The sequence below is a fragment of the Leisingera aquimarina DSM 24565 genome (genome assembly GCF_000473165.1).
In the GTDB taxonomy this organism is placed as follows: Bacteria; Pseudomonadota; Alphaproteobacteria; order Rhodobacterales; family Rhodobacteraceae; genus Leisingera; species Leisingera aquimarina.
This window is the reverse complement of record NZ_KI421504.1, coordinates 55,972-110,755: the sequence shown is the minus strand read 5'-3', so window position 1 is coordinate 110,755 and position 54,784 is coordinate 55,972. Positions and strand designations below refer to the sequence as shown.

60 protein-coding genes (2 of these 60 running past the window's edge) are annotated in these 54,784 nt (G+C 61.9%); 26 read left to right on the top strand and 34 right to left on the bottom strand.

Annotated features, from left to right (window positions below):
• Together AQUI_RS0104335 and AQUI_RS0104330 are read left to right on the top strand one after the other, a co-directional pair.
• Positions 1-513: the 3' portion of a cell division protein FtsX gene (locus tag AQUI_RS0104335; RefSeq protein WP_027256417.1), read on the top strand. The gene continues 387 nt to the left of window position 1, outside the view; the window shows 513 of its 900 coding nt (coding positions 388-900); the start codon falls outside the window, past its left edge; its stop codon occupies positions 511-513.
• A complete protein-coding gene (locus tag AQUI_RS0104330) occupies positions 510-1,259 on the top strand; it encodes a lysophospholipid acyltransferase family protein (protein ID WP_027256416.1) in 750 nt (249 codons plus the stop codon). The genes AQUI_RS0104335 and AQUI_RS0104330 overlap by 4 nt, the downstream gene beginning before the upstream one ends.
• A gap of 100 nt (positions 1,260-1,359) precedes the next feature.
• On the opposite strand, the gene AQUI_RS0104325 is transcribed toward AQUI_RS0104330, so the two are convergent.
• The 11 genes from AQUI_RS0104325 to mdh all read right to left on the bottom strand — a co-directional run bounded on the left by AQUI_RS0104325 (position 1,360) and on the right by mdh (position 14,832).
• Positions 1,360-1,668 (bottom strand): EthD family reductase, encoded by a 309-nt coding sequence (locus AQUI_RS0104325; protein ID WP_027256415.1) that lies wholly within the window; start codon positions 1,666-1,668, stop codon positions 1,360-1,362.
• 119 nt (positions 1,669-1,787) lie between these two features.
• Entirely contained in the window at positions 1,788-3,179 is a 1,392-nt protein-coding gene (gene lpdA, locus AQUI_RS0104320; protein WP_027256414.1) for a dihydrolipoyl dehydrogenase, read from the bottom strand.
• 68 nt (positions 3,180-3,247) lie between these two features.
• A complete protein-coding gene (locus AQUI_RS0104315; RefSeq protein ID WP_027256413.1) occupies positions 3,248-3,517 on the bottom strand; it encodes a hypothetical protein in 270 nt (89 codons plus the stop codon).
• A gap of 381 nt (positions 3,518-3,898) precedes the next feature.
• Positions 3,899-4,198 carry a hypothetical protein gene (locus AQUI_RS30600; protein ID WP_156916771.1) on the bottom strand — a complete coding sequence of 100 codons (300 nt, stop codon included), beginning with the start codon at positions 4,196-4,198 and terminating at the stop codon, positions 3,899-3,901.
• Positions 4,199-4,354: 156 nt separating this feature from the next.
• Entirely contained in the window at positions 4,355-5,875 is a 1,521-nt protein-coding gene (gene odhB, locus AQUI_RS0104305) for a 2-oxoglutarate dehydrogenase complex dihydrolipoyllysine-residue succinyltransferase (protein WP_027256411.1), read from the bottom strand.
• 12 nt (positions 5,876-5,887) lie between these two features.
• A complete protein-coding gene (locus AQUI_RS0104300; RefSeq protein WP_027256410.1) occupies positions 5,888-8,839 on the bottom strand; it encodes a 2-oxoglutarate dehydrogenase E1 component in 2,952 nt (983 codons plus the stop codon).
• Positions 8,836-9,624 (bottom strand): hypothetical protein, encoded by a 789-nt coding sequence (locus AQUI_RS0104295; protein WP_156916770.1) that lies wholly within the window; start codon positions 9,622-9,624, stop codon positions 8,836-8,838. The genes AQUI_RS0104300 and AQUI_RS0104295 overlap by 4 nt, the downstream gene beginning before the upstream one ends.
• Positions 9,625-9,754: 130 nt before the next feature.
• On the bottom strand, positions 9,755-10,639 hold the full coding sequence (gene sucD / locus AQUI_RS0104290) for a succinate--CoA ligase subunit alpha (protein WP_027256408.1): 885 nt from the start codon (positions 10,637-10,639) through the stop codon (positions 9,755-9,757).
• Positions 10,640-10,652: 13 nt separating this feature from the next.
• Entirely contained in the window at positions 10,653-11,480 is an 828-nt protein-coding gene (locus tag AQUI_RS0104285; protein WP_027256407.1) for a glycosyltransferase family 25 protein, read from the bottom strand.
• 893 nt (positions 11,481-12,373) lie between these two features.
• Positions 12,374-13,567: an ADP-forming succinate--CoA ligase subunit beta gene (gene sucC / locus AQUI_RS0104275; protein WP_027256405.1), complete on the bottom strand. Its 1,194-nt coding sequence runs from the start codon at positions 13,565-13,567 to the stop codon at positions 12,374-12,376.
• 302 nt (positions 13,568-13,869) lie between these two features.
• Entirely contained in the window at positions 13,870-14,832 is a 963-nt protein-coding gene (gene mdh / locus AQUI_RS0104270; protein ID WP_027256404.1) for a malate dehydrogenase, read from the bottom strand.
• 157 nt (positions 14,833-14,989) lie between these two features.
• Between mdh and AQUI_RS0104265 the strand changes: the two genes are divergently transcribed.
• Positions 14,990-15,745 carry a sulfite exporter TauE/SafE family protein gene (locus tag AQUI_RS0104265; RefSeq protein ID WP_027256403.1) on the top strand — a complete coding sequence of 252 codons (756 nt, stop codon included), beginning with the start codon at positions 14,990-14,992 and terminating at the stop codon, positions 15,743-15,745.
• Between the two features lie 81 nt (positions 15,746-15,826).
• On the opposite strand, the gene AQUI_RS0104260 is transcribed toward AQUI_RS0104265, so the two are convergent.
• Positions 15,827-16,141, bottom strand: a complete 315-nt coding sequence (locus AQUI_RS0104260) for a hypothetical protein (protein WP_027256402.1) — start codon at positions 16,139-16,141, stop codon at positions 15,827-15,829.
• Between the two features lie 350 nt (positions 16,142-16,491).
• Between AQUI_RS0104260 and AQUI_RS0104255 the strand changes: the two genes are divergently transcribed.
• The 15 genes from AQUI_RS0104255 (at position 16,492) to AQUI_RS0104185 (ending at position 27,739) form a co-directional block, all read left to right on the top strand.
• Positions 16,492-17,346, top strand: a complete 855-nt coding sequence (locus AQUI_RS0104255; protein WP_027256401.1) for an HpcH/HpaI aldolase/citrate lyase family protein — start codon at positions 16,492-16,494, stop codon at positions 17,344-17,346.
• 34 nt (positions 17,347-17,380) lie between these two features.
• Complete coding sequence (locus AQUI_RS0104250) at positions 17,381-17,929, top strand: NnrU family protein (RefSeq protein WP_027256400.1); 549 nt, start codon at positions 17,381-17,383, stop codon at positions 17,927-17,929.
• A gap of 22 nt (positions 17,930-17,951) precedes the next feature.
• Positions 17,952-18,155 carry a DUF1737 domain-containing protein gene (locus AQUI_RS0104245; protein WP_024088976.1) on the top strand — a complete coding sequence of 68 codons (204 nt, stop codon included), beginning with the start codon at positions 17,952-17,954 and terminating at the stop codon, positions 18,153-18,155.
• The gene (locus tag AQUI_RS0104240; RefSeq protein WP_027256399.1) at positions 18,155-19,201 is read left to right on the top strand and encodes a MaoC family dehydratase; all 1,047 of its coding nucleotides are present in this window, start codon (positions 18,155-18,157) and stop codon (positions 19,199-19,201) included. The genes AQUI_RS0104245 and AQUI_RS0104240 overlap by 1 nt, the downstream gene beginning before the upstream one ends.
• 126 nt (positions 19,202-19,327) lie before the next feature.
• Entirely contained in the window at positions 19,328-20,029 is a 702-nt protein-coding gene (locus AQUI_RS0104235) for a DUF1194 domain-containing protein (RefSeq protein WP_027256398.1), read from the top strand.
• Between the two features lie 194 nt (positions 20,030-20,223).
• Entirely contained in the window at positions 20,224-20,607 is a 384-nt protein-coding gene (gene sdhC / locus AQUI_RS0104230) for a succinate dehydrogenase, cytochrome b556 subunit (protein WP_027256397.1), read from the top strand.
• 17 nt (positions 20,608-20,624) lie between these two features.
• Entirely contained in the window at positions 20,625-20,996 is a 372-nt protein-coding gene (sdhD, locus tag AQUI_RS0104225) for a succinate dehydrogenase, hydrophobic membrane anchor protein (RefSeq protein WP_027256396.1), read from the top strand.
• 19 nt (positions 20,997-21,015) lie between these two features.
• Positions 21,016-22,821, top strand: a complete 1,806-nt coding sequence (gene sdhA, locus AQUI_RS0104220; protein ID WP_027256395.1) for a succinate dehydrogenase flavoprotein subunit — start codon at positions 21,016-21,018, stop codon at positions 22,819-22,821.
• 11 nt (positions 22,822-22,832) lie between these two features.
• Positions 22,833-23,612, top strand: a complete 780-nt coding sequence (locus AQUI_RS0104215; RefSeq protein WP_027256394.1) for a succinate dehydrogenase iron-sulfur subunit — start codon at positions 22,833-22,835, stop codon at positions 23,610-23,612.
• Between the two features lie 114 nt (positions 23,613-23,726).
• On the top strand, positions 23,727-23,996 hold the full coding sequence (locus tag AQUI_RS0104210) for a hypothetical protein (RefSeq protein ID WP_027256393.1): 270 nt from the start codon (positions 23,727-23,729) through the stop codon (positions 23,994-23,996).
• A gap of 45 nt (positions 23,997-24,041) precedes the next feature.
• Complete coding sequence (locus tag AQUI_RS0104205; RefSeq protein WP_027256392.1) at positions 24,042-24,752, top strand: ZIP family metal transporter; 711 nt, start codon at positions 24,042-24,044, stop codon at positions 24,750-24,752.
• Between the two features lie 129 nt (positions 24,753-24,881).
• The gene (locus AQUI_RS31130) at positions 24,882-25,034 is read left to right on the top strand and encodes a hypothetical protein (RefSeq protein WP_169730770.1); all 153 of its coding nucleotides are present in this window, start codon (positions 24,882-24,884) and stop codon (positions 25,032-25,034) included.
• A gap of 47 nt (positions 25,035-25,081) precedes the next feature.
• Complete coding sequence (locus AQUI_RS0104195; protein ID WP_027256391.1) at positions 25,082-25,279, top strand: hypothetical protein; 198 nt, start codon at positions 25,082-25,084, stop codon at positions 25,277-25,279.
• Between the two features lie 336 nt (positions 25,280-25,615).
• Positions 25,616-26,785, top strand: a complete 1,170-nt coding sequence (locus tag AQUI_RS0104190; protein WP_425411808.1) for a type III PLP-dependent enzyme — start codon at positions 25,616-25,618, stop codon at positions 26,783-26,785.
• A 99-nt stretch (positions 26,786-26,884) separates the two neighbouring features.
• Positions 26,885-27,739, top strand: a complete 855-nt coding sequence (locus AQUI_RS0104185) for an urea carboxylase-associated family protein (RefSeq protein WP_027256389.1) — start codon at positions 26,885-26,887, stop codon at positions 27,737-27,739.
• A gap of 240 nt (positions 27,740-27,979) precedes the next feature.
• Here the strand turns inward: AQUI_RS0104185 and deoD are convergent, their stop codons facing one another.
• From deoD to AQUI_RS0104170, 3 genes are all read right to left on the bottom strand, one after another.
• Positions 27,980-28,684 (bottom strand): purine-nucleoside phosphorylase, encoded by a 705-nt coding sequence (gene deoD, locus AQUI_RS0104180; protein ID WP_027256388.1) that lies wholly within the window; start codon positions 28,682-28,684, stop codon positions 27,980-27,982.
• A gap of 21 nt (positions 28,685-28,705) precedes the next feature.
• Positions 28,706-29,023 (bottom strand): H-NS histone family protein, encoded by a 318-nt coding sequence (locus tag AQUI_RS0104175; RefSeq protein WP_027256387.1) that lies wholly within the window; start codon positions 29,021-29,023, stop codon positions 28,706-28,708.
• 117 nt (positions 29,024-29,140) lie between these two features.
• Positions 29,141-31,108, bottom strand: a complete 1,968-nt coding sequence (locus AQUI_RS0104170; protein WP_027256386.1) for a protein meaA — start codon at positions 31,106-31,108, stop codon at positions 29,141-29,143.
• Between the two features lie 196 nt (positions 31,109-31,304).
• Here AQUI_RS0104170 and AQUI_RS29140 point away from each other — a divergent pair, with 196 nt between their 5' ends.
• The 8 genes from AQUI_RS29140 to AQUI_RS0104135 all read left to right on the top strand — a co-directional run bounded on the left by AQUI_RS29140 (position 31,305) and on the right by AQUI_RS0104135 (position 39,417).
• Complete coding sequence (locus tag AQUI_RS29140) at positions 31,305-31,640, top strand: acyltransferase family protein (protein WP_051371818.1); 336 nt, start codon at positions 31,305-31,307, stop codon at positions 31,638-31,640.
• A 259-nt stretch (positions 31,641-31,899) separates the two neighbouring features.
• Complete coding sequence (locus AQUI_RS30595; protein WP_156916769.1) at positions 31,900-32,385, top strand: acyltransferase family protein; 486 nt, start codon at positions 31,900-31,902, stop codon at positions 32,383-32,385.
• Positions 32,386-32,455: 70 nt separating this feature from the next.
• A complete protein-coding gene (locus AQUI_RS0104160) occupies positions 32,456-33,886 on the top strand; it encodes a 1-acyl-sn-glycerol-3-phosphate acyltransferase (RefSeq protein ID WP_027256385.1) in 1,431 nt (476 codons plus the stop codon).
• Between the two features lie 112 nt (positions 33,887-33,998).
• The gene (gene ccrA, locus AQUI_RS0104155) at positions 33,999-35,285 is read left to right on the top strand and encodes a crotonyl-CoA carboxylase/reductase (protein ID WP_027256384.1); all 1,287 of its coding nucleotides are present in this window, start codon (positions 33,999-34,001) and stop codon (positions 35,283-35,285) included.
• A 353-nt stretch (positions 35,286-35,638) separates the two neighbouring features.
• Positions 35,639-36,358 carry a helix-turn-helix transcriptional regulator gene (locus AQUI_RS0104150; protein WP_027256383.1) on the top strand — a complete coding sequence of 240 codons (720 nt, stop codon included), beginning with the start codon at positions 35,639-35,641 and terminating at the stop codon, positions 36,356-36,358.
• Positions 36,359-36,451: 93 nt separating this feature from the next.
• Positions 36,452-37,093, top strand: coding sequence for an acyl-homoserine-lactone synthase (locus AQUI_RS0104145; RefSeq protein WP_027256382.1), 642 nt, complete (start codon positions 36,452-36,454; stop codon positions 37,091-37,093).
• A gap of 63 nt (positions 37,094-37,156) precedes the next feature.
• Positions 37,157-38,695, top strand: a complete 1,539-nt coding sequence (locus AQUI_RS0104140) for an ATP-dependent DNA helicase (RefSeq protein WP_027256381.1) — start codon at positions 37,157-37,159, stop codon at positions 38,693-38,695.
• Positions 38,692-39,417 (top strand): SDR family oxidoreductase, encoded by a 726-nt coding sequence (locus AQUI_RS0104135; RefSeq protein WP_027256380.1) that lies wholly within the window; start codon positions 38,692-38,694, stop codon positions 39,415-39,417. The genes AQUI_RS0104140 and AQUI_RS0104135 overlap by 4 nt, the downstream gene beginning before the upstream one ends.
• A gap of 168 nt (positions 39,418-39,585) precedes the next feature.
• Here the strand turns inward: AQUI_RS0104135 and AQUI_RS0104130 are convergent, their stop codons facing one another.
• The 19 genes from AQUI_RS0104130 to paaB form a co-directional block, all read right to left on the bottom strand.
• A complete protein-coding gene (locus AQUI_RS0104130) occupies positions 39,586-40,371 on the bottom strand; it encodes a TIGR02186 family protein (RefSeq protein WP_027256379.1) in 786 nt (261 codons plus the stop codon).
• A 2-nt stretch (positions 40,372-40,373) separates the two neighbouring features.
• Positions 40,374-41,297 (bottom strand): sulfite exporter TauE/SafE family protein, encoded by a 924-nt coding sequence (locus AQUI_RS0104125; RefSeq protein ID WP_027256378.1) that lies wholly within the window; start codon positions 41,295-41,297, stop codon positions 40,374-40,376.
• A 286-nt stretch (positions 41,298-41,583) separates the two neighbouring features.
• A complete protein-coding gene (locus AQUI_RS0104120; RefSeq protein WP_027256377.1) occupies positions 41,584-42,549 on the bottom strand; it encodes an ABC transporter permease in 966 nt (321 codons plus the stop codon).
• A complete protein-coding gene (locus AQUI_RS0104115) occupies positions 42,549-43,643 on the bottom strand; it encodes an ABC transporter permease (RefSeq protein ID WP_027256376.1) in 1,095 nt (364 codons plus the stop codon). The genes AQUI_RS0104120 and AQUI_RS0104115 overlap by 1 nt, the downstream gene beginning before the upstream one ends.
• 138 nt (positions 43,644-43,781) lie before the next feature.
• Positions 43,782-45,311: an ABC transporter ATP-binding protein gene (locus AQUI_RS0104105; protein ID WP_027256375.1), complete on the bottom strand. Its 1,530-nt coding sequence runs from the start codon at positions 45,309-45,311 to the stop codon at positions 43,782-43,784.
• On the bottom strand, positions 45,308-45,661 hold the full coding sequence (locus tag AQUI_RS0104100; RefSeq protein ID WP_027256374.1) for a nuclear transport factor 2 family protein: 354 nt from the start codon (positions 45,659-45,661) through the stop codon (positions 45,308-45,310). Before AQUI_RS0104100 ends, AQUI_RS0104105 begins: the two co-directional genes overlap by 4 nt.
• Positions 45,662-45,679: 18 nt before the next feature.
• Positions 45,680-46,675, bottom strand: coding sequence for a BMP family lipoprotein (locus AQUI_RS0104095; protein WP_027256373.1), 996 nt, complete (start codon positions 46,673-46,675; stop codon positions 45,680-45,682).
• A gap of 154 nt (positions 46,676-46,829) precedes the next feature.
• Entirely contained in the window at positions 46,830-47,255 is a 426-nt protein-coding gene (locus AQUI_RS0104090; RefSeq protein ID WP_027256372.1) for a GNAT family N-acetyltransferase, read from the bottom strand.
• Positions 47,248-47,877 carry a tRNA (adenosine(37)-N6)-threonylcarbamoyltransferase complex dimerization subunit type 1 TsaB gene (gene tsaB / locus AQUI_RS0104085; RefSeq protein ID WP_342665575.1) on the bottom strand — a complete coding sequence of 210 codons (630 nt, stop codon included), beginning with the start codon at positions 47,875-47,877 and terminating at the stop codon, positions 47,248-47,250. The genes AQUI_RS0104090 and tsaB overlap by 8 nt, the downstream gene beginning before the upstream one ends.
• Positions 47,874-48,317 carry a GFA family protein gene (locus AQUI_RS0104080; protein WP_027256370.1) on the bottom strand — a complete coding sequence of 148 codons (444 nt, stop codon included), beginning with the start codon at positions 48,315-48,317 and terminating at the stop codon, positions 47,874-47,876. Before AQUI_RS0104080 ends, tsaB begins: the two co-directional genes overlap by 4 nt.
• Positions 48,307-48,873, bottom strand: coding sequence for a NifU family protein (locus AQUI_RS0104075; protein ID WP_027256369.1), 567 nt, complete (start codon positions 48,871-48,873; stop codon positions 48,307-48,309). Before AQUI_RS0104075 ends, AQUI_RS0104080 begins: the two co-directional genes overlap by 11 nt.
• A 69-nt stretch (positions 48,874-48,942) precedes the next feature.
• Positions 48,943-49,542: a 2-hydroxychromene-2-carboxylate isomerase gene (locus AQUI_RS0104070; protein WP_027256368.1), complete on the bottom strand. Its 600-nt coding sequence runs from the start codon at positions 49,540-49,542 to the stop codon at positions 48,943-48,945.
• A gap of 19 nt (positions 49,543-49,561) precedes the next feature.
• Positions 49,562-50,017, bottom strand: coding sequence for a universal stress protein (locus AQUI_RS0104065; RefSeq protein WP_027256367.1), 456 nt, complete (start codon positions 50,015-50,017; stop codon positions 49,562-49,564).
• Between the two features lie 313 nt (positions 50,018-50,330).
• The gene (locus AQUI_RS0104060; RefSeq protein ID WP_027256366.1) at positions 50,331-51,194 is read right to left on the bottom strand and encodes a branched-chain amino acid aminotransferase; all 864 of its coding nucleotides are present in this window, start codon (positions 51,192-51,194) and stop codon (positions 50,331-50,333) included.
• A 342-nt stretch (positions 51,195-51,536) separates the two neighbouring features.
• Positions 51,537-52,298 (bottom strand): Phenylacetic acid catabolic protein, encoded by a 762-nt coding sequence (locus AQUI_RS0104055; protein WP_027256365.1) that lies wholly within the window; start codon positions 52,296-52,298, stop codon positions 51,537-51,539.
• A 24-nt stretch (positions 52,299-52,322) separates the two neighbouring features.
• Entirely contained in the window at positions 52,323-53,396 is a 1,074-nt protein-coding gene (locus AQUI_RS0104050) for a 2Fe-2S iron-sulfur cluster-binding protein (RefSeq protein WP_027256364.1), read from the bottom strand.
• Between the two features lie 10 nt (positions 53,397-53,406).
• Positions 53,407-53,880, bottom strand: a complete 474-nt coding sequence (gene paaD, locus AQUI_RS0104045; RefSeq protein ID WP_027256363.1) for a 1,2-phenylacetyl-CoA epoxidase subunit PaaD — start codon at positions 53,878-53,880, stop codon at positions 53,407-53,409.
• Positions 53,881-54,002: 122 nt separating this feature from the next.
• Positions 54,003-54,776 (bottom strand): 1,2-phenylacetyl-CoA epoxidase subunit PaaC, encoded by a 774-nt coding sequence (paaC, locus tag AQUI_RS0104040; RefSeq protein WP_027256362.1) that lies wholly within the window; start codon positions 54,774-54,776, stop codon positions 54,003-54,005.
• Positions 54,776-54,784, bottom strand: partial view of a 1,2-phenylacetyl-CoA epoxidase subunit PaaB gene (paaB, locus tag AQUI_RS0104035; RefSeq protein WP_014879084.1) — the 3' end only. The gene runs 276 nt beyond the window's last position; the window shows 9 of its 285 coding nt (coding positions 277-285); its start codon lies off the right edge, out of view; it ends in the stop codon at positions 54,776-54,778. Before paaB ends, paaC begins: the two co-directional genes overlap by 1 nt.

Sequence of the window (54,784 nt, the reverse complement as noted above, 5' to 3'; positions counted from 1 at the left end):
GTTACAGGCGACGATCCCGGATATGACGCCGCGGGGCTGCGTCTGCGGCTGCAGGCCGAAGTGCCGGGTGCGGCTCTGGATGACCACACCCGCTGGCGCGCGCCGCTGGTCGACGCAGCCCGGTCGCTGCGCAAGCTGGCCTGGGTGTCGATCCTGCTGATCGGCGGCGCAACGGCTGCAATGATCACCCTTGCCGCCAATGCGGCCCTTGCTGCTAATGCGCAGGTGATCGAGGTTCTGCGGCTGGTCGGCGCGCTGGACAGCTACATCGCCCAGGCTTTTATACGCCGCTTTACACTGCGCGCCTTGAGCGGCGCTGCAGCGGGGGTAGCCCTTGGCATGATTGGTGTCTGGCTGATGCCGGAAGCCTCGGATGAGGGCGGCTTCCTGACCGGTCTCGGCTTTCAGGGCTGGGGCTGGCTGGTACCGCTGGTGATCCCGGTACTGGGCGCGCTGGTGGCCTTTGCCGCCACCACCCGTGCCGCCACCAAACGTTTGGGAGCTCTGTCGTGAAAAACCCGGTTCAATGGCTGCGTTCAGCTGTCTTCCTGCTGCAGATGTATCTGTCAATGCTGGTGCTTGGATTGCTGTTTGCCCCCTGGGCCGCGGTCTCTCCTAAAGGCGCGCGCACGGCCTGTAAGTCTTATGCGCGCTGGGTCCTGTGGACCGCGCGCTGGATGGTTGGCATTAAGACCGAAGTCCGTGGCCAGGTGCCCTCTGATGAGGTGATTGTCGCCGCCAAGCATCAAAGTTTCCTGGACATCCTGATCATTTTCAACGCGGTGCCCTCGGCCCGTTTCATCATGAAACGGGAACTGATGTGGACGCCGGTGATCGGGGTTTATGCAAAGCGTCTGGGCTGCGTGCCGGTCAACCGCGGCCGGCGCGGCGCGGCCATTGCCAAGATGGTCAAGGATGTCGCCGCGCAAAACCGCGAGCCGGGCCAGTTGATCATCTATTCCCAAGGCACCCGCGTGGCCCCCGGCGCCCGCAAGCCCTACAAGATCGGCACTGCGGTGCTGTATGAGGGGCTGAACCAGCCCTGTATTCCGGCGGCCACCAATGTCGGCGTGTTCTGGCCGCGCAGCGGCATTTACCGCAAGCCGGGCCTCGCGGTGGTGGAGTTCCTGGAACCGATGCAGCCGGGGATCAGCCGCGACGACTTTATGGCGCAGCTGGAGATGCGGGTAGAAAGCCGGTCGGATGATCTGATGCGGGAAGCCGGGTTTGACCCGGGCGAGGTTGAGCAACGGGCCTGATCCGCCGGAGCGGGGGTGCTCTCCGGCGCCAAGAAAATTCGAATTTTCTTGGCAAAGTTCTTTGAAGAATTTTTGCCCGGCGGGTGCCGGGCTGGCTGCTTCAACGGAGGACTTCGCCTATCAAGACCTGCGGCTGGACGTCCGTGAAATTCGGAATGTCGTCCAGAGCCGGCCCTGCTGCCTGCATCGCGGTGTCCATGGCCGTCTGATCGGCAAAGGTCATGGTGGCGATGGCAAAAAACGGCGCGGGGACATCCGGCCCGCCCTCCAGCCCCTTGGTCACCACAATGGACTGCAGATGCGGCCCGATGTGCTGGTCCACGATCTTCATGTGGGTGTCTGCGTAATAGGCATAGTCGAACTTTTTTCCGTCACTGACGGGGTAGATGACTTGCAATGAAACGGCCATGACTGTGTCTCCAGCGGGATGGAATCGAGGCTCAGTAAAGAGCGGATTGCCAGCCGTGCCAAACGTAAAAGGGCAGCTGCGGCGAGCTGCCCCTTGTTACGTTCGGTGAATTGCCAGGCTCAGCTGTGGATCGGCCCGTCGCCGCAGGCCAGTGCGGCCTCGCGCACCGCCTCGGAATAAGTCGGATGCGCATGACAGGTCAGCGCCACGTCTTCGGCGGAGGCGCCGAATTCCATTGCCACGCACAGCTCGTGGATCATGTCGCCCGCAGCCGGGCCGATGATGGCAGCACCCAGGATGCGGTCGGTTTCCTTATCGGCGATGATTTTGACAAAACCGCCCTCGGCCTGGCCGACGGCCTTGGCGCGGGCATTGCCCATGAACATGAACTTGCCCACCTTGACCTTGCGTCCCTCGGCCTTTAGCGCGTCCTCGGTGGCGCCGACGCTGGCAACCTCGGGTGTGGTGTAAACCACCCCGGGAATCACGCCGTAATTCACATGGCCATGCTTGCCTGCGATCACATCGGCCACCGCCATGCCCTCATCCTCGGCCTTATGCGCCAGCATCGGGCCTTCGATCACGTCGCCGATGGCATAGATGCCCGGGATATTGGTGCGCCAGTGGTTGTCAGCGGCGATCTGGCCGCGCTCGGTCATTTTGACGCCAAGCGCATCCAGGCCGAGGCCCTCGCTGTAGGGTTTACGCCCCGTCGCCACCAGAACCACATCGGCGTCCAGCGTGACCTCGTCGCCGCCCTTCTTGGGCTGGTATTTCACCTTTGCCTTGGTCTTGGTGGTCTCGACCCCCTGCACCGCGGCGCCCAGGATGATGTTGAGGCCCTGTTTCTCCAGGATCCGCTTGAAGGAGCGCTGCACGTCCTTGTCCATGCCGGGGCAGACCGCGTCCATGTATTCGACCACGGTCACCTCGGAGCCGAGACGGGCATAGACCGAGCCCAGTTCCAGCCCGATGACGCCGGCGCCAATGACGGTTAGTTTCTTGGGGATCTTCGGGAGTTCCAGCGCGCCGGTGGAGGAGACCACGATCTTCTCGTCGATCTCCACGCCCGGAATGGACGAGGGTACGGAGCCGGAGGCGATCACGATGTTCTTGGCCTCGTGCACTTCATCGCCCACCTGCACCTTGCCGGCCGCGGGGATCGAGGCCCAGCCCTTGATCCAGTCGATCTTGTTCTTCTTGAACAGGAACTTGATGCCGCCGGTGTTCTGGCCGATGACCTCGTCCTTGTAGGCTTTCATCCGGTCCCAATCGACCGAGGGGCTTTTGCCCTTGAGGCCCATATGGGCAAAGTTGTGCTCTGCCTCATGCAGCAGGTGCGTGGAATGCAGCAGCGCCTTGGAAGGGATACAGCCCACGTTCAGGCAAGTGCCGCCCAGGGTCTCGCGCCCCTCGACCACGGCGGTCTTCAGCCCCAGCTGGGCGCAGCGGATGGCGCAGACATAGCCGCCGGGACCGGCGCCGATTACGATGACGTCATATTGGGACATGGGCTGTTTCCTCTTTTGGCCCCGGTTCCGTTTTTCGGAGCTCGCGTTTGGGGATGGTTAATGTGTGATCAAACCGGGGTCAGCATTTTGATCGAGATATTGGTGACCCCGTCGCGTTCAAGGTGCATTGCCAATTCTTCGGAGCCGAAAAAGGCGCGGGCCTTCTCCAGATCGGTGATTGCGAAGAGGGCGACTGCGTGGTTCTTGCGGTCCGGATCGCTCCAGACATTCATGTCGGTGATGCCCGAGGCCTGGCGGTTGCGCTTGTCCTGCCGGAAGACGGTGAGCCAGGCGTCGAAGTCGGCCACGTCGGCCTGCCAGAGTACATGGGTTGTCATTGGTGTTACTCCTTTGTCCTTGGTGGCAGCAGGATGCCCTGATGCGGTTGGGGAGCGCTTTGATTCCACTCAATAAAGACTGCGTCAACGGCAAGGTTCTCGGAATGGGGGCTCTGCCCCCGGCCCTAGCGGGCCTCCCCCGGGATATTTTTGGCAAGAGGATAGGGCATGCGAGGAGAACCCCCGCAAGCATGGCGGCGAGGCCGCTGGCGGCGATCAGCCAGATAGCGGCGCCCGGCCGGCCAGCGCTGCGCGTAACGGAAGTGTCGCGCGGGCCGGCGGCCAAGGCGTTACCAACTGAGAGCTTTAAGAGGAAGCTGTCGAAGCTCACGTGGATCAGGACAAGGATCGAGAGGCAGACAAGGCCCCAGAGCGGGAGGGTCATTGGATGTGGCTATCTTCAAGTTTGACGCTCTTGACCACTTCCCGGCGGCCGCTGATGGCACCGATGACGCTGAAAATCGTTATCACCGTGAAAAGCCAAACGCCGAAATTTGGTCCGCCTTTTTTCGGGCCTTCAGTTGTCACCCCGCCCAACCAGTTAGAAACGAATAATGTGAGTACCATCACAGCAAGAAATGCGGGAGCGAGCAAAAGGAAGAAACGCCTGATGCGGAACTTGCCGGTCAGAAAGAGATGTGTGCCGCAGGTTCCGCAAAGGTGAAAGTCGGTCTTATTCAAACCTCTCCAGGGGTTGGTTCGCTCCATAGCCAGCGGTGATTGAAGGCGTCCGCAATCAGGGCACTTAATACCGCACCAGCGCGCCCCAAAACTGGGTCTTTCACCAATCTTGGGCGCGCTGATTTTGAACGGCTGGATAGGCTTTCCTCTCAAGGTTTACAGATCCATCAGCAAACGCCGCGGATCCTCTAGCGCTTCCTTGACGCGGACCAGGAAGGTCACGGCGCCTTTGCCGTCGACGATGCGGTGGTCATAGCTCAGCGCCAGATACATCATCGGGCGGATTTCCACCTGGCCGTTGATCGCCATCGGGCGGTCCTGGATCTTGTGCATGCCCAGGATGCCGGACTGCGGCGGGTTCAGGATCGGCGAGGACATCAGCGAGCCGTAGACGCCGCCGTTGGAGATGGTGAAGGTGCCGCCCTGCATTTCGGCCATCGACAGCTTGCCGTCGCGGGCGCGGGCGCCTTTTTCGGCAATCGCCTTTTCGATCGCAGCAAAGGACATCGCATCGGCGTCGCGGATCACCGGCACGACAAGGCCGGTCGGGGTGCCGGCGGCGACGCCCATATGGACAAAGTTCTTGTAGACGATGTCGGTGCCGTCGATCTCGGCGTTGACCTCCGGCACTTCCTTCAGAGCGTGGCAGCAGGCCTTGGTAAAGAAGGACATGAAGCCCAGTTTCACGCCGTGCTTCTTCAGGAACAGATCCTTGTACTCATTGCGCAGGGCCATCACCTCGGTCATGTCGACCTCGTTATAGGTGGTCAGCATGGCGGCGGTGTTCTGGCTGTCCTTCAGGCGTTTGGCGATGGTCTGGCGCAGGCGGGTCATCTTCACCCGTTCCTCGCGCGCGGCGTCGTCCGCAGTGACCGGGCCGCGCATCTGGGCCGGTGCCGGGGCTACCGGAGCGGCAGGCGGTGCGGCCTTGGCCGCAGCCACAGCTGCGGCAACGTCTTCCTTCATGATGCGTCCGTCACGGCCACTGCCGGTGACTTGCGATGCATTGAAGCCTGCCTCGGCCATTGCCTTTTCAGCGGAGGGGGCGTTTGCCACGTCCTTGGCTGTTGCTGCCGCGGGATTCTGTGCTGCGACGGGGGCGGCCGGCGCCGGAGCGGCACCTGCGGCACCTGCGGCAATCACACCCAGCTGCGAAGTGGCCTGAACGGTGGCGCCTTCGTCGGCCATGATTTCGCTCAGCACTCCGGCAGCAGGCGCGGGAACTTCGACCGAAACTTTGTCGGTTTCCAACTCGCACAGCATTTCATCCTGGGCGACGCTGTCTCCCACCTTCTTGAACCACGACGAAACAGTCGCCTCGGACACCGACTCGCCAAGGGACGGAACCATGACTGGCACCGGTGCGCTGTCGCCGCCGGAGGGTGCAGCGGCTGGAGCCGGTGCTGCCGGAGCAGCGGCAGGGGCCGCGGCAGTGCCGTTGGCTTCGGACAGCGTGGCCAGCAGCGCATCGACGCCGACAGTTTCGCCTTCCGCGGCGACGATCTCACCGAGGGTGCCTGCGGCCGGCGAGGGCACTTCGACTGTCACCTTGTCGGTTTCCAGCTCGCAGAGCATTTCATCGGCATTGACGGCGTCGCCGGGCTTCTTGAACCAGGTGGCCACGGTGGCCTCGGTCACGGATTCGCCCAGGGTGGGTACGCGGACTTCGGTTGTCATGTCTCTTTATCCTCAGATGCTCAGCGCTTCGTTCACGAGGGCTGCTTGTTGGGCTTTGTGCTGGCTGGCCAGGCCGGTTGCAGGAGAGGCCGAGGTGGCGCGGCCGGCATAGACGGGCCGGGTGTGCTTGGCCTTGATGCGGGTCAGCACCCATTCGATGTTGGGCTCGATAAAGGTCCAGGCGCCCTGGTTCTTGGGCTCTTCCTGGCACCAGACCATTTCCGCCTGCTTGAAGCGTTCCAGCTCCTTCACCATCGAGATCGCCGGGAACGGGTAGAACTGTTCGACCCGCATCAGGTAGATATCATCGATGCCGCGGGCGTCGCGTTCTTCCAAGAGGTCGTAATAGACCTTGCCCGAGCACATGACGACGCGCTTGATCTTGTCGTCCGGCACCAGCCGGGTGTCGGAGTTGCCGTGCTGGGCGTCGTCCCACAGCACCCGGTGGAAGCTGGAGCCGGTGGTGAACTCTTCCGCCTTGCTGACCGCCAGCTTGTGGCGCAGCAGCGACTTCGGGGTCATCATGATCAGCGGCTTGCGGAAGGTGCGGTGCAGCTGGCGGCGCAGAATGTGGAAGTAGTTCGCCGGCGTGGTGCAGTTGGCCACGATCCAGTTATCCTGGCCGCACATCTGCAGGAAGCGTTCCAGACGGGCGGAGGAGTGCTCAGGTCCCTGGCCCTCGAACCCGTGCGGCAGCAGGCACACAAGGCCGGACATCCGCAGCCATTTCGACTCGCCCGAGGAGATGAACTGGTCGAACATGATTTGGGCACCGTTGGCGAAATCGCCGAACTGGGCTTCCCACAGTGTCAGCGCGTTGGGTTCAGCCAGCGAGTAGCCGTACTCAAACCCCAGCACCGCATATTCCGACAGCGCCGAGTCGATCACGTCGTAATGCGACTGGCCCGCGCGGATGTTGTTGAGCGGATAGTAACGCTCCTCGGTCTCTTGATTGACGATGCCGGAATGGCGCTGCGAGAAGGTGCCGCGGGTGGCGTCCTGTCCGGCAAGGCGCACCGGATAGCCTTCCAGCAGCAGCGAGCCAAAGGCCATCGCCTCGCCCGTCGCCCAGTCAAAGCCCTGGCCGGTCTCAAACATCTTGCCTCGGGCATCCAGGAAGCGGCCCACGGTGCGGTGCATCGGAAAACCGTCGGGCACCCGGCTAAGCGAGGCGCCGATTTCAGCCAGGGTTTCCGGTGCGATCGCGGTGCGGCCGCGCTGGTAGTCGGCGTCTTTCTTATCCAGATGCGACCAGCGCCCGTCCAGCCAGTCGGCCTTGTTGGGCTTGTAATTCTTGCCCGTCTCAAACTCCTCGTTGAGATGCGCCTGGAAGGCGGCCTTCATGTCCTCGATCTCGCCCTCGGGGATCAGACCATCCTTGACCAGCCGGTCGGTATAAAGCGTCAGCGTCGTCTTGTGGCCCTTGATCTTCTTGTACATCAACGGGTTGGTGAACATCGGCTCGTCGCCTTCGTTGTGACCGAACCGGCGGTAGCAGAAAATGTCGAGCACCACGTCCTTGTGGAACTTCTGGCGGAACTCGGTGGCGACGCGGGCAGCATGTACCACGGCCTCGGGGTCGTCGCCATTGACGTGGAAGATCGGCGCCTCAACCACCAGCGCGTTGTCGGTGGGGTAGGGCGAGGAACGCGAGAAATGCGGTGCGGTGGTGAAGCCGATCTGGTTGTTCACCACGATATGCATGGTGCCGCCGGCCTTGTGGCCGCGCAGGCCCGACAGCGCAAAGCATTCCGCCACCACGCCCTGTCCGGCAAAAGCGGCGTCGCCGTGCAGCAGGATCGGCAGCACCTGGCTGCGGTCGGTATCGCCCAGCTGGTCCTGCTTGGCGCGGACCTTGCCCAGCACCACCGGGTTCACCGCCTCCAGGTGCGAGGGGTTGGCGGTCAGCGAAAGATGCACGTTGTTGCCGTCGAATGAACGGTCGGACGAGGCACCAAGGTGGTATTTCACGTCACCGGAGCCGTCCACATCCTCGGGCTTGAAGCTGCCGCCTTGGAATTCGTTGAAAATGGCGCGGTAGGGTTTCTGCATCACATTGGCCAGCACCGACAGACGGCCGCGGTGCGGCATGCCGATCACGATGTCGCGCACCCCTAACGCGCCGCCGCGCTTGATGATCTGCTCCATTGCCGGAATCAGGCTTTCACCGCCGTCCAGGCCGAACCGCTTGGTGCCGGTGTATTTGACGTGCAGGAATTTCTCGAACCCTTCCGCCTCGACCATCTTGTTGAGGATCGCCTTACGGCCTTCGCGGGTAAAGGTGATTTCCTTGTTGTACCCCTCAATCCGCTCCTTCAGCCAGGCGGATTCTTCGGGGTTGGAAATATGCATGTACTGCAGTGCAAAGGTGCCGCAGTAGGTGCGCTTCACGATGTCGACGATCTGGCGCATGGTGGCGACCTGCAGGCCCAGCACATTGTCGATAAAGATCGGACGGTCCAAGTCGCCATCGGTGAAGCCATAGGATTTCGGGTCCAGCTCCGGGTGGGCAGAGGCGGCACGCATGCCCAGCGGATCCAGGTCCGCTGCCAGATGGCCGCGGATCCGGTAGGCGCGGATCAGCATCAGCGCCCGGATCGAGTCCAGCACTGCCCGCTGCACCTGATCGTCGGTGACCTCGACGCCTTTGGCGGAGGCTTTGTCCCTGATCTTCTTGCCTGCGCCCTTGGTCTCGGCCGGGGCGGGCCATTCGCCGGTCAGCGCGCCGGTGAGGTCGTCATCCAGCGCCGGCGGCCAGTCGCTGCGCGCCCAGGAGGGGCCCTTGGCTTCGGCCTTCACGTCGAGTTCGGCGTCGCCCATCTGGCGGAAGAACTCAGCCCAGGCGGCGTCCACCGCGTTCGGGTCATTGGCGTATTGGGCATAAAGCTGCTCCAGATACTCCGCATTGTGCCCCTGCATGAAAGAGGAGGCGTGGAAGAGGTCGTTGGGCGATTGGTCGGTCATTGGTTTGCCTCATCGGCTGTGATTTCTGCGGGGGGAGCAATAGACAATGAAATTTCGATCATGGCGTGAGCGTCTAATGAAATGTTCAAGGAATTCTCAATCGCGGCTGCATCCGTGAGAAAGAACCTGCCTTTCGGTGACACCGCTGTCGGATCGTCACTCACGGGCGGAAGTTCGAACTTCCCGCTTGCAACGCGATCAAATTCGGTGGGCAAGCTATCTTTGAAGGCGGCCGCCAATGTACGGGCTGCTTTGCTGCCATCAAGTGAATACAGTGAGCAGGTTTGTTTCCAGCCGCTTCTGCCGTTTTCTGAGAACGAGATGAGCAGTCGTGCTGATGCAGATTCAGGGGTGTTTAGTGTAACCGAGACAGGTGAAATTGTCGGAAACCTCCGCGGCTCATCGGAGGCGGTGTCCCTATCAAGAACGACTTTAAACAGTTCAGCATCTGTGAGTGTGCCGAAGTCTTGAAGGCCAGCTTCGTTCGAGCGAAGGCGGGCCATCGCTTGGGCCATGTAAGGCAAGGTTCCTTTTTGCCAGCTGGAAATTGTCGCGTAGGCAGCTCTCCATTCCCGCAACTCAAATGCTTGTTCTTCAGAAGCAAGCGTCCAGCCACGCCTTTCAAAAGCAGATCGTGAACCCTTGGGGCCGGGGGACGGTTGTGAGCAGAACGCAACAACGGTTTCCACAGAAGGCAAGTCGAAGGCCGATACTGATGCCGTTCCGAAAAATGTAAGAGATACGCTTGCAGTGATTGCCGTGCGCAGAAGCTTAATCACCTTCATCTCTGGTACGCGCTTTGCCCGGCGCAGCGCGCCGGGCAGCGCCCATCCTGCCCCCCACGGGGCGGGCGCTTCGCACCCTCCCCGCCGGGACGGGCGCTGGACACTGCCGTGACGCACTGCGGGAGCCATCTTACTTGCCGATCGCTTTCAGCACCGCTTCGCCCAGGCCGGCCGGGCTTTCGGCGACCACGATGCCTGCGGCTTTCATCGCTTCGATCTTGTCCTCGGCGCCGCCTTTGCCGCCGGCGACAATCGCGCCCGCGTGGCCCATGCGGCGGCCCGGAGGGGCGGTGCGGCCTGCGATGAAGCCTGCAACCGGCTTCTTGCGGCCCTTCTTGGCTTCATCGGCCAGGAACTGGGCGGCTTCTTCTTCGGCGGAGCCGCCGATTTCGCCGATCATGATGATGCTTTCGGTCTCGTCATCCGCCAGGAACCATTCCAGCACGTCGATATGCTCGGTGCCTTTGATCGGGTCGCCGCCGATGCCCACGCAGGTCGACTGGCCGAGGCCCACGTCGGTGGTCTGTTTCACCGCCTCATAGGTCAGGGTGCCGGAGCGCGACACAACGCCAACCGAGCCGCGGCGGTGGATATGGCCGGGCATGATGCCGATCTTGCAGGCGTCGGGGGTGATCACGCCGGGGCAGTTGGGGCCGATCAGGCGCGACTTGGAGGTCTCCAGCGCCCGCTTCACCTTCATCATGTCGAGCACCGGGATGCCTTCGGTGATGCAGACGATCACTTCCATTTCGGCGTCGATCGCTTCGAGGATGGAATCGGCGGCAAAGGGCGGCGGCACGTAGATCACCGAGGCATTGGCTTCGGTCACATGCTTGGCTTCATGCACGGAGTTGAAGACCGGCAGGCCCAGATGCTCCATGCCGCCTTTGCCGGGGGTGACGCCGCCGACCATTTTGGTGCCATAGGCGATGGCCTGTTCAGAGTGAAAAGTGCCCTGCGAGCCGGTGAAGCCCTGACAGATAACTTTGGTGTTTTCGTCGATGAGGACTGCCATGTTGTCGGTTCCTTCAAGCGGTATGTGTGTGTTGGGTCTGCGAATTGGCCAGGGATCGGCCGTCGAAGCGGATTTTTTCGAGGGTGGCCCGCCCCAGGACCACACTGGGAAATACTCTGAAACCGCCGCGGAATTCATAGATCCCGCGCCGGAGTTTCTGGCGGATCAGCGGCCAGCCCTTGGGGCGGTGGCGCGCCGGGCCGATGGCGTGTTCGCCAGGGGCCTCATTGCCCTGTTCGGCCAATGCGGGCTGGACCTGATAGACCTTGACGGCACGCGCGGGCAGCGAGGCGTCAAAGTTGAACAGGAGGTTGTCCAGGGTGATTTCAAACGGACGGCTGTCCAAGAGGTGCTGTGCCGCCCGGCGGGAGATCACATAGGCTGCACCGCCCGCGTGGCGGGACAGCATCTGACGCACCTCGCGGCCCATATGGGTAAAGCCATCCTTGCCAAGAGCGACCTGCAGCTTTTTGGCCCGCCAGCGTTCGAATTTGACGATGCCGGCATCCTGCGGCCACCACGACAGGTCGTTCAGCCAGGCGCCGGTGTCGGGCGACAGAAACACGTCATCCTCCAGGATCAGCGCCACATCGGCATCTGAATCCAGAAGCGCCTGCCAGGCCCTAGCGTGGCTGAGGGTGCAGGCCATGTCCTTGGTCTGGAAATAACCCCAGTTACCTTCAGGTGCGCACTGGTTCAGCATTTCCTCGCGGCTGACCTGGGTACTGTCCACCGCATCGATGCGCACAGCAGACAGCCCGGCCTGATCCAGCTCCCGCTGCATCAGCTCGGCCCGGCCTGTGGCCTGCTGCAAGCCTATGAGGTAGACGGCGGCTTTCACGAGGCTTGGCTTTGCACAGTGGGGGAAACAGCCATTGGAACAGCTTGCTGCTCCCCAATGATCGTGTTGTTTCCGCCAGTTGGTCGTTGCATTTGAAAGGCTCCTAGAGTGACATGATCCGAGGGGTGCAAAATTACGCTACCTAGCCTCAGTGATGTTGATCGAGGTGGTCCAGGCGACTCTGGAGCCGGACAGAAACTGGGATACCTTGAATTGCCTGCTGCCGTTGCTCCACGTTCCACCGCCAATCTCGCGAAAACCTGCGTTTACAAGAGTGCTGCGCAAAGCGGCAGTCACGTTGCCAGGGCTTTCATTGCTTGTGATTTTGACGGAGCAATAGTTCTCGGACCGCCGCGGATTTGCTCGCAGTTCCAAGCCCGAGGACCGGTACGAGCCGTTTAGAGCCGCAACAGTGGAAATTGGGAATTTCCGATGAAAATTGCGGCGGGACTCTGAAGCGCGTTGCAGCTTGTATCCCTGCTGCGCCAGCTTATCAGCAGTTCCGAAAGCTCCGGAAACGGATTGCACACAGGTTTGCACCAGTAATGGCACTTCTCCTGCCGGGCTAACCGATGGGGAAGAAAACGCAACGGTTTGGCCCTGTGCTGCTGGTGCAGTTGCACTTGCCGAGGCAACTGAGTCACTCAGATCTGTTGGGCTTGCTGTGGAGTTCAACACCTTGTGGCCGCCACTGGCGTGGGAAGCGGGGACAAAGGTGTCAGTCGCGGGGTCGTACCTCCCTCCTGCATCCTGAACAGCGCTGGGCTGTTCATAACTGAAGCCGTCTGCTGATGACGGGGCTTGCTGAATGGTTCCAGCGGAGTAACCGCTGGAACAGGCCGCGCCCATTAAAGTAAGGTAAGCTGCTGGAAGGACGCTGAATCGCATGGTGATCAGCCCTTCACGGCCTTTACGATTTTCTCGGCGCCGTCTTTCAGGTTGTCGGCGGCGATCACGTCGAGGCCGGAGGTGTTGATGATCTCCTTGCCTTTCTCGACGTTGGTGCCCTCAAGGCGGACCACCAGCGGCACCTTCAGGCCGACTTCCTTGACCGCGGCAACCACGCCCTCGGCGATGACGTCGCAGCGCATGATGCCGCCGAAGATGTTGACCAGGATGCCTTTGACCTGCGGGTCCGAGGTGATGATCTTGAACGCCTCAGTGACCTTCTCCTTGGTTGCACCGCCGCCCACGTCGAGGAAGTTGGCAGGCTCGGCCCCGTACAGTTTGATGATGTCCATGGTGGCCATCGCCAGGCCGGCGCCGTTCACCATGCAGCCGATCTCGCCATCCAGCGCGATATAGTTCAGGTCGTATTTCGAGGCTTCCAGCTCTTTCGGGTCTTCCTCGGTGGTGTCGCGCAGCTCGGCCACGTCGGCGTGGCGGTAGACCGCGTTACCGTCAAAGCCGACCTTGGCGTCCAGCACCTTGAGCGCGCCGTCGTCGCCGACGATCAGCGGATTGATCTCCAGCATCTCCATGTCCTTGTCGACGAAGGCTTGGTAGAGCTGGCCCATCAGTTTGACGCATTGTTTGACCTGCGCGCCTTCCAGGCCGAGCGAGAAGGCGATGCGGCGGCCATGGTAGGCTTGGTAGCCGGTGGCCGGGTCGACGGAGAAGGACAGGATTTTTTCCGGGGTGGCAGCTGCCACTTCCTCGATGTCCATGCCGCCCTCGGTTGAGCAGACAAAGGAAATCCGCGAGGTCTGGCGGTCGACCAGCAGCGCCAGATACAGCTCGGTCTGAATGCCAGAGCCCGCTTCGATGTAGATGCGGTTCACCTGCTTGCCCGCCGGGCCGGTCTGATGGGTGACCAGTGTACGGCCCAGCATCTTCTTGGCTTCCTCGGCAGCTTCCTCCACCGATTTGGTCAGGCGCACGCCGCCTTTTTCGCCGGCATCGGCTTCCTTGAAGGAACCCTTGCCGCGGCCGCCTGCGTGGATCTGTGCCTTGACCACCCACAGCGGGCCGTCCAGTTCACCGGCGGCGGTTTTGGCGTCCTCGGCTTTCAGCACCACCTTGCCGTCGGACACCGGGGCACCGTAGCTGCGAAGGAGGGCCTTTGCCTGATATTCGTGGATGTTCATCTGAAACTGTCCCGTCTGGCTGCAATTGTCTGGCTTCAATAGGCCGTCTTAAAGCCAAGTGTTAAAGGCTTTTTTGACAGGGGACGGGGAAATGGTGAAGATTTTCGAGATTTGTGATCACGGTTTTTGAGGGTGTGATCACAAATTATGGGAAGCTTAACGGCAGTGATTCGAAGGTAGCAGTCACCCGTTGCTACCGCCGCTTCATAGTTCAAAAGCGTCAATCGCCGCACCGGGAACGCTGCGGCAAAAGAAAAGGGCCCGCCGAAGCGGACCCCCTGATTTGTGCAAGGCTTTTTGGCTCAGGCCAGCGAGCCGTCGATACCTTTGCAAGCCTCGACCAGGCCTTTCACGGCATTGACCGAGTTGTCGAACATGGTCTGTTCTTCCTCGTTCAACTGAATGTTCACAACTTTCTCGATGCCGCCGGCGCCGATGACGGTGGGGACACCAACATACATGCCCTTCACGCCGATCTCGCCGTCGCAATAGGCTGCACAGGGCAGCACGCGCTTCTGATCTTTCAGATAGGCTTCGGCCATTTCGATGGCGCTGGTTGCCGGCGCATAAAAGGCAGAGCCGGTTTTCAGCAGGCCGACGATTTCGGCGCCGCCGTCACGGGTGCGCTGCAGAATGGCGTCCAGGCGCTCCTGGGTGGTCCAGCCCATTTTGACCAGATCAGGCAGCGGAATGCCGGCCACGGTGGAGTAACGCACCGACGGCACCATGGTGTCGCCATGGCCGCCCAGCACGAATGCGGTGACGTCTTTCATGGAGACGTTGAATTCTTCGGCCAGGAAGTGGCGGAAGCGGGCCGAGTCCAGAACGCCGGCCATGCCGCAGACCTTGGCGTGGGGCAGGCCCGAGAATTCGCGCAAAGCCCAAACCATCGCGTCCAGCGGGTTGGTGATGCAGATCACAAATGCGTCCGGTGCGTGGTCGCGGATGCCTTCGCCAACGGACTTCATCACCTTCAGGTTGATGCCCAGCAGGTCGTCGCGGCTCATGCCCGGCTTGCGCGGCACGCCGGCGGTCACGATACAGACGTCGGCGCCTGCGATATCCTCGTAAGACTGGGTGCCCTTGAGGGAGGCGTCAAAGCCTTCGGAAGGACCGGATTGTGCGATGTCCAGCGCCTTGCCTTCGGGGGTGCCTTCGGCGATGTCAAAGAGCACGACGTCGCCGAGTTCCTTGAGGGCTGCGAGATGTGCGAGGGTGCCGCCGATCTGACCTGCGCCGATGAGGGCGATTTTGGGTCGTGCCATTGGGAATGTCTCCGGTCCGGTTGAAATTTCCTGATGCCTACGGCGTAACGGCCCGCCGTGCAAGGGTTCCGCGCTGCGGCAAAGGGTTCGGTATACTTGTGTATGCTGCGCTGGTATCGCTAAAGGGCGTGTAATTCAGGGCTTTCGAGGGCGGGCAATGATGGCATTTGACGCTATGTTTTTCGTTTTTGCCATCCCGGCAGTCGTTTTTGCGGGCGTGTCCAAGAGCGGTTTCGGGTCCGGCGCGGCCTTTGCTTCGGCGTCGATTCTGGCGCTGGTGATTGAGCCGGGCGCGGCCTTGGCGCTGATGCTGCCGCTGTTGATGCTGATCGATCTGGCCAATCTGAAACCCTATTGGGGCCGCTGGAATCTGCGCGCCTCGCTGTTGCTGATCGCGGGCGGGCTGCCGGGTGTCGGGCTGGGCGCCTGGCTGTACTCGGCGGTGAATGACGATGCGATGCGGGTTCTGATCGGTGCGGTCTCAATCGGGTTTGTGCTGTGGCAGCTGCGCGGGCGGCTTGGATTTGGCAGCCTGTCTGCCGCGCAGCTTTCTGACCGCACCGGACTGCTTGCCGGGGTGGCTGTCGGGTTCACCAGTTTTGTCAGCCATGCGGGCGGGCCGCCGGCCGCGGTTTATCTTCTCAGCCTGAAGTTGCGGAAAACCGAATATCAGGCCAGCACCGTGCTGATCTTCTGGGCGGTCAATATCGCCAAGGCGGTGCCCTATGCCTGGCTGGGGCTGTTCACTTGGGAGACGCTGCGGCTGGATCTGATGCTGGCACCCTTTGCGCTGCTTGGTGCCTGGCTGGGGGTGAAGCTGCATCACAGCATCCCGGAGCGCGGGTTCTTTGCGCTGACCTATGTGCTGCTGAGTGTGACCGGAGCCAAGCTGATCTGGGACGGGCTGACCTGAATACTGCTCATGAGGGCCAGCCCGCGCGGCGTCCCCGGCCGCTCAACCTGCTGCCTGGAAACCTGCCTCAATAACTGCTGCTCAGGCATCGCTGTCGGTGTTTGGCAGTGCTTCTGCGAGCACTTCATAAGACTGGCCTGACGCCACCAGGCAGGTCATGCCGTTGGGCGTGGTCACGGTGATGGTCCAACTGCCGGTGTTTTCGGAGGCAAAGGTTTCCATCACCATACCCTTCTGGCCCATGCCGATGCTTTGACGGCTTTCGCCGTATTTTTCTGCCAGCCGTTTGATCACTGTGTCGCGCGGTGCGCAGTTGCGGCTTTGCGCGGCGGCAGGCGCAGCAGCCAGGGTCAGCACGGTGAGGGCTGTCGGCAGTGCCCGGTATGTTATTTTCATCTCGTTTTACCCTTTCCGGAACGGCCGGACAGAGCCGGGTGCCTGACGGCAGCTCCCGGTATCCCTGTGCGGGCCGGTGTGTAACGCAATTCGAAATGCAGGCCCCATGCCTGCGGGCATCAGGTGCGGCCTGGGGCGGCGGCAGGGGTCCTGTGCCTTGGTGTCTATCAGTTTGGCAATCAGGTGCTGATAACTGGTTAACCCAGAGGGCGCTGAAAGTTCACTAACTTTGTCAATATCTTGCTGCGTTTGCGGGGAGGGTTACGCTGCGCTGCGGCGGAATTGTACTTGAAAGTATACAGTCGAATCTGTACCGCTTTACGCAACAAAATAACTTTTGGAGAGGCTCTATGGACCCGCGTGCGCGCCCTTACCGTTCGGTTTTGTATATTCCCGGCTCCAACGCACGCGCGCTGGAGAAGGCCAAAACCCTGCCGGTGGACGCGGTGATCTTTGATCTGGAAGACGCGGTGTCGGTGGACGAAAAACCCAATGCCCGCGCGACCTTGACCCAGGCGCTGGAGACGGGCGGCTATGGCGCCCGGATGAAGATCGTGCGGATCAACGGGCTGGATACGCCGTGGGGGCGTGAGGATGCGAAAGCGGCGGCAGAGATGGATTGCGACGCGATTCTGCTGCCCAAGGTGAATGCGCCGGCGGATTTGGACGCGCTTGCAGAGATCACCAAAGACATTCCGCTGTGGGCGATGATGGAAACCCCGCGTGGCATTCTGAATGCCGCCGCGATTGCCGCCCACCCTCAGCTGCAGGGCATGGTGATGGGCACCAATGACCTGGCCAAGGAACTGCAGACCCGCTATCGCCCGGACCGGATGCCGATGATGGCGGGGCTGGGCCTGTGCCTGCTGGCCGCCAAGGCCGAGGGGCTGGTGATCGTCGATGGTGTTTATAACGCTTTCAAGGATGTCGAGGGACTGTCGGCGGAATGTGCCCAAGGCCGGGACATGGGCTTTGACGGCAAGACTCTGATCCACCCGGCGCAGGTGGAGACGGCCAATGCCGCCTTTGCCCCGACGGAGCGCGAGGCTGAGACTGCCCGCCGCCAGATTGCCGCTTTTGATGAGGCGCAGGCCGCAGGCCAGGGTGTAGCCGTGGTCGACGGCAGGATAGTCGAGAACCTGCATGTGGTGACGGCGCGTGAAATCCTGGCAAAAGCGGATGCAATCGCCGCGCTTTCAGCCTAGCTGTTGACCCAGTCAGCAGCAGAGGGAGACTGATATGGCGCTATTGATCCTAGGCATCCTGTCGTGGTGGGGCGGCCACCTGTTCAAACGGCTGGCACCGGAGGCGCGCGCGTCCATGGGCAATGGCGGCCGCGGTATGGTGGCTTTGGTGCTGGTTGCCGGCGTGGTGCTGATGGTACTGGGCTACCGCAGCATGGAATTCATCCACGTCTGGGCGCCGCCGTCCTTTATGGTGCATATCAACAACCTGCTGGTGCTGATCGCCATCTGGATGATGAGCCCGGCGCCAAAGAAAGGCGCGCTGCTGAACGGCATGCGCCACCCGATGCTGGCGGGCTTTAAGCTCTGGGCCGCGGCGCATCTGCTGGTCAATGGCGACCTGGCGTCGATCATCCTGTTCGGCAGCCTGCTGGCCTGGGCCGTGGCTGAGGTCATCGTGATCAACCGGTCTGAGCCGGACTGGCAGCCGGGCCCCAAAGGCTCCATCGCCAAAGACGGGATGTTCTTTGCGGCCTCGATTGTTCTGATGGGGGTGATCGGCTACGTCCACGGGGTGGTCGGGCCTTCGCCCTTTCCTGGGTAGGCCCTCAGCAGGATAAGATACCATGAAACTCTACCGATTTTTGTCCGAGGACGACACCTCTGCCTTCTGCCACAAGGTGACCGATGCGCTGAACAAGGGCTGGGAGCTGCACGGCAGCCCGACCCAGACCTTCGATCCCGTGAAGGGGATCATGCGCTGCGGCCAGGCGGTAGTGAAGGAGGCGGACGGAACCTACACCCCTGAGACCAAACTGGGAGAACACTGATGGCCAAGATCAGTCCGGCCAAAACCAATCCGGGACGTTTTTTTGAAGACTATACCGTTGGTGAAGTAATCCGCCACGCGGTGCCGCGCACGGTGTCGGGCGGGGAACGGGCGCTGTATCATGCGCTCTACCCGGCGCGCCATGCGCTGTATTCTTCGGATGAATTTGCCCGGGCCTCTGGTCTGCCATCGGCGCCGCTGGATGATCTGGCGGCCTTCCATGTGGTGTTCGGCAAGACGGTGCCGGACATCTCCCTCAATGCGCTGGCGAACCTCGGCTATGCCGAGGGGCGCTGGCTGCTGCCGGTCTATCCCGGCGACACGCTGCGATCGGAATCCGAGGTGATCGGCCTCAAGCAGAACTCCAACGGCAAGTCCGGCGTGGTCTATGTGCGCACCCGCGGGTTGAACCAGCGCGACGACTGCGTGATGGAGTATGTGCGCTGGGTGATGGTGCGCAAAGGCGACCCGGATGCCCCGGCGCCGGAAACGGTTATTCCGGAATTGAACAAGGTGATTCCGGCAGACCAGCTGGTGATCCCGGCGGGGCTGGATTTCAGCACTTATGATTTCACCCTGGCCGGCGAGCCGCACCGCTGGGACGACTATGCGGTGGGCGAAACCATCGACCATGTGGATGGTGTCACCATCGAAGAAGCCGAGCACATGATGGCAACCCGGCTGTGGCAGAACACCGCCAAGGTGCATTTCGACAACACTGCGCGCCCGGATGGCACCAGGCTGATCTATGGCGGCCATGTGATCTCGATGGCGCGGACGCTGTCGTTCAATGGGCTTGCCAATGCGCAGATGATCGTCGGCCTGAATGGCGGTGCGCATGCCAATCCCTGCCTGTCGGGTCTGACTGTGCGGGCCTGGTCGGAGGTTCTGGATAAGGCGGAAACGTCTGCGCCAGGCGTCGGCGCCGTCCGGCTGCGGCTGGTGGCCACCAAGGGCGGCGCGCCGTTTGAGCTGAAGGGCGAAGACGGCAAATACCTGCCGGACGTGCTGCTGGATCTGGATTACTGGGCTTTGATGCCGAAGTGATCTGAGGGGGCTTTGCCCCCTCGCAGGCCTTGCCTGCTCACTCCCAGGATATTTTCAGCCAGATGAACAGGGGAAGCTGGCAGAATTGTGATGACCCTTAGCGCGATTGCTGCTTAAGCTGGCAGTATGCGGGTTTTGCAGCTTCTGGTTTTCTCGACGCTCTCCCTCTGGCCGCTCCGGGCAGCGGCCTGTGATCTGGCGCTGGTGCTGGCGGTGGATGTGTCCGGGTCAGTCGATGCCGAGGAATACCGCATTCAGATGGACGGGCTGGCGGCGGGGTTGCGCGACGGTGTCGTTTCTGAGGCGCTGGTCAAGGCGCGGGCGCAGGTGCTGCTGGTGCAATGGTCCGGCGAGTCACGGCAGGAGGTGACGCTGCCTTGGGTGCCTGTCCGCAGTTTTGCCGATGTCGAGGCATTGGCCCGGCGGATCGAACAGGCGCCGCGGCCCTGGCGCAATTATTCCACTGCGGTGGGAGAGGCGCTGTTCCTGGCGCTGGATCAATTCTCTGCAGTGCCGGATTGCAAGCGCAGGGTGATCGACATTTCCGGCGACGGATTTTCCAACGAAGGCGTTGAGCCGCGCGAGGCGCATGGGGCGCTGTCTGCCCTTGGGGTAACCGTGAACGCCATTGCCATTGAGCAGAGCGAACCGGATCTGACAGCCTATTTCTTTGAAAATGTGATCCGCGGCGAGGGCGCTTTTGTGGTCACCGCCGCCAGCTTTGACGACTACCCTGCGCGGATCCGCAAGAAGCTGGTTCGGGAGGTTGCAAGACAGACAGCTGCGTTGCCGCGCTGGGCAGACAAGACGGCGCAGGCTTTGCAGTGATTTGCAGATTGCCTTGTGATTCTGCAAAAATTTTCCAGTTTGTAAATTTGTGATCACTAATTATTTGCTGTGATCACAAGTCGTGGCCTTTTAGCGCCAACAGAGCAATTTCCCGTGTTTTTTAACACTTCCTTCGGGTGACACGCCGTAAAAATCGGCTAAAACGTCGTCAGCCAACCTGAAAAGGAGCCAACATGGCCGATGTCAATCGGGGCAACCGCCCGCTTTCGCCGCATTTGCAGGTCTACCGGCCGCAGCTGACCTCCCTGACGTCGATCCTGACACGGATCACCGGCAACGCGCTGATCGTCTCGGCGCTGCTGATCGCCTGGTGGTTCCTGGCCGCTGCAACCTCGCCCGAATACTTCGCCATTGCCAATGGCGTGCTGACCAGCTGGTTCGGCGATCTGGTGATGGTGCTGTCGGCGCTGGGCCTTTGGTATCACACGCTCGCAGGTATCCGGCATCTGATCTGGGACAACGGCTATATGCTGGATCTGGACCAGGCTGAGAAACTGGGCTGGTTTGTGATCACAGGATCAGTGATCCTGACCGTTCTGACTATCATTATCGTCTAAGCTAAAGGACACACGCGATGCGATTTCTGACTGACCGCAAGCGCGCCGTTGGCATGGGCGCTGCAAAATCCGGAACCGGCCATCATTGGGCGATGCAGGTGAGCTCTGTTGCGCTCTTGATCCTGGTGCCGCTGTTTGTCTTCACCTTCGGCTCCGCGCTGGGCGGATCTTATGAGGAGATCACCGCCTATTATTCGCGCCCGTTCCCGGCGCTGGTGGCGGCGCTGACCATATGGGTCGGCATGATGCATTTCAAATCCGGCGCCCAGATTATGATCGAGGACTATGTTCACGGCGTCAAAGGCCGCCTGACGATCATCCTGGTCAATTGCCTGTCTTATGCCGTCGCCACGACCAGTGCCTATGCGCTGATCCGCCTGGCCCTGTAACTCCCCGAGGTTTCCATCAATGGCTGCTTACGAATACGAAACACATGAATATGACGTGGTCGTGGTTGGCGCCGGCGGGGCTGGCCTCCGTGCGACGCTTGGCATGGCCGAGCAGGGGCTGCGCACTGCCTGTGTGACCAAGGTGTTCCCGACCCGCTCCCACACTGTGGCGGCGCAGGGCGGCATTGCCGCCAGCTTGGGCAACATGGGGCCCGACAGCTGGCAGTGGCATATGTATGACACCGTCAAAGGCTCCGACTGGCTGGGCGACACCGACGCGATGGAATACCTGGCACGTGAGGCGCCTAAGGCGGTTTACGAGCTGGAACACTATGGCGTGCCGTTCTCGCGCACTGAGGAAGGCAAGATCTACCAGCGCCCGTTCGGCGGCCACACCACCGAATTCGGCGAAGGCCCCGCGGTGCAGCGCACCTGTGCGGCGGCTGACCGGACCGGCCACGCGATCCTGCATACGCTTTATGGCCAGTCGCTGAAGAACAACGCGGAATTCTATATCGAGTATTTCGCCATCGACCTGATCATGTCCGAGGACGGGCAGTGCCAGGGCGTTGTGTGCTGGAAGCTGGATGACGGCACCATGCATGTCTTCAACGCCAAAATGGTGGTGCTGGCGACCGGCGGTTATGGCCGCGCCTATTTCTCAGCCACCTCGGCGCATACTTGCACCGGCGACGGCGGCGGCATGGTGGCCCGTGCAGGGCTGGCGCTGCAGGATATGGAATTTGTGCAATTCCACCCGACCGGCATCTACGGCTCCGGCTGCCTGATTACTGAGGGCGCACGGGGCGAGGGCGGCTACCTCACCAACTCCGAAGGCGAACGGTTCATGGAGCGTTACGCGCCCCAGTACAAGGACCTGGCACCGCGCGACTATGTTTCCCGGTCGATGACCATGGAAATCCGCGAAGGCCGCGGGGTTGGCGCCGAGGGTGATCATATCCATCTGAACCTCAGCCACCTGCCGGCCGAAGCGCTGGCGGAACGCCTGCCGGGCATTTCCGAGAGCGCCAAGATCTTTGCCGGTGTGGACGTCACCAAGGAACCGATCCCGGTTCTGCCCACTGTGCACTACAACATGGGCGGCATCCCGACCAACTATTGGGGCGAGGTGCTGAACCCATCCGCCGAAGATCCAACCGCCGTTGTGCCCGGCCTGATGGCGGTGGGCGAGGCAGGCTGCGCCTCGGTGCATGGAGCTAACCGGCTTGGTTCCAACTCGCTCATTGACCTGGTGGTCTTTGGCCGTGCCTCGGCCATCCGCGCGGGCAAGGTTGTGGATCCGGAGGCGGCGAACCCGGTACTGAACACGGCTTCCGTCGACAAGGCATTTGACCGCTTTGATACCCTGCGCAATGCCAAAGGCGGCACTCCGACCGCGGATCTGCGGCTGGAAATGCAGAAATGCATGCAGGCCGACGCCGCCGTGTTCCGCACAGCGGAGACCATGGCCGAAGGTGTCGAGAAGATGACTAAGATTGCCGCCAAGATGGACGATCTGCAGGTGACCGACCGGTCGCTGGTCTGGAACTCCGACCTGATGGAAACGCTGGAACTGACCAACCTGATGCCAAGCGCGCTGGCCACCATCGTTGGCGCCGAGGCCCGCAAGGAAAGCCGAGGCGCGCACGCGCATGAGGATTTCTCGACCCGGGATGATGAAAACTGGCGGGTCCACACTGTGTCGCGCGTGGAAGGCACCAAGGTGGAGCTCAGCTACCGCCCGGTGATCACCGATCCGCTCTCTACCGAAGCCGAAGGCGGCATCAGCCTCAAGAAAATCGCGCCCAAAGCGCGGACGTTCTAAGGAGACAGATCATGGTACAATTCAGCCTCCCGAAGAACTCTAAGATCACCACTGGCAAGACCTGGCCCAAGCCGGCAGGCGCCAGCAATGTGCGCAAGTTCAAGATCTATCGCTGGAACCCGGACGACGGGCAGAACCCGCGGGTGGACACCTATTTCTTGGACATGGATGCTTGCGGCCCAATGGTCCTGGACGCGCTGATCAAGATCAAGAACGAGATCGACCCGACCCTGACCTTCCGCCGCTCCTGCCGCGAGGGGATCTGCGGCTCCTGCGCGATGAACATCGACGGCATCAACACGCTGGCCTGTATCTATGGCATGGATGAGATCAAGGGGGATGTGGCAATCTACCCGCTGCCGCATATGCCGGTGGTCAAAGATCTGATCCCCGATCTGACGCATTTTTATGCCCAGCATGCCTCTATCATGCCGTGGCTGGAAACCAAAACCAACCGCCCGGCGAAAGAGTGGAAGCAGTCGATTGAGGACCGCAAGAAGCTGGATGGGCTTTATGAATGCGTGATGTGCGCTAGCTGCTCGACCTCTTGCCCGAGCTACTGGTGGAACGGCGACCGTTACCTTGGCCCGGCAGCCCTGCTGCACGCCTACCGCTGGATCATCGACAGCCGGGATGAGGCGACGCCCGAGCGTCTGGATCAGCTGGAAGATCCGTTCAAGCTCTACCGCTGCCACACCATCATGAACTGCGCCAAGACCTGCCCCAAGGGTCTGAACCCGGCCAAGGCGATTTCACACATCAAGCAGATGATGGTCGAGCGCAGCGTCTGATGCGCAAAGATGCTGATCCGCAAGGATCCGCCGCCTGAGGGCGTCATAAATTGCACCGCCCCCGGTTTCCTGCGAAACCGGGGGTATGGTTTTGGCAGGCATTGGATTTCAGGCATGAAACTTCTTGGATGTGCCGCAGGTGCGCTGACACTGCTGGCGGGTTGCATGACGGCAACGGATCAGGACCGTGTCGGCGCCGAACTGGCGGCAACCGACTCTAAGATACCGGGCTGTATCGAGGCGGCAGGCATCACTGGGCAGTACCGGGTGCGGACAGACTTCCTGGGTCATGGGGCTGGAGCCACCGTGTTGCGGAGTGTGCAGCCGGGACCGAACGTGACAGAGGCACAGGCTTCACAGGCGACCTCCTGCATCAACACCTGACGCAAACGGGTTGAGCTTCGGCAAAGCCGACCCTAGGCTGCCGGGATGCAACCGCATGTTTTTGCCATCCTTTTAGCCGGACTTGCCGGTCTTGCGATGCCGTTGGGCGGCTTCCTTGCCTGGTGTGAGCATATCCGCAACCCGTTGCTCCGGGATGAGGTGCTGCACACCATCGGGGCCTTTGGCGGCGGGGCGCTGGCCTCGGCGGTGGCGCTGGTGCTGGTGCCGGAAGCGGCCGAGGTGCTGCCGCCCGCCTGGGCGGTTGGCCTGTTTGCTGCAGGCGGGGCGGTGTTTTATGCGGTCGATACGCTGTTGCAGCGTCATGGCGGCAGCGGTGCATTGCTTCTGGCGATGCTGCTGGACTACCTGCCGGAGGCGATGGCGCTTGGCGCAATGCTGGTCGCCGATGCCGCCACCGCCAAACTTCTGGCGCTGATGATCTTCCTGCAGAACCTGCCAGAAGGCTTTGCCGCCTTCCGCGAGGTCTGGCGCGGCAGCAGTCCGGCCTGGCACGTGCTGTTGGCTTTTCTGGGTCTGGCCGCACTTGGGCCGGTCTGCGCGCTGGCTGGACTCTTTTGGCTGGCGGACGCCCGCACGGCACTGGGGGTGATCATGATCTTTGCTGCTGGCGGCATCCTCTACCTGCTGTTCCAGGATATTGCGCCCAAGGCCCATTCCAGTCGCAGCAACGTGCCGGCACTGGGTGCGGTTGCCGGTTTTGCGCTGGGGCTGGCCGGGGAGCTTCTGACCGGCTGATACTTGCTTGCCGGGTTTGCAATGCGGTGCTTGCATGGCGCCTTTGCACAATCATCTGCTGCAGCGGGTTTGGCCTGGGCCTATCCTCCTGCGCGAGGGAGGATATTGCCAGACTATGGAGGCAACCAGATGACCCCCGTGAAACCGCAAAAGAAGCGGGCTGCACAAGACGCGCTGGACGCGCTGGAGCAAGCTTTTGCCTATTACTCTCCGGACCCGCTGCCGGCGGTTGAGCAGCCCGGCCCCGGCGAATGGGTAATCGAATACTATCAGGCGGCTTGAGGCCCATAGCGGTTGAGCCTGCTGCCGCCGCCGCATAGACAAGGGCCATGCCCCTATTGCTGCTGCTTCTCCTCGCCGGTGTGTTCGGCTATTTCCTGTGGCGCCGCAGCGCCACCGGCCTGACCCGCGATTGCCGCTGGCGCCAGCAGCGCGCCAAAGGGCAATGGTTCTGCAGCTATTGCGGCGCGGTTGCGCCAGGCGGGGAAGTCCCGCGCTTCTGCCGCAATCCGCAGCGCAAACCCTAGGGGAACTCTCCCGCGCCCGCAGGCGCACCGGCTGCGCCGCAGTGCCTTCCGAGCGGCCTTGGGCCCGGCACCGCGCCAAGGCGCGGTGCCGGGCCCAACTGCGGCGGGGCTTTGCAAAGCCCCTGAAGCAGGCGGGAGCGCACCGGCCTGCCGGTATGCTGCAGGAACGGCAAAGAAAACACTTGAACGACTCAGGCACATGCCCGATATGGACGCCCAAGACGCCAACGCACGCGCCTCTGGCGAAAGGGGTTACGCCCCTACGGTTACGTAGCGACGGTAACGTCTCTGACAGAACTGAGCGGTCATATATGGCCGGGTCTTTTGGAGATGACCATGAACGCAAACGTAGCCGGGCTGACTGCCCGTAATTGCGAAACTGTATCCCGCACTTTGAGCTTCATCGCTTCAAGCCGGTTCGAGCGGCCGACACTGGTGGTGGACGCCGAAGCGGTTACTGCGAAGTACCAGGCACTGGCCCGCGGGCTGGGCCGCGCGCGCATTCATTATGCGGTCAAGGCCAATCCGGCAGCGGGCATACTTGAGCGGCTGGTGCAGGAAGGATCCAATTTCGACGCGGCCAGCCGGGCGGAGATCGAAATGTGCCTGGCGGCAGGCGCTGCGGCCAGCCGGATCAGTTTTGGCAATACCATCAAACGGCCTGCCGATATCGCCTTTGCCCACAGCATCGGCATCCCCCACTTCGCCGCCGATGCGCGTGAGGAGCTGGACAAGCTGGCCGCGCATGCGCCAGGAGCCAAGATCTGCCTGCGGCTGATCGTCGAGGCCAGCGAAGCCGATTGGCCGCTCAGCCGCAAATTCGGCTGCACGCCGGAAAAGGCGCTGAAGCTGATGGATTATGCTGCCGCCCGCGGTTTGCAGGTCGATGGCCTGTCGTTCCACGTCGGCTCGCAAACCCGCGAGCCGCAGATGTGGGAGGGCACCCTGGAGCAGGTGGCGCAGGTCTGGCGCCGGGCGCATGAGGCGGGTCATAAGCTGAACTTGCTGAACATAGGCGGCGGTTTTCCGGCCTCCTATGGCTCGGACATGATGCCAGCCGAAGATTACGCCCGCGCAGTGATGGCGCAGGTTGCAGCGCATTTTGGCGATGTGCCGGAGATCATGGCCGAACCGGGCCGCGGATTGGTGGCCGAGGCGGGCGCTATTGCCGCCGAGGTTCTGCTGGCCTCGCGCAAGCACGACGACGACCTGCACCGCTGGGTCTATCTCGACATCGGCATGTTCTCGGGTTTGGCAGAGACCATGGGTGAGGCGATCCGGTACCGGATCACCACGGACCGCGACCACGAGACCACCGGCCCCTGCATTCTGGCAGGCCCATCCTGCGACAGCGCGGATGTGCTTTATGAACGCAAGCCCTATCAGCTGCCGCTGGGGCTAAGGGGCGGCGACCGCGTGGTGATCCATTCCTGCGGCGCCTATACATCGACCTACGCGTCGGTCGGCTTCAATGGCTTCCCGCCTCTGGATGTTGTGGTGATCTGACGGTTGTGATCCGGCCGGGTGTTCCGGCCGTTGCTGCGGGGCTTGCAAGCCTGCAGCGATGCGGTCTTGATGGGGCAAACAGACAGGAAGGTTTGCCTCATGACCGACATACCCGCAGCCCCCGCCGATGCGGAGGCCCGCCGCGCCGTCCAGCCAGTGGTCTGCTATCCCAACGAGACCCTGCCTGCGCCCGATCTGGCGCTGTATCAGCAGGCCCGGCTGGGCGCAGTGAAAACCGGCGAGGTGCTGGCGCAGCCCCGCGAAGCCGCCTGTTTTGAGGTGCCGGCCGGGCATTTCTTCCGGATAAGCTCAGTGGAGGGGTCGCAGGTCGGCGACCTCAACCTGTGGAACAAGAACGATCTCAGCGAGCGGTTCTATTCCGGCAAGACCCGCGCCTTGCATGGCACCCATGTCACCACGGGCGAACGGATGTGGACCAGTTTCCCGCATCTGCGCCCCATGGCCACGATTACCTCGGATACCCTGGGCTGGTACGGGATCGACGATTTCGGCGGCTCGGTGCATGACGTGATCGGCACCCGCTGCGACCCCTACACCGGCAATCTGCTGGCAGGCAGCCAGTATCACCACTGCTGCCATTCGAATCTGACGCGCGCACTGGCGGAACACCTCGGCCTTTCCCTGGCGGAGGCGGAACCGCATGTGCATGACGTGCTCAACGTCTTCATGTGCACCGGCTTTACCCGTGATACCGGCCAGTATTTCATGAAGGCCAGCCCAGTGCGGCCCGGAGATTATTTGGAGTTCTTCGCCGAGATTGATCTTTTGGGGGCCCTTAGTGCCTGTCCCGGCGGCGATTGCTCGGCTGAGCATTCCAGCGATACCGCCGCCTGCCATCCGCTGCTGATCGAGATCTTTGCACCCGCCGAAGGCGCGCTGAAGGGCTGGCAAAGCCCGCCCCGCAATGGCTATGACCGCAGCCATGGCCAGTAGCGGTCAGAAACGGAAAGCATCAATTGCGCCGGAGGCGCCAATTTTGGCGCGACATCTGGAAAAGCAGGGATCCGCAGGAATACAGTGGCGTCAAACGAGCTCAGCCTTAAGGACGCCTTGAAGCCATGTGGGCAGAGAATGCATTCAAAGTGCCTCTTGGCCGTATTGAAAAAAATCCAGACTGATAAAAAAGGGCAGTGGAAAACCGCTGCCCTTACTTTTTAGAGAATTTACGCAACGTCAGGAAAATGCGGCTTCCAACGCAATTTCCACCATGTCGCCAAAGCTGCGCTCCCGCTGATCGGACGGCAAGGCTTCGCCGGTGCCCAGATGGTCAGATACTGTCAGCACTGCCAGGGCCCGGCAGCCATGCCGGGCTGCAAGCGTGTAAAGCTCTGCGGCTTCCATCTCCACGCCGAGAATGCCATGGCGCACCATCTGTTCGTTCAGATCGGGGCGCTCGTCATAGAACACGTCCGAAGAGTAGATGCCGCCGATATGTATGGCGGCATCGCGTTTCGCCGCGGCTTGCGCTGCCGCCTGCAGCAGGCCCCAATCGGCGCCGGGGGCAAAGTTAAGCTCCCGGAAAATGCCGCTGGAGGGGCTGTTCACAGTGCTGGCGGTCATCGCCAGGATCACGTCGCGGACCTTGACCCTGTCCTGCATGCCGCCGCAGGAGCCGATACGGATCAGCGTCTTGGCGCCAAAATCGCGGATCAGTTCATTGACGTAGATCGACAGCGAGGGCATCCCCATGCCGCTGCCTTGAATGGTCACCGGATGCCCATTCCAGCTGCCGGTGTACCCCAGCATCCCGCGCACTTCGTTAACCAGTTTGGCGTTTTTCAAAAATGTCTCTGCGGCCCACTTCGCCCGGTAGGGGTCGCCAGGCATCAAAACAGTTTCCGCAATGTCGCCTTTTGCGGCACCAATATGAATGGTCATGGTATTGCTCCGCCGTCAGGATCAGATTTCCAGGTCGGAAATATCCATACCTGCGGTCAAGGCAGCATGCACCCAATGCGGTTTGCGGCCGCGGCCGGTCCAGGTTTCGTCATGGTTGCTGGGGTTGCGGTATTTTGGGGCCGCTTTGTTTTTCTTTACGCCTTGGCGCGAAGCACTGGCGATTTCTTCCAGGGAGAAGCCGTATTTTGCAGCCGCTTCTTCAGCCGCTTTCAACGCTTCCTGGCGTTCGCGCAGTTCTGCTGCGCGCAGCGCTTCTTCCACATCGCTTTGCAGCTGAAGAAGTTCTTTTCTGGTCATTGCCGAAAGATCGAGGGTCATTCTGCACTCCACATTAAATGACATACCGGAAGCTCCGGTATGTCACTCTTTATGGCGCACATGCCAGACGCGTTTCAGCATCTTTTTGGTAATTCGCGGAAAATTGCCCAAGAAAGATCAATTCACTGCAATTTCCGGTGACTTTGCCAAGTTCACAATGTCGCTCATAATTGAATTGAGCTCAAAGTCTTTGGGAGTATAAACGCGCGCCACGCCCATGGACTTCAGCCGTTCCGCGTCGTCATCGGGGATGATCCCGCCGACAATCACCGGGATATGGCCAAGGCCGGCCTCTTGCATGCGGCCCATCATTTCCTCGACCAGCGGCAGGTGGCTGCCGGACAGGATCGACAGGCCGACCACATGGGCGTCGTCCTTTTGCGCGGCTTCCACCAGCTCTGCCGGGGTCATGCGGATGCCGTCATAGGTGATGTCCATGCCGCAATCGCGGGCGCGGAACGCGATCTGCTCGGCGCCGTTGGAGTGGCCGTCCAGCCCCGGCTTGCCGACCACGAATTTGATCCGGCGGCCCAGCACGTCGCTGACCGCATTCACCGCATCGCGCAGATCGTCCAACCCTTCGGTTTTGTTCGAGACCGAAGCCGACACGCCGGTCGGGCCGCGGTAGGTGCCGTGAACCTTGCGCATCTCCTCGGCCCATTCGCCGGTTGTGACGCCTGCCTTGGCAGCAGCAATGGAGGGTTTCATGATGTTGGTGCCGCTTTGTGCCGCAGCCCGCAGCGCCGCGAGGGCTGCCTGCACCGCGGCGTTGTCGCGTTCGCCGCGCCAGGCGTTCAGGCGGTTGATCTGCTCCTGCTCGACTGCCGGATCAACAACCATGATGCCGCCATCTTCGGTCTGCAGGGGCGACGGTTCACCTTCGGTCCATTTGTTGACGCCGACCACCACGGTCTCGTTCTTTTCAATCCGGTTCAGTCGCTCGGCGTTGGAATCGACCAGGCGCCCCTTCATGTATTCGATCGAGGCCACCGCTCCACCCATCGATTCCAGGTTGGCCAACTCGGCGCGCGCACCGTTCTTCAGCTCTTCAACCTTGGCATCCACCGCCGGATTGCCGTCGAACAGGTCGCCGTATTCCAAGAGATCGGTTTCATAGGCCAGGATCTGCTGCATCCGCATCGACCACTGCTGGTCCCAGGGGCGGGGCAGGCCAAGCGCCTCGTTCCAGGCGGGCAGCTGCACCGCGCGGGCGCGGGCTTTCTTCGACAGGGTCACCGCCAGCATTTCGATCAGGATACGATAGACGTTGTTTTCCGGCTGCTGCTCGGTCAAGCCCAGAGAATTCACCTGCACCCCATAGCGGAAGCGACGGAATTTGGGGTCACCCACGCCGTAGCGTTTCTCGCAGATCTCGTCCCACAGATCGACAAAGGCGCGCATCTTGCACATCTCAGTGACAAAGCGGATGCCCGCATTCACAAAGAAGGAAATCCGCCCGACCATCGCCGGGAAGTCCTCCGGCGCGATGCGCGGCTTCAGCTCATCCAGCACCGCCTGGGCGGTTGCCAGGGCAAAGGCCAGCTCCTGCTCCGGCGTCGCGCCAGCCTCCTGCAGGTGGTAGGAACACACGTTCATCGGGTTCCACTTGGGCACGTTGGTGTAGCAGTACTCGGCCACATCCGCGATCATCTTCAGGCTGGGCTTGGGCGGGCAGACATAGGTGCCGCGGCTCAGGTATTCCTTGATCAGGTCGTTTTGCACCGTGCCCTGCAGTTTCGAAACATCCGCGCCCTGTTCCTCGGCCACTGCAATGTAAAGCGACAGCAGCCAGGGCGCCGTCGCATTGATGGTCATCGACGTGTTCATCTGTTCCAGCGGGATCTCGTCGAACAAGGCCCGCATGTCGCCCAGATGGCCGACCGGCACACCGACCTTGCCCACTTCGCCGCGCGCCAGAACGTGGTCGCTGTCGTACCCGGTCTGCGTCGGCAGGTCGAAGGCCACCGACAGACCGGTCTGCCCCTTGGCCAGGTTGGCGCGGTACAGCGCGTTGGACGCCGATGCCGTGGAATGGCCGGCATAGGTGCGGATCAGCCAGGGGCGGTCTTTTTGCATCTGCGGCATGTTGGGCCTCGCGAGTTGGTGTGCTGGTAATTTTATTTCGTCACGCAGATGTAAACTGCAATTTTCAACCCATGTCAATTCGCTGCGTTGCGGCATAGGCTGCAGCAGCGTCAGTTTCTCCAAAAGGTAGATTGAGAGGGCGTCGCCTCCCGCATAGGGTCTGCGGTATTTTAGTATAATTTTCATTGAGGGTGTTATGGCAGAAACCCGCAGGATGACCGAACTTGACGGGCTGCGCGCCATTGCCGTGCTGTCTGTTGTTCTGTTCCACTACTTTCAGCGTTTTCCAGAGTTCTACCCCTACGGAGACAGCCTTCTGCCGCTGGCGGGTTACGGCAACCTTGGCGTTCACCTGTTCTTTGTCATTTCCGGATTTGTCATCACCGTCTCGCTCAGGTCCGGAAACGGATTGCGGGGGTTTCTGCTCAAGCGGCTGCTGAGGCTGTGGCCGCCCCTGGCGGTGTGCGCGGTCATCCACTTTCGCGGCCATGCATCTGATAGACAGCGCATACAGCGGGGCGGTGCGGACTGATTTCAGCGGCTTTGCAGCATCGCTAAGCTTTGTCCCCCCAGTCTTTTGGCGGTCTTATTTCGGCTTCGATGGGTATATCGACGGCGTGTATTGGACATTGACCTGTGAAGTGCTGTTTTACCTCTGGGCGGCGGTCTTCTTCGCAATCTTCGGACCCTGCCGATTTGCCGAACGTGCAGCCCTGGCACTTTTGGCCGGGCAATCTGTCTTGTTAGCGGCAGACTTTATTTTTCCGGACCTTGTACTTTTGCAATTGAACATGCTGCTGCTTGTGGGCTACGCGCATTTGTTTGCGGCTGGCGTCCTTTTTGCCCGGGTATACAGCCACGGCGCCTGCGCCCGTACGCTTGCGCTGCTGGGGGCAAGTTTTGCGATGGCGCTGGGCATGGCTCAGAATGCAGGAGAGGCCGCAATTCTGACGCTTATCTACCTGATAGTTGCCGCCTGCGCCTGGCGCCTGCCTGCGGCGCGCCTGCTGGGATGGCGGCCTTTGTCCTGGATCGGGCTGGTCAGCTATTCGGTTTATCTGCTGCACAATAATATCGGCATTACGCTGTTGTCCCTGTTGCCGCCGGGGCTGCCGGATGCCGCATATTATGCCGGCGCTGCCGGGGCACTGGGCGGGGTGCTGCTGCTGGCTTGGGGTATGTTCACCTGGGTCGAGACGCCTTCCCAGGCCTTTGCCAGGCGATTGACTGTGCGGCTCAGGCATCCGCGGGAGCCGGAAAAGTTGCGGCACGGGTAACTGGCGAAAAGCCCTGCGCGCGAATTTCAATTCCCTTGTAATGCCCTACAGCCTGCGCAACTGTCCTAGTATGACGCAAACCGTGGAAATTCCGCTGTGGTTATTCATGCTGATCGTGGGCTTTGCCGCGGTGACTTTTGCCTCGCATTTCCTGTTTCCCTCGGTGCGTTGGTTTTTCCGGCGGCGTCTGGAGCGCGCGGTGGCGCGGTTGAACCAGCGGCTGGAAAGGCCGATTGAACCGTTCAAGCTGGCCCGCCGCCACGACATGATCCAGCGGCTGATCCATGACCCGCAGGTGGCCCAGGCGGCGGCGGATCACGCGGCGGCGGCGGGTATTCCTGAAAACGTGGCCTACGAGCAGGTGCGCCGCTATGCCCGCGAGATCGTACCCGGATTTTCCGCCTTTGCCTATTTCGGCCTGGCGATCCGCGCGGCACGGCTGTTGTCCAATGCGGTCTACAGGGTGCGGCTGGGCCATCAGGACGAGGCGGCATTGCGCGCCATCGACCCCAATGCAACGGTGGTCTTTGTGATGAACCACCGCTCGAATATGGATTATGTTCTTGTAACCTATCTGGCGGCGGAGCGCACGGCGCTGTCTTATGCAGTTGGGGAATGGGCGCGGGTCTGGCCGCTGTCACGTCTGATCCGGGCGATGGGCGCTTACTTCATCCGCCGCCGTTCGCGCAATAATCTCTACCGCAAGGTGCTGGCCGCCTATGTGCGCCTGGCAACCCGCGGCGGATCCACCCAGGCGATGTTTCCCGAAGGAGGGCTCAGCCTGGACGGTGCCATTGCTGCGCCCAAGCTGGGCCTGCTGAAATACATCGTCGAAGGCTATGACCCCCAGGGGCGCGATGTGGTCTTTGTGCCGGTGGCGTTGAATTACGACCGGGTGCTGGAAGACAAAATCCTGACATCTGCTGCCAAGGATGGCGACCGCAGGTTCCGGGCCCGCATAGGCCTGGTGGCGTTGCGGCTGCTGCGGCTGTTGTGGCTGTGGATGACCCGGCGTTACCACCGTTCGGGTTATGCTGGGGTGAACTTTGGCCGCCCCCTCAGCCTGGCTGCGTTTGGTAGCGGGCGGGAAGGGGACATGACCAAGCTGCTGGGGCGGGAATTGATGGCACGGATCAGCGCCATTGTCCCGGTGTTGCCGGTGCCGCTGATTGCAGCCATCCTGCAGCAGCACGGCTCCCTCAGTCGCGCCGCCGTTGAGCATCGGCTGGCGGAACTGATTGCGGCAATGCCGCTGGCCCAGGTCCACATGCCCCGGGAAAACCTGGGATATGCGGTGGACGCAGGACTGAGGCAACTGGTGCGGCGCGGTCTTATCTGCGGGGGCAATGGTCAGTTCAAGCCGGTTGCAGAGCGCCGCGACCTGCTCGCCTTCTATGCCAATTCTATCCGCCATCTGATGCCCCAAGACGGTGCGCGGCCGGGTGGCGGGGATGATTTTTCTGCGCCTGCCAAAGGCAATGCTGCATCTGCAGGGTCATAAAGTTTCAATATTGATCCAAAAGAGGTTGCAATATTACCTTCTCAATCTTATTCCCTAGGTAATCGCTGCGATTCTGCATCGCGGCATAGACCGGAACACAAAGGAGGCCATCATGGCATTGGATACCCAGACTGACGTCATGTCGTACGAGGCGCCCGAGAAAGATCTCTATGAGATGGGCGAAATGCCCCCGATGGGCTATGTGCCCAAAAAGATGTACGCATGGGCGATCCGCAAAGAGCGCCACGGCGAGCCGAACACTGCGATGGAGCAGGAAGTGGTCGACGTTCCTGAACTGGACAGCAACGAAGTGCTGGTTCTGGTGATGGCGGCGGGCGTCAACTACAACGGCGTCTGGGCCTCCCTCGGCACACCGATTTCGCCCTTTGACGGCCACAAGGCACCGTATCACATTGCCGGTTCCGATGCTGCCGGCATCGTCTGGGCGGTGGGCTCCAAAGTCACCCGCTGGAAAGTCGGCGACGAGGTGGTGATCCACTGCAACCAGGACGATGGCGACGACGAGGAATGCAACGGCGGCGACCCGATGTTCTCGACCAGCCAGCGGATCTGGGGCTATGAAACCCCGGACGGCTCCTTTGCCCAGTTCACCAATGTGCAGGCGCAGCAGCTGATGCCGCGCCCCAAGCACCTGACCTGGGAAGAAAGCGCCTGCTACACGCTGACCCTGGCCACCGCCTACCGGATGCTGTTCGGCCATGAGCCGCATGACCTGAAGCCTGGCCAGAACGTGCTGGTTTGGGGCGCGTCTGGCGGCCTGGGGTCCTATGCAATCCAGCTGATCAACACGGCCGGCGCCAACGCCATCGGTGTGATCTCGGACGAAAGCAAGCGCGACTTTGTCATGGGGCTGGGCGCCAAGGGTGTTCTGAACCGCAAGGACTTCAACTGCTGGGGGCAAATGCCCACAGTGAACACCCCCGAATACGCTGCCTGGTTCAAGGAAGCGCGCAAATTCGGCAAAGCGATCTGGGACATCACCGGCAAAGGCGTAAACGTCGACATGGTGTTCGAGCACCCCGGCGAGAGCACATTCCCGGTTTCGACATTCGTCTGCAAAAAGGGCGGCATGGTCGTGATCTGCGCTGGCACCACCGGCTATAATCTGACCTTTGACGTGCGCTACATGTGGATGCATCAGAAACGTCTGCAGGGCTCGCATTTTGCCCATCTCAAGCAGGCTGCCTCTGCAAACAAACTGATGGTCGAGCGCCGCCTGGATCCCTGCATGTCCGAAGTCTTTACCTGGAACGATCTGCCGGAGGCGCATATGAAGATGCGGCGCAACGAGCATCTGCCCGGCAACATGTCGGTGCTGGTTCAGGCACCGAAGACCGGCCTGCGCACCCTTCAGGATGTGCTCGACGCAAAAGGCTGACTTGCCGGCGCGTCCAAGATGGATTGAAATTCACCCGCGAATCACACCTGTGCTTCGCGGGTTTTTTGTAATTTTATCTTTTTCAGGAAGTTAACCGCTGCGCCCTCACTATTTCCGGGGAGGCGGGGCTTGGAGGTCGCGCAATTAAGTTGCTAGTGTTGCGCTCCCGGCGCAATACCCGCGCAATCAGGTGCCTGGCTGCAGTAAACTGCCCAAACCCCTGAGGTTGTCATTGACCGCACAGAGTCCCGCACTGCAAAAGAACAAAAGTTGTTTGCAACGAAGCCTGAGACAGCCTTGTTGGTTGTGAATAGCCGGATCGGGCAGGCTCTGGACTAAACTGGTATACGGCGATGGCACATAAGGCAGAACTGGACCGCATTTTGGAGGCGCTTGACGCCACCAAAACCATTGATGGGCTGCAATCGATAGTTGACCAGGTGTGCGGTGTGTTCGGGGTCGATCATGCCATGTATCACTGGGTCGACAGCGCCGGCGACCACTACCATTTCGGCACTTATCCGCAGACCTGGGTCGAACGCTACCAGGAAATGGCCTATGTGCGGGTCGATCCGGTGGTGGCCGGCTGCTATCAGCGGTTCCACCCGGTTGACTGGAAACGGCTGGACTGGTCGCCGAAACCGGCCCGCGAATTTCTGAAAGACGCGTTGGAGCATGGGGTCGGCAACCAAGGCTATTCTATTCCGATCCGTGGGCCGAACGGGCAATTTGCGGTGTTTACCGTCAGCCACAATTGCGACGATGAGGCTTGGGAGAAACTCACCGAGCGCTGCAGCCGGGATATGATCCTGATGGCGCATTACTTTAATCGCAAAGCGCTTGAATTTGAGCCCAGCCGCAGTCCGGAGCAGGCTCAGCCGCTGTCGCCGCGTGAAGTGGACGCGCTGACATTGCTGGCAATCGGTTACAGTCGTGCACAGGTGGCAAAAACCCTGTCAATCTCGGAACACACGCTGCGTGTCTATATTGAAAGCGCCCGGTTCAAGCTTGGTGCGATCAATACGACGCATGCCATAGCCCGGGCCATGACACTCGGATTTATTGTAGTTTAACGGCAGAGTGTGAAGGCTTCGGTAAATACACTCTGAAATTGTAATTCGCAGGCGTAACCTGTCCCTACTGTTCTACCAGAAGGGGACTATTCAATGCTTCGTTATATCTACGGTCATGATCTTCACAACCACGCAGACCTTGCGCACTCGATGTTCCGCGACCGGGCGGATCAATTCCAGGCCCGGCTGGGCTGGGAGGTGCAAGTGGACCGCAATGGCGAGGAGCGCGACCAGTATGACCAGCTGGATCCGCTCTATGTGATCTGGGAAATGCCGGATGGCAGCCATGGCGGCTCGATGCGGTTTCTTCCGACCACTGGCCCGGTGATGGTCAATGACGTCTTTCTTGACCTGGCCGGCGGGGTGCCGATCTGCAGCCCGCTGATCTGGGAATGCACCCGCTTTTGCCTGTCACCCGACGCGGGCGCCAATGTGGCGGGCGCACTGACTCTGGGCGGGGTTGAGATCATGCGCAATTTTTCCGTGCAGCATTTCGCCGGGGTCTTTGACCGGCGCATGGTGCGGATCTACCGCAGCCTCGGCTTCAGCCCGGACATCATCGGGACCCAAGGCGAAGGCCGTGAACGAATCTGCCTCGGCCTGTGGGAATACACACCAGAGGTCTATCTGAACGTCGCCTCCCTGGCCGGAATTGCCCCCGAATTGTCGCAGCTCTGGTTCGATCGTTCCTTTGGCAGTGCCAGTGCGGCAGCGCCCATGGCTCTCACCGGCTGATTGAGGCGGAATCCGGGGCCGGATCCTCTGGCGGACCCGGTCCCGCGGCTGTAGGGTCGCGCAATGACAGCTCTGCCCGTACAGTTTTCCGACGACCAGGCCGCCGCTTTTGACAGCGTGACCGAGCTCCTGCGCAAGGCGGGGGTGGATCTTGATGACGGGCTGTTGCAGCCGCCCCGCGGCGACGCCGGGGTGATGGCGGTGATCGGCAAGGCCGGATCGGGCAAGACGCTGCTGCTGGCCGAGCTGTACAAGGCGCTGGAACAGGCGGGGGTCGAGGTTGTCTCGGGCGACTATGAAAGCCGCAAAAAGAGCGACGACCGCCGCACCCTGGCGATCCTGGCGCCAACCAACAAGGCCGCCAGTGTGCTGCGCCTGCGCGGCGTGCCGGCCACCACCATTCACCGTATTCTATACACGCCGGTCTATGATCCGGAGTACGAACGCATCGCCGAATGGCTGGCGGGGCAGGGGGACAAGCCCGAGATTGAAGGGCTGACCGAGGAAGCCCTGGCCCGCGCCGCAGCGTTCTACGAGAAAAACAAATCGATCCCCGGTGCACTGGCCGCCGCGGGCCTGCGCGGCTCGGACTTCATCACCGGCTGGAAGCGCCGCGAGGAGCCGCTGGACATCGGTTTCGTCGACGAAGCCTCGATGCTGGACGACCGCCAGTTCGAAGACCTGAAGGAGATCTTCCCCAATCTGGTGCTGTTCGGCGACCCAGCGCAGCTGGCCCCGGTGAATCAGTCGGGGTCCATGGTGTTCGACACCCTGCCGGAGCCGCAGCGCCTGATCCTGAACCGCATCCACCGGCAAGAGGCCGGCAATCCGATCCTGGACCTCGCCCATGCACTGGCTGACCCACAGCTGGGGTTCGAGGATTTCGAGCGGATGGTAGAAGACACCGCCCGGCGCGACGACCGTGTTGTCTGGGGCCAGCGGGTGGAGGTTGACCTGATGGCCCGCTCGCCGGTGCTGGTCTGGCGTAACAATACAAGGATCCGGCTGATCAACGCATTCCGCGCCGTCCACGGCGCGCCGGAGGATGAGCTGATCGCCGGTGAGCCGCTGATCTGCGACGGTATCGAACTGCCGATGAAACACCGCAAGAAACGCCTGGATCTGGAAGCCCGCGGGCTGATCAAGGGCGCCCAGGTGATCTTTCTCGGCTCCGGCCGCAAACCCGGGTTCTCCCGTCTGCATGTGATGGGGGCCGAGGATCCGCAGGTCTCTGCAGCCTCCATCGTCAAAATCGAAAAACCGGATGAGGAAGAACCGTTCATCCCCTACGCCGCCCGCATGGGCGCCACCTTCCTGCATGGCGCGGCGGTAACCATACACAAGGCGCAAGGCTCGCAATGGGACACCACTCAGGTGTTTGCCCCCGACATCTATGCCGCCGCCCGCATGGGCCGGGTCGAGGCCGGCCAGCCGCTGTGGAAGCGGCTGACATATGTTGCCATCACCCGGGCGCAGGAGCGGCTGATCTGGGTGGTGCGCAACCGTTTGGCCAAACCCTCCGGCCCCTTGCAGGTGGATGACCTGAAGGCAGTGCCGGCCGCCACGCTGACACTGGAAACGCAGGAGGAGACCCCGGCATGAGCAATTCCATCCTGATCACGGGCGCCAGCTCCGGCATTGGCCGGGCCGTGGCAGAACTGTTCCTGGCTGATGGCTGGCAGGTTGGTCTGGTTGCGCGGCGGGCGGACAAGCTTGAGGAGGCCGCGCAGGGCCACGCTGCCGCCCATGTGCTGCCCGCCGATGTGACCGATCCGGCAGCAGTGGACCATGCGCTGAACAGCTTTGCCATGGCGGCGGGGCGGCTGGATGTTCTGTTCAACAACGCGGGCATCTTCACCCCGCCGGGCACCATCGACGAAATCCCGTTGGAAGACTGGTTTGCCTCTGTCAATGTGAACCTCACAGGCATGTACCTGACCGCCCGCACGGCCTTCCGCCAGATGCGGCAGCAGTCGCCGCAGGGCGGCCGGATCATCAACAACGGCTCCATTGCTGCCCATGTGCCGCGGCCCCATTCGGCACCCTATGCGGCAACCAAGGCGGCCATCACCGGTCTCACTAAAAGCCTGTCGCTGGACGGCCGCCCCTTTGATATCGCCTGCGGCCAGATCGACATCGGCAACACCCGCACCCCGATGGTGGAGGGTCTGAGCCAGCGTCACGCCGGCGCCGAGCCGATGCACACCTTTTCGGTGGAGGATGCAGCGAAATCAGTGCTGCATATGGCAAATTTGCCGCTGGAGGCAAATGTTCAGTTCATGACGGTAATGGCTACCAAGATGCCCTATATCGGCCGCGGCTGACGTCTCCCGCCCGTCGCCGGGGCCTCGAAGATGCGCCGCTCCCGTTGGGCCTGGCGCAGCGCGCCTTCAGCGAGAGTACTTCCGCAAAAAAAAAGGACCAGGGGGCTTCTTTCTGGTCAAAAATACCCCGGGGTGAATTGGCCGTAAGGCCAAGAGGGGCCGGCCCCCTTATCGGTTCCGAAGCAAGCTGAAGGCCGCAGAGGCGCCCCAGCCGGAGGCGATCGCAATGGCCAAGGCCATCAGGCCGTAGAGAAAAGGCTGCTCGCGGGACATCGAAAACAGGAACCGTTCCAGCCCCACTTTGCGCACATCGATTGTGGTCTCGTAACTGGACACAACCTCGCCGCCGCGGGTCAGAAAGATGCGGGTCTGGTAATCGCCTTCAGTCAGATCCGCCGGCATCTCAATGGCGGTGCGGAACAGGGTCTGCTCATCCACTGCGACAGTGTTTTCCCGCAGCGAGTAGAGCCCGTTGTCCTCGCGGATGCGCACCACCGCGTCAGCAAAGGATTGGGCGCCGCGGATGTGCATTGCCGCGCCGACCGAGCGGATGGCCCGTTCGATAGAGACCCGGAACCGCAAGTCCTCGGTATCTGTCAGCACCTGGTCAAACGGGGCGCTGGTGGCCACGGCGTAGAAGGCCGGGGCAGAGTCCACCAGAACACTGTCCACATTGACCCAGATGCCCAGCTTCTTTTCCTTGCGGCGCACCATCACCGCCGGAGCCGGGCCGGAGACAGTGACGATCACTTCCAGCGGGTCCTCCGACGGGATCGGGCTTTCCCGTTTCACCGCGCCGAAAATCAGAATCTCCGAACCATCGAAGGTGGCGGTGATCGCCACCCGGTCCTGGCTGAGGCCCAGAACGACTTCTTCCTTGGCGGCCTGGGCCGCTGACTGCGGCAGCAGTGCCAGGGCGGCAGCTGTGAGGGCGGACATAAGCAGTTTGCGCATGATCAGTGGCCTCCCGCAGCGCCGAGGGAGTACAGCTCAGCCGGTTGCAGCAGCAGCTCAAGGCCCAGCTTGACGCAGACGATGATCACCATCAGCGCCAGCAGGATCCGCAGCTGTTCGGCCTTGAGATAGACACCGATGCGGGTGCCGATCTGGGCGCCGATCACGCCGCCGACCAGCAGCAGCACTGCCAGAACGATGTCCACCGTATAGTTGGTGGTGGCATGCAGCATGGTAGTGAAGGCGGTCACCGTTATGATCTGGAACAGCGAGGTGCCGACAACCACTTTGGTCGGCATGCCAAGGATGTAGATCATTGCAGGCACCATGATGAAACCGCCGCCGACCCCCATGATGGCGGCCAGGATGCCGACGCAGACGCCAACCAGGACCGGCGGGATCACCGAAATGTAAAGGCCGGAGGTGCGGAACCGCATCTTGAACGGCAGCGCATGCACCCAGCTGCGCTGGCGCCGGGCGGCAGGTGCCGCGCCGCCCGCTTTCTTGGATTTGCGGATGGCGTTCAGGCTTTCGATGAACATCAGCCCGCCGACCACACCCAGGAAGACGACATAGCAAAGCTTGACCAGCAGATCGACTTGGCCAAGCGCCTTGAGGTAGTTGAACACCACCACCCCAAGCGCCGCGCCCATCAGGCCGCCGGCCTGCAGCACAAGTCCCATTTTGATATCGACGGTGCGCCTTCGGAAATGCGCCAGCACCCCGGAAAAGGACGAGGCGACAATCTGGTTCGCTTCCGTAGCCACCGCCACCGCCGGCGGGATGCCGATGAAAAACAACAGCGGTGTCATCAGGAAGCCGCCGCCGACTCCGAACATGCCCGAGAGAACCCCGACCATTCCCCCGAGGCCCAGGAGAAGGAAGGCATTGACCGAGACCTCAGCTATGGGAAGGTATATCTGCATGGTCCTTGTTAAACCGCAGTTCGTTCAAAAATCAATGATCTATGCCGCTCTGCAGCGTGCAGGACTGATTTGACGCATCAAACTGGACTTATCGCTGGGTTTGCGGCGCGGGGCAGGGCTGCGCCTCAGAGGGCCACTCCCAGTGTGTGCCTCTCTTTTTTGCGTCAAGGATGGACTGAGCATCTGCGCGCCCGCTTTGGCGGCCCTCGATCCGGAAAAGAAGGAAGGTTTGGAAAAGCAAACGTCCGGCGCGAGGCCGGGCGTTTCAGGAAGGTTGCTGCTGGAGTCAGCGCTCCTTGACGTAGGGCTCGCCGCCGGCGCGGGGCGGGATCGCCCTGCCGACAAAACCCGCAAGGATCACCACCGTCAGCACATAGGGTAGGGCGTCCATCGCCTGCACCGGGATGGTGATGCCCCCCAGCTCGATGTTCTGGAACCGCAGCGCGACGGCCTGCAGCAGGCCGAACAACAGGCAGGCGCCCATGGCGTGCCAAGGCCGCCACTTGGCAAAGATCAGCGCCGCCAGGGCGATGAAGCCGCGCCCGGCGGTCATATCCTTGACAAAGCCTGCCTGCAGCGCGGTGGCCAGATAAGCGCCGGCAATGCCGCACAGCAGCCCGCAGATCATCACTGCCGCGTAGCGCAGGCCGACTACCGAGACGCCGGCAGTATCCACCGCCGCCGGGTTCTCGCCCACCGCGCGCAGGCGCAGGCCGAACCGGGTACGGAAGAGCACCCACCAAGTCGCTGGCACCGCCAGGAAGGCAATGTAAACCAGGATCGAGTGTCCGGAGAGCAGCTCTGAGTAGATCGGGCCCAGCACTGGCACGCCCGACACGTTTTCGGCAGAGGGCAGGTCTATCGGGGTGAAACGCCCGCCGCTGAACAGAGACGGCGTGCGGCCGCCCTGCTGGAACCAGTCCTGGGCAATCAGCACGGTCATGCCCGCCGCCAGGAAGTTGATTGCGACGCCGGAGATCAGCTGATTGCCGCGGAAAGTGATCGACGCGACGCCGTGCAACCCCGCCAGCACCAGCGAGGATCCGATACCGGCCAGCAGCCCCAGCCAGACATTGCCGGTAACTGCCGCGACAGTGGCGGAAAAGAAGGCAGCCATCAGCATCTTGCCTTCCAGGCCGATGTCGAAGATGCCCGCGCGCTCGGAGAACAGGCCTGCAAGGCAAGCCAGCAGCAAAGGCGTGGCCAAGCGGACGGTGGAGTCCAGCAGTTGGATGATCGTCAGGAAATCCATTAGCTCCGCCCCTTCCGTACCGCCAGGAAGATCTTCTCAAGCGGCATCCGCACCATGTTGTCCAGCGCGCCGGTGAACAGGATCACCAGGGCCTGGATCACCACGATCAGCTCGCGCGGGATCGAGGTCCAGAGTGCCAGTTCCGCGCCGCCCTGATAGAGGAAACCAAAGAGGATCGCTGCCAAAAACACGCCAAACGGGTGGTTGCGCCCCATCAACGCCACCGCAATGCCGATGAAACCGGCGCCTTCGGTGGCGTTCAGCACCAGCCGCTCGGCCTCGCCCATGACGTTGTTGACCGCCATCATGCCGGCCAGCGCGCCGGAGATCAGCATGGCGATCATAACGGTCCGGACCGGAGAAATCCCGGCATAGCGCGCGCCCGGTTCCGATTTCCCCAAGCTGCGGATTTCATAGCCCAGCGGCGTGCGCCAGACCAGCAGCCAGACAAACAGGCAGGCGCCGACGGCCACCAGCAGGCTGACATTGGCCGGGGCCGACTTGGAAAAGCTGATGCCGATCGGTGCCAGAAGCTCATGCAGGGACGGCAGATGCACGGCCTCGGGGAAGCGCGCAGTGGCCGGATCCATCGAGCCTTCAGGGCGCAGCACGTTGACCAGCACATAGTTCAGCACCGCTGCGGCGATGAAGTTGAACATGATGGTGGTGATCACGATATGGCTGCCGCGTTTGGCCTGCAGGTAAGCAGGGATCGCGGCCCAGGCGGCGCCGAAAATCCCGGCGCCCAGTGCGGCAAAGATCAGCGCCAGCGACCAATGCGGCCAGGGGATCAGCAGACAGACCAAAGCCACGCCCAGTCCGCCCAGCATCGCCTGGCCCTCGCCGCCGATGTTGAACAGGCCGGCGTGCGCGGCCACCGCCACCGCCAGGCCGGTGAACATGAAATTGGTGGCGTAATAAAGCGTGTAACCCCAGCCATAGGTGGACCCCAGTGCGCCCTGAACCATCAGCTTGACCGCGGCCACCGGGTCTTCTCCGATCCCGAGGATCACCAAAGCTGACAGGATCGCGGCCAGCAAAAGGCTGATCAGCGGGATCAGAACCACATCTGCCCATTTCGGCATTTTATCCATTTACGCGGCCCCCAGATTTGCATCTTTGACCGGGGTACGAAGCAGCCCGGTCAGCGCCCGGCCCTCCCCGCGGGAGGGTGTTTCCCGCCCCCTCAGAGCCGGGTGCTGACCTGCGTTGCTCATTTTTCTTGCAAACATCTACGCGGCCTCCCCCGCGACACCGGCCATCAGCAGGCCAAGCTCTTTCTCGTCGGTCTGATCGGCGGGGCGCTCCCCCATGATCATGCCGTCGAACATCACCGCAACCCTGTCCGCCAGCGACAGGATCTCCTCCAGTTCGACCGAGACCAGCAGGATCGCCTTGCCCTGATCGCGCAAAGCTACGATCTGTTTGTGAATGAACTCAATCGCGCCGATATCGACGCCGCGGGTCGGCTGGCCGATCAGCAAAAGCTCCGGGTTGCGCTCGATCTCCCGCGCCACCACGATTTTCTGCTGGTTGCCGCCGGAAAAGCTTTTGGCGGCCAGCCAGGGATCGGGCGGGCGCACGTCGAATTTCTCCATCTTGGCTGCGGTATCCGCCCGCAGGGCGGCATTATCCATCAGCAGGCCGCTGTTGTAGGCCGGATCGCGATGATAGCCGAAGGCCACATTCTCCCAGGCGTGGAAATCCATGATGAGACCCTCGCGCTGACGGTCCTCCGGGACATGGCCGATATGGGCGAGTCGCCGCGCGCTGGCGTCCGCGCCCGAGCCCTCAAGCGGCAAAGAGGTGCCATGCAGTTTGATACTGCCGCTGCCTGCCCGCATGCCGCCCAAGACTTCCAGCAGCTCCGACTGTCCATTGCCGGCCACCCCTGCGATGCCGACAATCTCACCTGCACGCACGGTCAGGTCGATGCCTTTGACGCGCTCAACGCCGACCTCGTCCACCACCCGCAGGTTTTCAATTTCAAGGATCGGCGCGCCGGGCCGGGCCGGCACCTTGTCGACGCGCAGCAGCACCTTGCGGCCCACCATCAGTTCGGCCAGGTGTTCGGGGCTGGTTTCCGCGGTCTTGACGGTGGCGGTCATCTCACCGCGCCGCATCACGGAAACCGTATCGGTATACTCCATGATCTCCCGCAGCTTGTGGGTGATCAGGATGATGGTCTTTCCTTCTGCCCGCAGCCGGTCGAGGATACGGAACAGCTGGTCCGCCTCGGACGGCGTCAGCACGCCGGTCGGCTCGTCCAGGATCAGGATTTCCGCCTTGCGGTACAGCGCCTTCAGGATCTCAACCCGCTGCTGCATGCCGACGCCGATCTCGTCGATGCGGGCGTCGGGGTCCACGAACAGCTCGTATTCCTCCTCCAGCGCCTTCAGTTCCTTGCGGGCGCGGCGCAGCGAGGGCATCAGCATGCCGCTGTCCTCGGCCCCTAGCACAATGTTTTCCAGCACAGTGAAATTCTCCACCAGCTTGAAATGCTGGAACACCATGCCGATGCCTGCGGCAATCGCCGCCTGGCTGTCGGGGATCGCGGTCCGCTGTCCCTTTATCCAGACCTGGCCTTTGTCGGCCTTGTAAAAGCCGTAGAGGATCGACATCAGCGTCGATTTGCCTGCACCGTTTTCACCGATGATCCCGTGAATTGTACCGGGGGCGACACTGATGGAAATGTCCTTGTTCGCCTGGACCGGGCCAAAGGCTTTGGAGATACCTTTGAGTTCAATGGCGGGGGCGGTCAATCGGGCTCTCCAATGCCTGTAAATCCGATCAGCCGCACCACCTTGCCGTCTTTAAGATCGGCAAAATACTGGCCGCGCACCATGCGCTGGCCGTCTTTTTCGAAATCCACCGTGGCGCGCGCATGGCCGTGGTGTTCCGAAATGGCAACCACCCTGGCCGCGGCGCCCGGCATCATCGCGCTGAACTGCGTGATGTAATCCAGATAGGCGTCGCGCCCTTCGATGGGGGCAGGATTGTTGGGATCGGAGTAATAAAATCCGGGCCCGATTGCGGCGTCCGTCTTTTCGGCGCGGGTTTCGGGCGATGGGTCGCCCCAGGCCGCAAACAGAGTGTGAAGTGAATCCGTCATGGCCTGGGGCTTTCTCTATTAGAAGCTCAGCACGGGGCAGTTGTCATCCGACATGTAGTCATGCACCTTGATCTCACCCGAGGCGATCTTGGCGGCTGCATCGTCCACTGCTGCCTGCATGTCAGCGGACACCAGCGAGGCGTTGTGCTCGTCCATGGCATAGCCGACACCGCCATTGGCCAGGCCCATGACCGAGAAGCCGGTTTCCATGTCCGCGCCATCCGAGAACGCCTCGAAAACCGCGTTGCCGACCTTCTTGGTCATTGAGGTCAGCACCTTGCCCGGGTGCAAGTGGTTCTGGTTGCTGTCCACGCCGATCGACAGAATGCCTTCGTCAGCTGCGGTCTGCAGCACGCCGACACCGGTGCCGCCGGCCGCGGCATAGACCACATCAGCGCCTTGGCTGATCTGTGCCTTGGTCAGCTCGGATCCTTTTACCGGGTCGTTCCAGGCCGCCGGGGTGGTGCCGGTCATGTTGGAAATCACGTTGGCGTCCGGGTTGGCCGCCTTGACGCCCTCGGCATAGCCGCAGGCAAACTTGCGGATCAGCGGAATGTCCATGCCGCCGATAAAGCCAACGGTGTTCGACTTCGACGCCATCGCCGCCATCATGCCAACCAAGTACGAGCCTTCATGCTCGTTGAACACCACCGAGCGCACGTTGTCGCCTTCGACCACCATGTCGATGATGGTGAACTTGGTATCCGGGTAGTCAGCCGCGACCTGACCCAGGGCATCGGCAAAGGCAAAGCCGACCATCACAATCGGGTTGGCGCCTGCTTCGGCAAAGCGGCGCAGCGCCTGCTCGCGCTGGGCTTCGGATTGCAGTTCGATCTCGCGGTAGCTTTCGCCGGTCTCGTCGGCCCAGCGCTGTGCGCCGCCATGCGCGGCCTCGTTGAAGCTCTTGTCGAACTTGCCGCCCAGGTCGAAGATCAGCGCGGGCTCGGCCAGCGCGGCACCTGCGGTCAGGGCCAGCGACGCGGCTGCGCCCATCAGCGATTTCATCAGGGTCATCAGGTTAACTCCCACTGTCATTATTGTTGGATGCAGCGGGGGGGTCCGCTGCCCGGCCCCGTTCAGGCCTTAAAGGGTGCGGCAATTTAGCCTGCAGGGCGGGGAGAGGGTCAACCGCTTTTTGACCATTTGGTGCGAAATCCGCGCAACTGGCCTAGCGGAAGGCTTTTCTCATTAGCAGTGCATCCGCGGCCTTTGCCCCAATCCGGCGGTAATAACCCGCCCGGCGCCCGCATTCCGCGAATCCGCAAGCACGGTACAATGCCTGCGCCGGGGCGTTGTCCTCGGCCACCTCAAGAAAAATTTCGGCCGCACCGCGTTCCCGGACGGCTGATTCCCAGTCCGCCATGCAGCTTCGCGCCAAACCCTGGCGCTGATGCGCGGGGTCGGTGGCAATGGTCAAAAGTTCCGCCTCATCGGCGATCACCCGCACCAGAGCAAAACAGCGTGCATCACCGGCGGCAAAGACCAGCGGGCTGTCCAGCAGGGAGGCAAACTCTGCAGCGCGCCAGGGGCGGGATTGGGTGAAGGCCGCGGCATGGGTCGCGGCCATCTTCTCCGGTGTCAGCGGTTCACTCATCAATCAGCGCAGGCGGAACGTCACTGGACGGTGCCGCATCAGCAGTGCGCAGGTACAGCGGTGCAGGCGGCTCAGTCACGGTACGGAACCGGACAGCGGCAATGCGTGCAATGGTTTCGGCAATCCCTGCCGGGCTTGCCTCGGGCACAAAGGCCAGCCCGGCACCGTGGGCGGCATCTTCAGCCTCCTGGCGCGGCATCAGACGCGGTGCCTCACCCGGCAAGGCGGCATAGACCTGATTGCGCGGGGCAGGCACGGCGGGCAGGGTGCCTTCAGCGGTGCGGGCGTCAAATCCGTCGACGCCGACAGCCGGAACTTCCAGTCCCAGCGCCAGCCCGCGCGCTGCGGAGACGGCAATGCGGATGCCGGTGAAATTGCCAGGCCCGACACCGACGCCAATCGCATCCATATCCTGCCAGGCGGCGCCGCCTTCGGCCAGCACCTCCTCCAGCAGCAGCATCAGCCGCTCAGCCTGGCCGCGGGTCATTTCTTCCAATCGGGACGCCAGAACTTCCTCCCCGCGCAAAAGCGCAGCGGCGCAATGGCCGGACGAGGTGTCAAAGCCAAGAACCAGAGGCTGAAAGCCATCATTTGTGAATTCGGGGGTGTCTTGCATGGTCATGTCTTGCTGCCGGCGCTGTTCAGCGCATCGCTCCCGGATCCTTCTGCACGCGGCAGGTCATCAGTGAAATGCAGCCAGGGCAGGCGGGATCCCTCGTGGCAATGGATGTCCGGCGCCAGTTCATCCGCTTGATCCAGAATGCCAACGGGTACATAGATCTGGCCGGGCAAATAGCCGAATGCTGCCGCCAGGGGTGATCCGCAGCCCTTGCAGGTCCACCGTGAGACGCGGGGGTGACTGGAAAACGCCGGCCCCAGACCAGGCTCAGCGAGGAGATCCGCCTCGTCAAAGGCCGCGAAGGCGCCAACAGGACCGCCGGTCCAGCGGCGGCAGTCGCTGCAATGGCAATAGGCCACCGTCTGCGGGCGGGCGCTGAATTTCAGCCGTACCGCCCCGCAATAACAGCGGCCTGTAATGGGAAAGGCTGCCTCAGACGGCAACCGGGCGCACCTCGGTGACTTCCGGGATATAATGGCGCAGCAGGTTCTCGATGCCCATCTTCAGTGTCAGGGTCGAAGACGGGCAGCCCGCACAGGCGCCCTGCATATGCAGATAGACCACACCGCGGTCAAACCCATGAAAGGTGATGTCGCCGCCGTCCTGGGCCACCGCCGGACGCACGCGGCTGTCCAACAGTTCCTTGATCTGGTTGACGATCTCGGCGTCCTCGCCGGAATGTTCGGCATGGCCCGAGGCCGGATCGGCAGAGCCGTCCGCCATCACCGGCTGGCCGGACTGGTAATGCTCCATCACCGCGCCGAGGATGGCGGGTTTGATGTGGTCCCACTCAACGCTGTCCGCCTTGGTCACAGTCACAAAGTCATTGCCGAAAAAGACGCCGGTCACGCCGTCGACCGAAAAGATGCGGGAGGCCAGCGGCGATTTGGCCGCAGCATCGGCGCTGGGGAAATCAGCGGTGCCTGCTTCCAGAACGGTCTGGCCCGGCAGGAATTTCAGCGTCGCCGGGTTGGGCGTGGATTCAGTCTGAATGAACATGTCGGGTCTCCGTTAAGCGTGCCCCCGATATGCGCTCTGTGCGGCCTCAAGTCAAGATTTGGAACTATTCTAAATCGTGCGGACGGCGGCGTGGTCCAAAGCCTGCTCCAGCCGGTCGTCGCCCCAGAACAGTTCCGGCCCGCTGGTGAAACTGGGCGCGCCGAAAATACCTGCGGCTGCGGCCTCATCCGTCCGGGCACGAAGTGCGGACTTGATTTCAGCGGATTGCGCGCGATCCAGCAGGGCGGGGTCAAGTCCAGCCTGATGCAGACAGTCCAGCAGAACGGGTTCAGCGGAGATATCCGCACCAGTCCCGAACTGCGCCTGAAACACGGCCTGGGAAAAGGTTTCGATTTGGCCGTGCTCTGCCGCGGCCAGCGCCAGCCGTGCGGCCGGCAGCCCGTTTTGCGGAAACGGATCGGGGCGGCGGAAGGGCAGGCCGCGGGTTGCGCAGATCCGCTGCAAATCGCGCCACATATAGCAGCCCTTGGCAGGGAGGAGGTTGAAGGGCGATGTAGCCCAGCCCTGGGCGGCAAAAATAGGACCCAGCAGAAACGGCTTCCAGGCAACAGCGACGCCGCGCGCCTTGGCGGCGCTGCTGATCCGCATCACGCTGAGATAGGAGTAGGTGGAAGCAAACTCAAACCAGAACGTGACACTGCGATCCATTGCCTCTGCCTCCTGCTGGTCAGGTAATGGCTTCCAGCTTTTCCTTCGAAAGATCGCCGGGCACGATGGTCATCGGCACCGGCAGGGCACCGGAGGTTTTGGTAAGCTGAGTGACCAGCGGTCCCGGCCCTTTGCGCCCGGTGCCGGCACCCAGCACCAGCACGCCGATTTCCACGTCGTCCTCGATATACTGCAGGATTTCCGGTACCGCTTCGCCTTCGCGGATCACCAGATCGGGATCCACGTTCTGGCGGTCGCGCATCCATTTGGCAAAGACCTCGAAATGGGCGTGGATCCGCTCGCGCGCTTCTTCCCGCATCACCTCGCCGACGCCGATCCAGTGGTTGAATTCGTCCGGCGGGATGACCGACAGAATCGTCACGCCCGCACCGGTGTGCGCCGCCCGCATCGCGGCAAAGCGCATCGCGTTCAGGCATTCGCGGCTGTCATCCAGCACCACTAGGAATTTGCGCATCTTCGCTCTCTCGTTGTTCCACCGCGGATCATGACCCAAGCGGGCGCATCAGGCAATAGAGCCAAAGCTGCCAGGCCGTTGCAATAATCTGGCTCTAGACTGGCGGCTGTGCGGGGCAGAGGAAATGCTCCCGCTCCCGCAGGATTTTCCGGCTGTGCCGGAAACTCCTTGACGGCATTGGGCCGGGCGCCGCGCAGATGCGCGGCGCGGCACCATGCGCAAGCATGATGTGATGCCCAACTGCACCGCGGGCTTTTGCCAAGAAGATCGCACGCGGGCGGGAGCCTGATCTGCACGTGAGGCAAGCGGAATGTTACCTTTGGCCGGATGCCCAATCCCAGTACATTTCGCGCACCCGCTTGGCCACAGGACCGGTCTGATACTGGCACGTGTCAAAGGCGGTGACCGGGGTGATCTTGCTCATATTGCCGGAGAGAAAGACCTCGTCGGCCTCTTCGAAATCCTGATAGCTCAGCACGCATTCCTGCACGGGGATGCCATCGGCATGCATGTTGCTGATGTGGCGGGCGCGGGTGATGCCGGCCAGAAACGTGCCGTTTGGGATCGGAGTGAACACTGTGCCATCGCGCACCATGAAGACATTGCTGGTGGCCGTTTCCGCCACATTGCCCATCGCATCCAGCGCCAAGGCATTGGAAAACCCCTTGCTGCGCGCCTCCCGCAGCATCCGGGCATTGTTGGGATACAAGCAGCCGGCCTTGGCATTCACCACCGCATTTTCCAGCACCGGACGGCGGAAGCGGGTGCGGGTGAGCGTTGCGGCAATGGTTTCCGGTGCCATCGGAATTTCCTCCAGGCTGACCGCAAAGCAGGTGCTGTCAGGCTTGGGGGCGATCAGGGTCTCGTCTCCGTCCGCAGCCCAGTACATGGGCCGGATATAGACCGCAGCACCAGGCGCAAACATCTCCAGCCCCTCGCGGATCACCTCCGCCATCTGCTCTGCTGAAAGCGTGGGGGTCATCATCAGCGCTCGGGCCGAAGCATTGGTGCGGGCGCAGTGCAGGTCCAGATCCGGGGCCACCCCTTCAAAGAACCGCGCGCCGTCAAACACCGAGGATCCCAGCCACATTGCATGATCCGCGGCCCGCATCACCGCCAGGTTCCCGTCATGCCACGTGCCGTCAAAATAGGTCCGGATGGTGCTGCCTGCTGCCATTGCATTGCCCTCGCTTTACGTTGCGAAAACTAGGCAGAGTTGGCGCGGCAGTCCAGACATGCTTGCTTTTCAAGCGGGTGGTGTCTCGGCCTTGAAGAGAAAAACAATTTGCTTTTCAGTACTTTATAGGGTGTGGAGGGCGGGATATGAGGTGGCGTTTGGTAGGTCAGCACTGCTGTCTAATTGTTTCGTGCGCGAAACATTAGGTCAGGAAAGTTGACTTAATCAATCATAGCGTGTGTTTTTTGCAGGGTCCAGCGCGCCGCAAGGCGCGCCCGGCCCAACCGGGCAAGCGCATCCGGATGCGCGCAGGCCCGGGCGGGAGCGCTTTGCTCCGGCGGGTTACGCAGCCGGTTTCAACCCGGTCTTGCCAAGAATTGCCCCGGCGTCCTGCTGCCATCTGGCTTTCAACTCGGCATTCTGGGTGCGGCGCAGGCCCATGGCCTTGAGCCCTTCAAACTTCTCCGAGGCTTCCTGGCCAAAGCTTGCGGCAACCCGCGGCCACCAGTAATCCGCCAGCTCCTGCAGCGCTTGTGTGCCTTGAGCCTCGACCAGCGCCATCAGCCCTTCTTCCGCCAGTTCCGCATGGTGCGCCTCGACGGGCAGAATGGCGCGAAACGCCTCGGCCAGGGGCTGGTAGGAAACATGGGACAGCTCCTCCAGCTGCAGTGCCACCGCGCGGCCCATCAGGAGGTTCATCATCACCGCATCTGCCCAGCCTTCCAGCGGGTAGTTGAACACGGCAAGCCGCATGTCGTGCTTGGTCCGGCTCTGGCCGATGTCGGCATTCCGTTCCAGCCGTGCGGTCCAGGGGTGGTGGTCGGCATAGCGTTCAGTATCGGCGCCAAAGTCACCCATGATGCGCAGCACCTTCTCGGCGCTATCGGATTTTTCCAGCACGATTTTTGCGGCGGCGATGCGCGCCTTGATGCCCGGACCTTCGTTGATGATGTCGGCAAAGCCGGCAGCACCCGCCAGTTCGCTGTCGACAAAGGTTGCCATCATCTTCATCAGTTCGGCGCGGTAGCGGGGCGGCACGTTGGAGGGGTTGGTCAGAACCCCGCCTTGGGCCAGGTAGTTCTCGATGCTCATCTCGTCAGTCATGATCTTTCCTCCCTTGGACAGGCGTTACTGGTCGTAATCGACCACGACGTTATCGGTCACCGGATAGGCCTGGCAGGACAGCACATAGCCCTTTTCAACCTCGTAATCCTCCAGCGCATGGTTGGCGACCATCTCGACCTCGCCCTCCAGCACTTTGCAGCGGCAGGTGGAGCAGACGCCGGCCTTGCAGGCGTATGGCGCGTCCATCGCGTTTTCCAGTGCCGCATCCAGCAGGGTCATGTCCTTGCCCATCTCGACGGTCTGGGTAGCACCGTCCAGGGTGATCGCAGCTTTGGTCTGGTTGGCACTGCTGGCGGCATCTGTTGCGGTGGCTTTGCGTTTGGCGCGGCCCGGCTGGGCAGAGGCGAAGAGTTCGAACTTGATCTGGCTGTCGCCCAGTCCCGCGGTGCGCAGCGCGCTGGCGATACCGAGCATCATCGGCTCAGGCCCGCAGATGAAGGCGGTGTCGACCGATTGGATGTCGATCCAGTGCTTAAACAGCTGGGCGCATTTTTCTTCGGTCACCAGACCGGTGAACAGGTCGATTTCCTGCGCATCCGATTCCAGCACATGGATCACGTTGAAGCGGCCCATGTAGAGGTTCTTCAGATCCTCGAGCTCTTCGCGGAACATGATCGTGTTCACGCCCTTGTTGGCGTAGACCAGCGTAAAAGAGGCGTTCGGTTCTGCGGCCAGCGTAGTTTTGAGGATCGACAGCACAGGCGTGATGCCGGAGCCGCCGGCAAATCCCAGGTAGTTTTTCTCAGTTGCCCTATCGAGCGCGGTGAAGAAACTGCCCATCGGCGCCATCGCCTGCAGAGTATCGCCGGCCTGCAGCTCGGTATTCGCCCAGGTCGAGAACGCGCCTCCGTCGACGCGCTTAATGCCGACCTGCAGGATGCCTTCATCCTTGCCTGCGCAGATCGAATAGCTGCGGCGCAGCTCCTCGCCGTCAAAGTCGCGGCGGAAGGTCAGATATTGGCCTTGGGTGAAATCGAATTCTTCTGCCGCGCCATTTGCGGGCTTCAGGGTGACAACCACCGCATCGCGGATGGTTTTGCGGACATCAGTAACTTCCAGATCGTGAAAGCGCGCCATCAGGGTCTCCTCAGATGCACTTGAAATAATCAAAGGGTTCGAGGCAGTCCTGGCAGCGCCAGTGGGCCTTGCAGGGGGTCGAGCCGAACTGGCTGACCTTGGTGACATGTTTGCTGCCGCAGTTCGGGCATTTTTCAGGGCCGCCAGCAGCTTGGGGCGGGGCGATGCCGTAGTCCTCGAGCTTGGCGCGGCCTTTTTCGGACAGCCAATCGGTGGTCCAGGCAGGTGAGATCTGGGTTTTCAGCTTCAGATCGGTGATGCCGTGGCCGCGCAGGGCGGTTTCGATGTCCAGGGCGATTACTGCGGTCGCCGGGCAGCCGGAATAGGTCGGGGTGACGCTGACCACCAGGGTGCCGCCGTCCCAGGCCACATCGCGGATGATGCCCAGGTCCACCAGCGAGATCACCGGGATTTCCGGATCCGGGACGGCGTCGAGCCAGTCCCAGATCTGGGTGATGCTTGGCTGAGTTGTCACTTGGCTCATGCGGTTTATCCTCGCTATGCACCGCCCGGACGATAGGCCGGGCAGCCCCCGACCTCCCCCGCGGGAGGGGGCTTCACCCCCACCCGAGGCCGGGGGACGCCCTCAGTTCTTGGGCCTTGGCCCTACCACTTGGCGCCCGGGTAGGCGCGCTGCAGCCATTGCATTTGGGTCAGCAAATGGCCCAGGTGCTCGGTGTGCATGGCGCCGGTGCGCCCGCCTTTGTGGGCAAAGCGGCTCTCCGGGATGGTTAGCGTGGCCTCATTCAGGATGCGGGAGACCAGCACGTCATATTCCTCGCGCAGGGAGGCCGGATCGGGCGCGATACCCGCCTTGACCATCTCGGCGTCAACATCGTCGGACTGGAACATCTCGCCCGCATAGGGCCACAGATAATCCAGTGCCTCCTGCATCCGGCGGTGGCTTTCCTCAGTGCCGTCCCCCAGGCCCACCACTGTATCGGCGGAGCGTTCCAAGTGATAGGCGACCTCTTTCGAGGCCTTTTCGGCAATCGCGGCAACGCGTTCGTCGGAGGATTTCATCAGCCGCCCCAGCTGGATCGAATGCCAGGCGTCAAACAGGAACTGGCGCATCAGGGTGCGGCCGAAGTCGCCGTTCGGCACCTCCACCAGCAGCACGTTGCGGAAATCCCAGGCGTCGCGCAGGAAGGCCAGGTCGTCGGCGGATTTGCCCGGCCCATGCACCTCAGCCGCAAGGCCCAGCCACATCTGGGTCTGGCCGATCATGTCCAGTGCGGTGTTGGCCAGTGCGATGTCTTCTTCCAGCACCGGCGCATGGCCGCACCATTCGCTGACCCGGTGGCCCAGGATCAGGGTGTTGTCGCCCATCCGCAGCAGGAACTGCAGGAACGCTTCTTCCTTAGCGAGCGGGGCATTCATCACATTGC

Excerpts from the sequence above, each read along its gene's own strand:
- AQUI_RS0104070 (WP_027256368.1), bottom strand. The coding sequence starts at position 49,542 with ATGGATCGCAGTGTCACGTTCTGGTTTGAGTTTGCTTCCACCTACTCC.
- deoD (WP_027256388.1), bottom strand. The coding sequence starts at position 28,684 with ATGACCATTCATATTGGTGCCGCAAAAGGCGACATTGCGGAAACTGTT.
- AQUI_RS0104090 (WP_027256372.1), bottom strand. The coding sequence starts at position 47,255 with ATGAGTGAACCGCTGACACCGGAGAAGATGGCCGCGACCCATGCCGCG.
- AQUI_RS0104135 (WP_027256380.1), top strand. The coding sequence starts at position 38,692 with ATGAGCAATTCCATCCTGATCACGGGCGCCAGCTCCGGCATTGGCCGG.
- AQUI_RS0104325 (WP_027256415.1), bottom strand. The coding sequence starts at position 1,668 with ATGGCCGTTTCATTGCAAGTCATCTACCCCGTCAGTGACGGAAAAAAG.
- AQUI_RS0104210 (WP_027256393.1), top strand. The coding sequence starts at position 23,727 with ATGAAACTTCTTGGATGTGCCGCAGGTGCGCTGACACTGCTGGCGGGT.
- AQUI_RS30595 (WP_156916769.1), top strand. The coding sequence starts at position 31,900 with ATGCTGCTGCTTGTGGGCTACGCGCATTTGTTTGCGGCTGGCGTCCTT.
- AQUI_RS0104055 (WP_027256365.1), bottom strand. The coding sequence starts at position 52,298 with ATGACTGACGAGATGAGCATCGAGAACTACCTGGCCCAAGGCGGGGTT.
- tsaB (WP_342665575.1), bottom strand. The coding sequence starts at position 47,877 with ATGACCATGCAAGACACCCCCGAATTCACAAATGATGGCTTTCAGCCT.
- AQUI_RS0104235 (WP_027256398.1), top strand. The coding sequence starts at position 19,328 with ATGCGGGTTTTGCAGCTTCTGGTTTTCTCGACGCTCTCCCTCTGGCCG.
- AQUI_RS0104245 (WP_024088976.1), top strand. The coding sequence starts at position 17,952 with ATGAAACTCTACCGATTTTTGTCCGAGGACGACACCTCTGCCTTCTGC.
- lpdA (WP_027256414.1), bottom strand. The coding sequence starts at position 3,179 with ATGTCCCAATATGACGTCATCGTAATCGGCGCCGGTCCCGGCGGCTAT.
- odhB (WP_027256411.1), bottom strand. The coding sequence starts at position 5,875 with ATGACAACCGAAGTCCGCGTACCCACCCTGGGCGAATCCGTGACCGAG.
- sdhC (WP_027256397.1), top strand. The coding sequence starts at position 20,224 with ATGGCCGATGTCAATCGGGGCAACCGCCCGCTTTCGCCGCATTTGCAG.
- AQUI_RS0104050 (WP_027256364.1), bottom strand. The coding sequence starts at position 53,396 with ATGGCGCGCTTTCACGATCTGGAAGTTACTGATGTCCGCAAAACCATC.
- AQUI_RS0104115 (WP_027256376.1), bottom strand. The coding sequence starts at position 43,643 with ATGGATAAAATGCCGAAATGGGCAGATGTGGTTCTGATCCCGCTGATC.
- mdh (WP_027256404.1), bottom strand. The coding sequence starts at position 14,832 with ATGGCACGACCCAAAATCGCCCTCATCGGCGCAGGTCAGATCGGCGGC.
- AQUI_RS0104130 (WP_027256379.1), bottom strand. The coding sequence starts at position 40,371 with ATGCGCAAACTGCTTATGTCCGCCCTCACAGCTGCCGCCCTGGCACTG.
- AQUI_RS0104120 (WP_027256377.1), bottom strand. The coding sequence starts at position 42,549 with ATGGATTTCCTGACGATCATCCAACTGCTGGACTCCACCGTCCGCTTG.
- sucC (WP_027256405.1), bottom strand. The coding sequence starts at position 13,567 with ATGAACATCCACGAATATCAGGCAAAGGCCCTCCTTCGCAGCTACGGT.
- AQUI_RS0104075 (WP_027256369.1), bottom strand. The coding sequence starts at position 48,873 with ATGTTCATTCAGACTGAATCCACGCCCAACCCGGCGACGCTGAAATTC.
- sdhA (WP_027256395.1), top strand. The coding sequence starts at position 21,016 with ATGGCTGCTTACGAATACGAAACACATGAATATGACGTGGTCGTGGTT.
- AQUI_RS0104100 (WP_027256374.1), bottom strand. The coding sequence starts at position 45,661 with ATGACGGATTCACTTCACACTCTGTTTGCGGCCTGGGGCGACCCATCG.
- AQUI_RS0104065 (WP_027256367.1), bottom strand. The coding sequence starts at position 50,017 with ATGCGCAAATTCCTAGTGGTGCTGGATGACAGCCGCGAATGCCTGAAC.
- AQUI_RS0104160 (WP_027256385.1), top strand. The coding sequence starts at position 32,456 with ATGACGCAAACCGTGGAAATTCCGCTGTGGTTATTCATGCTGATCGTG.
- AQUI_RS0104140 (WP_027256381.1), top strand. The coding sequence starts at position 37,157 with ATGACAGCTCTGCCCGTACAGTTTTCCGACGACCAGGCCGCCGCTTTT.
- AQUI_RS0104175 (WP_027256387.1), bottom strand. The coding sequence starts at position 29,023 with ATGACCCTCGATCTTTCGGCAATGACCAGAAAAGAACTTCTTCAGCTG.
- sucD (WP_027256408.1), bottom strand. The coding sequence starts at position 10,639 with ATGGCAGTCCTCATCGACGAAAACACCAAAGTTATCTGTCAGGGCTTC.
- AQUI_RS31130 (WP_169730770.1), top strand. The coding sequence starts at position 24,882 with ATGACCCCCGTGAAACCGCAAAAGAAGCGGGCTGCACAAGACGCGCTG.
- ccrA (WP_027256384.1), top strand. The coding sequence starts at position 33,999 with ATGGCATTGGATACCCAGACTGACGTCATGTCGTACGAGGCGCCCGAG.
- AQUI_RS0104185 (WP_027256389.1), top strand. The coding sequence starts at position 26,885 with ATGACCGACATACCCGCAGCCCCCGCCGATGCGGAGGCCCGCCGCGCC.
- paaC (WP_027256362.1), bottom strand. The coding sequence starts at position 54,776 with ATGAATGCCCCGCTCGCTAAGGAAGAAGCGTTCCTGCAGTTCCTGCTG.
- paaD (WP_027256363.1), bottom strand. The coding sequence starts at position 53,880 with ATGAGCCAAGTGACAACTCAGCCAAGCATCACCCAGATCTGGGACTGG.
- AQUI_RS0104255 (WP_027256401.1), top strand. The coding sequence starts at position 16,492 with ATGGACCCGCGTGCGCGCCCTTACCGTTCGGTTTTGTATATTCCCGGC.
- sdhD (WP_027256396.1), top strand. The coding sequence starts at position 20,625 with ATGCGATTTCTGACTGACCGCAAGCGCGCCGTTGGCATGGGCGCTGCA.
- AQUI_RS29140 (WP_051371818.1), top strand. The coding sequence starts at position 31,305 with ATGGCAGAAACCCGCAGGATGACCGAACTTGACGGGCTGCGCGCCATT.
- AQUI_RS0104150 (WP_027256383.1), top strand. The coding sequence starts at position 35,639 with ATGGCACATAAGGCAGAACTGGACCGCATTTTGGAGGCGCTTGACGCC.
- AQUI_RS0104170 (WP_027256386.1), bottom strand. The coding sequence starts at position 31,108 with ATGCCGCAGATGCAAAAAGACCGCCCCTGGCTGATCCGCACCTATGCC.
- AQUI_RS0104300 (WP_027256410.1), bottom strand. The coding sequence starts at position 8,839 with ATGACCGACCAATCGCCCAACGACCTCTTCCACGCCTCCTCTTTCATG.
- AQUI_RS0104295 (WP_156916770.1), bottom strand. The coding sequence starts at position 9,624 with ATGAAGGTGATTAAGCTTCTGCGCACGGCAATCACTGCAAGCGTATCT.
- AQUI_RS0104250 (WP_027256400.1), top strand. The coding sequence starts at position 17,381 with ATGGCGCTATTGATCCTAGGCATCCTGTCGTGGTGGGGCGGCCACCTG.
- AQUI_RS0104190 (WP_425411808.1), top strand. The coding sequence starts at position 25,616 with ATGAACGCAAACGTAGCCGGGCTGACTGCCCGTAATTGCGAAACTGTA.
- AQUI_RS0104195 (WP_027256391.1), top strand. The coding sequence starts at position 25,082 with ATGCCCCTATTGCTGCTGCTTCTCCTCGCCGGTGTGTTCGGCTATTTC.
- AQUI_RS0104260 (WP_027256402.1), bottom strand. The coding sequence starts at position 16,141 with ATGAAAATAACATACCGGGCACTGCCGACAGCCCTCACCGTGCTGACC.
- AQUI_RS0104265 (WP_027256403.1), top strand. The coding sequence starts at position 14,990 with ATGATGGCATTTGACGCTATGTTTTTCGTTTTTGCCATCCCGGCAGTC.
- AQUI_RS0104060 (WP_027256366.1), bottom strand. The coding sequence starts at position 51,194 with ATGGCAGCAGGCAGCACCATCCGGACCTATTTTGACGGCACGTGGCAT.
- AQUI_RS0104125 (WP_027256378.1), bottom strand. The coding sequence starts at position 41,297 with ATGCAGATATACCTTCCCATAGCTGAGGTCTCGGTCAATGCCTTCCTT.
- AQUI_RS0104215 (WP_027256394.1), top strand. The coding sequence starts at position 22,833 with ATGGTACAATTCAGCCTCCCGAAGAACTCTAAGATCACCACTGGCAAG.
- AQUI_RS0104205 (WP_027256392.1), top strand. The coding sequence starts at position 24,042 with ATGCAACCGCATGTTTTTGCCATCCTTTTAGCCGGACTTGCCGGTCTT.
- AQUI_RS0104315 (WP_027256413.1), bottom strand. The coding sequence starts at position 3,517 with ATGACAACCCATGTACTCTGGCAGGCCGACGTGGCCGACTTCGACGCC.
- AQUI_RS0104145 (WP_027256382.1), top strand. The coding sequence starts at position 36,452 with ATGCTTCGTTATATCTACGGTCATGATCTTCACAACCACGCAGACCTT.
- AQUI_RS0104095 (WP_027256373.1), bottom strand. The coding sequence starts at position 46,675 with ATGACCCTGATGAAATCGCTGATGGGCGCAGCCGCGTCGCTGGCCCTG.
- AQUI_RS0104240 (WP_027256399.1), top strand. The coding sequence starts at position 18,155 with ATGGCCAAGATCAGTCCGGCCAAAACCAATCCGGGACGTTTTTTTGAA.